The organism is Amycolatopsis sp. NPDC004772, assembly GCF_053601215.1.
Genome location: NZ_JBSGBK010000018.1, coordinates 1 through 56758, shown reverse-complemented (window position 1 = coordinate 56758; position 56758 = coordinate 1). Strand labels below are relative to the sequence as shown.

At 71.1% G+C, this 56758-nt stretch carries 52 protein-coding genes, 1 rRNA gene and 2 pseudogenes (1 of these 55 cut by a window edge); 33 read left to right on the top strand and 22 right to left on the bottom strand.

All coding sequences use genetic code 11. The features are described from left to right. On the top strand, positions 1-956 hold the final stretch of the coding sequence (locus ACWEF6_RS14400) for a GH92 family glycosyl hydrolase (protein ID WP_449683323.1). Its footprint begins 2167 nt before the window's first position; 956 of the gene's 3123 nt are visible here — the last part of the coding sequence; its start codon lies beyond the left edge, outside the window; the stop codon is at positions 954-956. Next, positions 953-3040 carry an FUSC family protein gene (locus ACWEF6_RS14395; protein WP_449683322.1) on the top strand — a complete coding sequence of 696 codons (2088 nt, stop codon included), beginning with the start codon at positions 953-955 and terminating at the stop codon, positions 3038-3040. The genes ACWEF6_RS14400 and ACWEF6_RS14395 overlap by 4 nt, the downstream gene beginning before the upstream one ends. A gap of 65 nt (positions 3041-3105) precedes the next feature. Here the strand turns inward: ACWEF6_RS14395 and ACWEF6_RS14390 are convergent, their stop codons facing one another. From ACWEF6_RS14390 to ACWEF6_RS14375, 4 genes are all read right to left on the bottom strand, one after another. Further along, the gene (locus ACWEF6_RS14390) at positions 3106-3735 is read right to left on the bottom strand and encodes a DUF4360 domain-containing protein (RefSeq protein WP_449683321.1); all 630 of its coding nucleotides are present in this window, start codon (positions 3733-3735) and stop codon (positions 3106-3108) included. A gap of 244 nt (positions 3736-3979) precedes the next feature. Then, positions 3980-4831, bottom strand: a complete 852-nt coding sequence (locus ACWEF6_RS14385) for a TIGR03560 family F420-dependent LLM class oxidoreductase (protein ID WP_449683320.1) — start codon at positions 4829-4831, stop codon at positions 3980-3982. A 2-nt stretch (positions 4832-4833) separates the two neighbouring features. Next, a complete protein-coding gene (locus ACWEF6_RS14380) occupies positions 4834-5199 on the bottom strand; it encodes a VOC family protein (protein WP_449683319.1) in 366 nt (121 codons plus the stop codon). Continuing rightward, complete coding sequence (locus ACWEF6_RS14375; protein WP_449683318.1) at positions 5196-5594, bottom strand: nuclear transport factor 2 family protein; 399 nt, start codon at positions 5592-5594, stop codon at positions 5196-5198. The genes ACWEF6_RS14380 and ACWEF6_RS14375 overlap by 4 nt, the downstream gene beginning before the upstream one ends. A 94-nt stretch (positions 5595-5688) precedes the next feature. Here ACWEF6_RS14375 and ACWEF6_RS14370 point away from each other — a divergent pair, with 94 nt between their 5' ends. The 3 genes from ACWEF6_RS14370 (at position 5689) to ACWEF6_RS14360 (ending at position 7917) form a co-directional block, all read left to right on the top strand. Further along, positions 5689-6120 carry a MarR family winged helix-turn-helix transcriptional regulator gene (locus tag ACWEF6_RS14370; protein WP_449683317.1) on the top strand — a complete coding sequence of 144 codons (432 nt, stop codon included), beginning with the start codon at positions 5689-5691 and terminating at the stop codon, positions 6118-6120. Positions 6121-6223: 103 nt separating this feature from the next. Further along, positions 6224-7210 (top strand): malate dehydrogenase, encoded by a 987-nt coding sequence (locus ACWEF6_RS14365; RefSeq protein WP_449683316.1) that lies wholly within the window; start codon positions 6224-6226, stop codon positions 7208-7210. A gap of 125 nt (positions 7211-7335) precedes the next feature. Then, the gene (locus ACWEF6_RS14360; RefSeq protein WP_449683315.1) at positions 7336-7917 is read left to right on the top strand and encodes a ClpP family protease; all 582 of its coding nucleotides are present in this window, start codon (positions 7336-7338) and stop codon (positions 7915-7917) included. 203 nt (positions 7918-8120) lie between these two features. On the opposite strand, the gene ACWEF6_RS14355 is transcribed toward ACWEF6_RS14360, so the two are convergent. The 3 genes and pseudogenes from ACWEF6_RS14355 to ACWEF6_RS14345 all read right to left on the bottom strand — a co-directional run. Beyond that, the gene (locus ACWEF6_RS14355; protein WP_449683314.1) at positions 8121-10175 is read right to left on the bottom strand and encodes a M3 family metallopeptidase; all 2055 of its coding nucleotides are present in this window, start codon (positions 10173-10175) and stop codon (positions 8121-8123) included. Between the two features lie 93 nt (positions 10176-10268). Then, a complete protein-coding gene (locus tag ACWEF6_RS14350; RefSeq protein ID WP_449683382.1) occupies positions 10269-10976 on the bottom strand; it encodes a histidine phosphatase family protein in 708 nt (235 codons plus the stop codon). A 141-nt stretch (positions 10977-11117) separates the two neighbouring features. Beyond that, a pseudogene (locus ACWEF6_RS14345) lies at positions 11118-12488 on the bottom strand (DHA2 family efflux MFS transporter permease subunit); the annotation flags it as partial. A 104-nt stretch (positions 12489-12592) separates the two neighbouring features. Between ACWEF6_RS14345 and ACWEF6_RS14340 the strand changes: the two are divergent. After that, positions 12593-12991, top strand: coding sequence for a winged helix-turn-helix transcriptional regulator (locus ACWEF6_RS14340; protein ID WP_449683313.1), 399 nt, complete (start codon positions 12593-12595; stop codon positions 12989-12991). Between the two features lie 96 nt (positions 12992-13087). Here ACWEF6_RS14340 and ACWEF6_RS14335 read toward each other — a convergent pair whose 3' ends face one another. Further along, a complete protein-coding gene (locus ACWEF6_RS14335) occupies positions 13088-14434 on the bottom strand; it encodes a cation:dicarboxylate symporter family transporter (protein WP_310976624.1) in 1347 nt (448 codons plus the stop codon). Between the two features lie 144 nt (positions 14435-14578). Between ACWEF6_RS14335 and ACWEF6_RS14330 the strand changes: the two genes are divergently transcribed. From ACWEF6_RS14330 to erm, 4 genes and pseudogenes are all read left to right on the top strand, one after another. Next, positions 14579-16165, top strand: a complete 1587-nt coding sequence (locus tag ACWEF6_RS14330; protein WP_449683312.1) for a sensor histidine kinase — start codon at positions 14579-14581, stop codon at positions 16163-16165. Beyond that, positions 16162-16830 (top strand): response regulator, encoded by a 669-nt coding sequence (locus tag ACWEF6_RS14325; RefSeq protein ID WP_310976622.1) that lies wholly within the window; start codon positions 16162-16164, stop codon positions 16828-16830. The genes ACWEF6_RS14330 and ACWEF6_RS14325 overlap by 4 nt, the downstream gene beginning before the upstream one ends. Before the next feature lie 154 nt (positions 16831-16984). Further along, positions 16985-18733: a M64 family metallopeptidase gene (locus ACWEF6_RS14320; RefSeq protein WP_449683311.1), complete on the top strand. Its 1749-nt coding sequence runs from the start codon at positions 16985-16987 to the stop codon at positions 18731-18733. A 354-nt stretch (positions 18734-19087) separates the two neighbouring features. Continuing rightward, a pseudogene (gene erm / locus ACWEF6_RS14315) lies at positions 19088-19825 on the top strand (23S ribosomal RNA methyltransferase Erm); the annotation flags it as partial. A gap of 2 nt (positions 19826-19827) precedes the next feature. On the opposite strand, the gene ACWEF6_RS14310 reads toward erm, so the two are convergent. The 8 genes from ACWEF6_RS14310 to ACWEF6_RS14275 are packed head-to-tail and all read right to left on the bottom strand — an operon-like array spanning position 19828 to position 29787. After that, on the bottom strand, positions 19828-21195 hold the full coding sequence (locus ACWEF6_RS14310) for a beta-N-acetylhexosaminidase (protein ID WP_449683310.1): 1368 nt from the start codon (positions 21193-21195) through the stop codon (positions 19828-19830). A 1-nt stretch (position 21196) separates the two neighbouring features. After that, complete coding sequence (locus ACWEF6_RS14305) at positions 21197-22045, bottom strand: carbohydrate ABC transporter permease (protein WP_449678664.1); 849 nt, start codon at positions 22043-22045, stop codon at positions 21197-21199. Further along, a complete protein-coding gene (locus tag ACWEF6_RS14300) occupies positions 22036-22983 on the bottom strand; it encodes a carbohydrate ABC transporter permease (protein WP_396136992.1) in 948 nt (315 codons plus the stop codon). Before ACWEF6_RS14300 ends, ACWEF6_RS14305 begins: the two co-directional genes overlap by 10 nt. Continuing rightward, positions 22983-24266 (bottom strand): extracellular solute-binding protein, encoded by a 1284-nt coding sequence (locus tag ACWEF6_RS14295; protein WP_449683309.1) that lies wholly within the window; start codon positions 24264-24266, stop codon positions 22983-22985. The genes ACWEF6_RS14300 and ACWEF6_RS14295 overlap by 1 nt, the downstream gene beginning before the upstream one ends. Positions 24267-24326: 60 nt before the next feature. After that, positions 24327-25451, bottom strand: coding sequence for a lactonase family protein (locus tag ACWEF6_RS14290; RefSeq protein WP_449683308.1), 1125 nt, complete (start codon positions 25449-25451; stop codon positions 24327-24329). A gap of 48 nt (positions 25452-25499) precedes the next feature. Then, entirely contained in the window at positions 25500-26888 is a 1389-nt protein-coding gene (locus tag ACWEF6_RS14285; protein ID WP_449683307.1) for a GntP family permease, read from the bottom strand. Further along, a complete protein-coding gene (locus ACWEF6_RS14280) occupies positions 26885-28480 on the bottom strand; it encodes an N-acyl-D-amino-acid deacylase family protein (RefSeq protein WP_449683306.1) in 1596 nt (531 codons plus the stop codon). The genes ACWEF6_RS14285 and ACWEF6_RS14280 overlap by 4 nt, the downstream gene beginning before the upstream one ends. After that, entirely contained in the window at positions 28480-29787 is a 1308-nt protein-coding gene (locus ACWEF6_RS14275) for an amino acid deaminase (protein ID WP_449683305.1), read from the bottom strand. Before ACWEF6_RS14275 ends, ACWEF6_RS14280 begins: the two co-directional genes overlap by 1 nt. A 150-nt stretch (positions 29788-29937) precedes the next feature. On the opposite strand from ACWEF6_RS14275, the gene ACWEF6_RS14270 reads away from it, so the two are divergent. The 3 genes from ACWEF6_RS14270 to ACWEF6_RS14260 are packed head-to-tail and all read left to right on the top strand — an operon-like array spanning position 29938 to position 32011. Further along, positions 29938-30873, top strand: a complete 936-nt coding sequence (locus tag ACWEF6_RS14270; protein ID WP_449683381.1) for a sugar kinase — start codon at positions 29938-29940, stop codon at positions 30871-30873. Then, on the top strand, positions 30870-31628 hold the full coding sequence (locus tag ACWEF6_RS14265; protein ID WP_310976598.1) for an IclR family transcriptional regulator: 759 nt from the start codon (positions 30870-30872) through the stop codon (positions 31626-31628). Before ACWEF6_RS14270 ends, ACWEF6_RS14265 begins: the two co-directional genes overlap by 4 nt. Further along, complete coding sequence (locus ACWEF6_RS14260) at positions 31628-32011, top strand: RidA family protein (protein WP_310976596.1); 384 nt, start codon at positions 31628-31630, stop codon at positions 32009-32011. Before ACWEF6_RS14265 ends, ACWEF6_RS14260 begins: the two co-directional genes overlap by 1 nt. Before the next feature lie 15 nt (positions 32012-32026). Here ACWEF6_RS14260 and ACWEF6_RS14255 read toward each other — a convergent pair whose 3' ends face one another. The 4 genes from ACWEF6_RS14255 to ACWEF6_RS14240 all read right to left on the bottom strand — a co-directional run bounded on the left by ACWEF6_RS14255 (position 32027) and on the right by ACWEF6_RS14240 (position 34585). Then, entirely contained in the window at positions 32027-33022 is a 996-nt protein-coding gene (locus ACWEF6_RS14255; protein ID WP_449683304.1) for a 1-aminocyclopropane-1-carboxylate deaminase, read from the bottom strand. After that, entirely contained in the window at positions 33019-33663 is a 645-nt protein-coding gene (locus tag ACWEF6_RS14250) for a GntR family transcriptional regulator (protein ID WP_449683303.1), read from the bottom strand. Before ACWEF6_RS14250 ends, ACWEF6_RS14255 begins: the two co-directional genes overlap by 4 nt. Before the next feature lie 39 nt (positions 33664-33702). Continuing rightward, entirely contained in the window at positions 33703-34197 is a 495-nt protein-coding gene (locus ACWEF6_RS14245; protein WP_449683302.1) for a hypothetical protein, read from the bottom strand. A gap of 124 nt (positions 34198-34321) precedes the next feature. Further along, the gene (locus ACWEF6_RS14240; RefSeq protein ID WP_449683380.1) at positions 34322-34585 is read right to left on the bottom strand and encodes a DUF1844 domain-containing protein; all 264 of its coding nucleotides are present in this window, start codon (positions 34583-34585) and stop codon (positions 34322-34324) included. 279 nt (positions 34586-34864) lie between these two features. Here ACWEF6_RS14240 and infC point away from each other — a divergent pair, with 279 nt between their 5' ends. The 7 genes from infC (at position 34865) to pheT (ending at position 41649) form a co-directional block, all read left to right on the top strand. After that, the gene (gene infC / locus ACWEF6_RS14235) at positions 34865-35485 is read left to right on the top strand and encodes a translation initiation factor IF-3 (protein WP_086840451.1); all 621 of its coding nucleotides are present in this window, start codon (positions 34865-34867) and stop codon (positions 35483-35485) included. Positions 35486-35552: 67 nt separating this feature from the next. Beyond that, positions 35553-35747 carry a 50S ribosomal protein L35 gene (rpmI, locus tag ACWEF6_RS14230; RefSeq protein WP_043780277.1) on the top strand — a complete coding sequence of 65 codons (195 nt, stop codon included), beginning with the start codon at positions 35553-35555 and terminating at the stop codon, positions 35745-35747. 68 nt (positions 35748-35815) lie between these two features. After that, the gene (rplT, locus tag ACWEF6_RS14225; protein WP_004559056.1) at positions 35816-36193 is read left to right on the top strand and encodes a 50S ribosomal protein L20; all 378 of its coding nucleotides are present in this window, start codon (positions 35816-35818) and stop codon (positions 36191-36193) included. Next, positions 36190-37005: a TrmH family RNA methyltransferase gene (locus ACWEF6_RS14220; protein ID WP_449683379.1), complete on the top strand. Its 816-nt coding sequence runs from the start codon at positions 36190-36192 to the stop codon at positions 37003-37005. The genes rplT and ACWEF6_RS14220 overlap by 4 nt, the downstream gene beginning before the upstream one ends. 51 nt (positions 37006-37056) lie before the next feature. Next, complete coding sequence (locus tag ACWEF6_RS14215; protein ID WP_449683301.1) at positions 37057-37890, top strand: DUF6159 family protein; 834 nt, start codon at positions 37057-37059, stop codon at positions 37888-37890. A 133-nt stretch (positions 37891-38023) separates the two neighbouring features. Continuing rightward, positions 38024-39085, top strand: a complete 1062-nt coding sequence (gene pheS / locus ACWEF6_RS14210) for a phenylalanine--tRNA ligase subunit alpha (protein ID WP_310976573.1) — start codon at positions 38024-38026, stop codon at positions 39083-39085. After that, the gene (pheT, locus tag ACWEF6_RS14205; protein WP_449683300.1) at positions 39085-41649 is read left to right on the top strand and encodes a phenylalanine--tRNA ligase subunit beta; all 2565 of its coding nucleotides are present in this window, start codon (positions 39085-39087) and stop codon (positions 41647-41649) included. Before pheS ends, pheT begins: the two co-directional genes overlap by 1 nt. A 364-nt stretch (positions 41650-42013) precedes the next feature. Here pheT and ACWEF6_RS14200 read toward each other — a convergent pair whose 3' ends face one another. After that, complete coding sequence (locus tag ACWEF6_RS14200) at positions 42014-42703, bottom strand: DNA alkylation repair protein (RefSeq protein ID WP_449683299.1); 690 nt, start codon at positions 42701-42703, stop codon at positions 42014-42016. A 193-nt stretch (positions 42704-42896) separates the two neighbouring features. On the opposite strand from ACWEF6_RS14200, the gene ACWEF6_RS14195 reads away from it, so the two are divergent. Both ACWEF6_RS14195 and ACWEF6_RS14190 read left to right on the top strand, forming a co-directional pair. Then, positions 42897-44480 carry an alpha/beta hydrolase gene (locus tag ACWEF6_RS14195; RefSeq protein ID WP_449683298.1) on the top strand — a complete coding sequence of 528 codons (1584 nt, stop codon included), beginning with the start codon at positions 42897-42899 and terminating at the stop codon, positions 44478-44480. Between the two features lie 203 nt (positions 44481-44683). After that, a complete protein-coding gene (locus tag ACWEF6_RS14190; RefSeq protein WP_449683297.1) occupies positions 44684-45181 on the top strand; it encodes a helix-turn-helix domain containing protein in 498 nt (165 codons plus the stop codon). Positions 45182-45439: 258 nt separating this feature from the next. Here the strand turns inward: ACWEF6_RS14190 and ACWEF6_RS14185 are convergent, their stop codons facing one another. Beyond that, on the bottom strand, positions 45440-46396 hold the full coding sequence (locus tag ACWEF6_RS14185; RefSeq protein WP_449683296.1) for a helix-turn-helix transcriptional regulator: 957 nt from the start codon (positions 46394-46396) through the stop codon (positions 45440-45442). Between the two features lie 74 nt (positions 46397-46470). Here ACWEF6_RS14185 and argC point away from each other — a divergent pair, with 74 nt between their 5' ends. From argC to ACWEF6_RS14130, 11 genes are all read left to right on the top strand, one after another. Continuing rightward, complete coding sequence (gene argC / locus ACWEF6_RS14180) at positions 46471-47499, top strand: N-acetyl-gamma-glutamyl-phosphate reductase (RefSeq protein WP_449683295.1); 1029 nt, start codon at positions 46471-46473, stop codon at positions 47497-47499. Beyond that, entirely contained in the window at positions 47496-48656 is a 1161-nt protein-coding gene (gene argJ / locus ACWEF6_RS14175; protein ID WP_449678679.1) for a bifunctional glutamate N-acetyltransferase/amino-acid acetyltransferase ArgJ, read from the top strand. The genes argC and argJ overlap by 4 nt, the downstream gene beginning before the upstream one ends. Continuing rightward, entirely contained in the window at positions 48653-49570 is a 918-nt protein-coding gene (gene argB / locus ACWEF6_RS14170) for an acetylglutamate kinase (protein ID WP_449683294.1), read from the top strand. Before argJ ends, argB begins: the two co-directional genes overlap by 4 nt. After that, the gene (locus tag ACWEF6_RS14165; RefSeq protein WP_449683293.1) at positions 49567-50769 is read left to right on the top strand and encodes an acetylornithine transaminase; all 1203 of its coding nucleotides are present in this window, start codon (positions 49567-49569) and stop codon (positions 50767-50769) included. Before argB ends, ACWEF6_RS14165 begins: the two co-directional genes overlap by 4 nt. After that, positions 50769-51695: an ornithine carbamoyltransferase gene (argF, locus tag ACWEF6_RS14160; protein ID WP_449683292.1), complete on the top strand. Its 927-nt coding sequence runs from the start codon at positions 50769-50771 to the stop codon at positions 51693-51695. The genes ACWEF6_RS14165 and argF overlap by 1 nt, the downstream gene beginning before the upstream one ends. Then, entirely contained in the window at positions 51692-52192 is a 501-nt protein-coding gene (locus ACWEF6_RS14155) for an arginine repressor (protein ID WP_191313262.1), read from the top strand. The genes argF and ACWEF6_RS14155 overlap by 4 nt, the downstream gene beginning before the upstream one ends. Next, positions 52189-52470, top strand: coding sequence for an argininosuccinate synthase (locus ACWEF6_RS14150; RefSeq protein ID WP_310976554.1), 282 nt, complete (start codon positions 52189-52191; stop codon positions 52468-52470). Before ACWEF6_RS14155 ends, ACWEF6_RS14150 begins: the two co-directional genes overlap by 4 nt. 34 nt (positions 52471-52504) lie before the next feature. Beyond that, positions 52505-53920, top strand: a complete 1416-nt coding sequence (argH, locus tag ACWEF6_RS14145; protein ID WP_449683291.1) for an argininosuccinate lyase — start codon at positions 52505-52507, stop codon at positions 53918-53920. A gap of 448 nt (positions 53921-54368) precedes the next feature. Then, complete coding sequence (locus ACWEF6_RS14140; protein ID WP_449683290.1) at positions 54369-55007, top strand: DNA-3-methyladenine glycosylase; 639 nt, start codon at positions 54369-54371, stop codon at positions 55005-55007. A 32-nt stretch (positions 55008-55039) separates the two neighbouring features. Then, complete coding sequence (gene tyrS, locus ACWEF6_RS14135; RefSeq protein ID WP_449683289.1) at positions 55040-56314, top strand: tyrosine--tRNA ligase; 1275 nt, start codon at positions 55040-55042, stop codon at positions 56312-56314. Positions 56315-56665: 351 nt separating this feature from the next. After that, positions 56666-56758, top strand: a 16S ribosomal RNA gene (locus tag ACWEF6_RS14130); the annotation flags it as partial.

The following is a 56758-nucleotide window of genomic DNA, read 5'->3' as shown; positions in this document are numbered from 1 at the left end:
TCTTCGCCACCCCGGAGACCGGCCGCCGGCCCGGCGCGTACGGCGGCCTGATCCACGAGATGACCGAGGCCCGCGACGTCCGGATGGGCCAGTACGGCCACTCCAACCAGCCCTCCCACCACATCCCCTACGTCTACAACCACGCCGGCGCGCCCGCGAAGACCCAGGCCGTGGTGCGGGAGGTGCTGCGGCGGCTCTACCTCGGCAGCGACCTCGGCCAGGGCTACCCCGGCGACGAAGACAACGGCGAGATGTCCGCCTGGTACATCTTCAGCGCCCTGGGCTTCTACCCGCTGCAGATGGGCAGCCCCCGCTACGCCATCGGCTCGCCGCTGTTCGAGAAAGCGACCGTCCACCTGGGCGAGGGCCGGAAACTGGTCGTCCACGCCCCCGGCAACACCCCCGGCACCGTCTACGTCCGCGGGCTCACCGTGAACGGCGAACCGCACGAGGCCACCTCGATCGCGCACGCCACCCTCGCCGCCGGCGCTGAACTCGTCTTCGACCTGACCACCGAACCGGCTGGGTGGGGCGCCCCGCCGCCGCCCGCCGAGCACCCGGCCCCGGCCACCGACCTGACCGGCACCGCGACCAGCTCCGACGGCACCAAAGTCGGCGCCCTGTTCGACGACACCACCCGCACCCAGGTCACCTTCCGCAGCGCCACCCCGGCGATCGAGTTCACCGTCACCGGCGAACCCCGCGAAGTCACCATGTACACCCTCACCTCCGGCGCCCGCCGCGGCGACGCGAGCGCGTGGGTGCTGGAAGGCTCCGACGACGGCGTCGACTGGACCACCCTGGACGAACGCGACGGCGAACTGTTCCGCTGGCGCTGCCAGACCCGCCCGTTCGTCCTCGCCACCCCGGCCGCGCACGCCCGTTACCGGCTGCGGATCACCGCCACCCGCGGCCGCCGCGCCACCCTCGCCCAGTGGGAGCTCCTCGCCCGATGAACCAGTTCCGCACCGCCGCTCTCGACCGGCTCGCGGCGGCCGACCCCGGCCTGGTCCGGCTGCGGCTGGCCGGCTCCGCCGTGCTCGGCATCGTCCTCGCCGTGCTCGCGCTGCTGCCGGCGCACGTCCCGCTCACCGTCACCCTCGTCGGCGCCATCGCCGCGATGATGACGGCGTTCACCGTCAGCGACCCCACCCCGGGCGGCCAGGCCGTCACCCTCGTCCTGGCCTTCCTCACCGGGGGTGCGTCGATCACCGTCGCCGCCCTCGGCTCGGCCCTGCCCCCGGCCGACAGCATCGTGTTCGTCCTGCTGATCTTCGTCGCCGTCTACGCCCAGCGGTTCGGGCCCCGCGGCACCGCGCTCGGCTCGATCGGCTTCTTCCTGTTCTTCTTCCCGATGTTCCTGCAGGCCCACGTCAAGCAGGTCCCGCAGCTGCTGATGGCGCTCGGCGTCGGCGTCCTCGCCAACGCGCTCGTCCGGTTCGTCCTGCTGCGCCACAACGCCGCGGCCGAGTTCCTGCGCGTGCGCCGCGCCTTCCGGGCCCGCCTCGGCGCCGTCGTCCGCGCCACCGAGGCCTACCTCGCCGTCAACGGCAGCGAGCGCACCCGCAAGCAGCTGCGCTCGGCGCTGGCCCGGCTGCACGAGTGCGTGCTGCTCATCGAGGACGCCGCCCCCGACGTCGTCGACGCCCGGGCCGCCGACGTGCTGCGCCGCCGCGCCATCGAAGTCGAGCTCGCCGTCGGCTGGCTGGCCATCACGGTCCAGCGCACCTGCTCCGACGAGCTCACCGCCGACGTCCGCGACGACCTCATCGCCCGCCTCGCCCGCTTCCGCGCCCTCATGGAACGCGACCCGCGCGAGCTCCCGCTGATCAGCCAGACCGGCGAGTACAGCCGGATGCTCGTCGAAGGCAGCCGCATCGACTCCCACGCCGCACCGGGCGACGGCGTCCGCAAGGCACTGGCCGAACTCGCCCTCGCCGACGACCGCGCCCAGCGCGCCGCGGCCCCGGAAGCCGATCCGGACCCGCTCGCCCCCGACGACACCGACGAGCCGGCCCCGAAATTCGCCTACGACAACCGGACCCGCAGCGCGATCCAGGCCGTCGTCGGCGGCGGGCTCGCCGTGCTCGGCGGCGAACTCGTCTCCCACCAGCGCTGGTACTGGGCCGTGCTCACGGTGTTCGTGGTGTTCATCGGCGCCTCGAGCGCCGGCGCCACCTTCGTCAAGGGCGTCCGCCGCCTCGGCGGCACCCTCATCGGCATCGTCGGCGGCGTCCTGCTCGCCCTGGGAGTCGGCGGCAACACCGCCGCCACCCTGGCGCTGATCCTCGTGTGCGTGTTCGGGATGGTCTACACCGCACGGGTGTCCCAGGTGGTGATGGCCTTCTTCGTCACCAGCATGCTCGGCCTGCTCTACAGCCTGCTCGGCACGTTCAGCCTCGAAGTGCTCTGGATCCGGGTCGCCGAAACCGCGGTCGGCGCCGCGGCGGGCATCCTGGCCGCGGTCGTCATCGTCCCGGTCCGCACCCGCTCGGTCATGCTCGACGACGTCGCCGCGGTGCTCGACGACCTCGAAGAGTTCCTCGAGCACACCCGCGGCCTGCTCGCCGGCGAGGAGAACGTCAACATCATCGAGCTCTCCCGCGACCTCGACCGCAGCGTCGAGCAGGTCCGCACCACCATCGAACCGCTGACCCACCCGGTGAACCTGCGCAGCGCCCGCCGCGACTACGGCTGGCACGTGCTCACCACCCTGGAAACCATCGCCTTCCGGGCGCGGCACGTCGCCGCCCGCGCCCAGCCCGGCCAGCTCACCGGCGCCGACGCCGACCGGCTCGGGCAGTTCACCGGACGGCTGCTGACCAACATCGACGTTCTCCGCACCGCGCTGAACGCCCCGGGTGGCCCCACACCCGGCACGCTCGTGCGCGACGACGGCACCCCCGTCTCCGACCGCGTCGAAGCGGCCGAAACCCGGGCCGTCCTCTCCAGTCTCAGCCACCTCGACGAGGCCCTCGTCTCCCTCGGCCGCGTCTTCGGCGTCGAAGCCACCGATCCCCGGACCCCGGTCCGGCGGTGACCGGCCGGAGCGGCGCGGCTCACCGGCCGCGCCGCCCCTCTGGACCTCCGGTCACCCGGAGCCGATCACGGGCAGACGAGCCACGCGAAGTGGTACGTCGTGGTGATGCTGCCGTCGGTCGAGTCCATCGTGACGTAGCTCGTCGTCTTCTTCGGATCCGACGTCCCGGCCGCGGCCCGCAATTCCGTGTTGATGTTCAGGTTGCGTTCCTCACCGCAGGGCTTGAAGACGATGGCCCCGACCTCGGTCGAATCGGTGAAATGCCAGTCGTCCTCGAACGGCCCCGCCAGCGGGTGTTGGATGTACGCCGTCGGAGAATTGCCCTGGAAATAGTAGTTGGCCCTTTCCAGACCGGTCGAACCGCGTTCCAGGTGCGCGAATCCGCGGTAGTCGGCCTGCGCGATTCCGTAGGTGAACCCCTGCGGCACGTGCACCCGCAGGCCGATCTGGCAGTTCTTCCGGGCGTCCAGCGGCCCGGCACCGACCCCGACCAACGCCGTGTAGGCGCTGTAGGTCACGGTGAACGCCGTATTGTCCTGCGAAACAGCCACGGCGGACGTGCCCGTCGGACACCCGGTGCCGATCGCGTTCACGACGTCGATGACGATTTTGTCGGGCGGCGGAGGAGTGTTCCACGAATGCGGGGTGACCACAGAGGACAGCGCCATTACGGCAGCAACGACCGCAGACAGCATCGGAATCCTTCCCAATACATTCAAATTGGGGACGGGGGCCGGACCATGGTAGCGAAAGGATCATGGAAGCAAACCCCGCTGAACGGAGCAACGCTGCACAGGTCGTCCCACCAAGCGGCATTGCTCACGTTTCGACAATTTTCGTAAAGCCCATTCCAACGGGCGCGAATAAATGCGCGGAGAAAACGATTTCGCGCCCCCGCTCCCCCGGCCGCCGACCACGATCACCCACGTGACGTCCGGCTCAGCCGATCAACGACGCCGCCCGCCCCAGCGTCTCGACCCCCGCCACCGCCCACGGGCCGGCCGTGATCACCACCGCGTGCTCGACACCCCACGCGGCGAACTCGGCGCACCGCCGCGCGAACGACTCCGCCGGCTCACCCGGCGCCAGCCGCGTGCTGATCGTCTTCTCGATCTCCCCGTACGGCCGCCCGACCTCCTCACAGTGGCGCCGCAGCACCGCCAGCTTGTGCCGCACCGTCCGACCGCCGTCCGGGATGTCGAACACGTTGCACGCGTCGGCGTACCGCGCCACCAGCCGCAGCGTGCGCCGCTCACCCGCCCCGCCGACCAGGATCGGCGGCCGCCGCACCGGCCGCGGATTCCCGATCGGGCGCTCCAGCCGATAGTGCTCACCCTCGAACGGCGACTCGTCACCCGCCCACATCCGCAGCGCCAGCCGCACGGTCTCCTCGACCCGCGCGAATCGCTCGCCCACCGGCGGGAACGGCAGGCCCAGCGCCCGCGCCTCCCCCTCGTGGTGACCGGCGCCGATGCCGAACCGGGCCCGCCCGCCCGACAGGACGTCCAGCGTGGTGACCGCCTTGACCAGCAGCGCGGGCGGCCGGAACGTCACGGCCGACACCATGGTGCCCAGCCCGATCCGGCTCGTCCGGCCGGCCAGGAACCCCAGCGTCGTGTAGGCCTCCAGCATGGCCGAGTCCGGCGTGCTGTTCGGGTCGGCCTGCAGCAGGTGATCGGCCACCCACAGCGTGTCCAAGCCGGCGTCCTCGGCCGCCACCGCGACGGCGGCGAGCTCGCCGGTCAGCTCGTCCGGCCACGAGAAGTCCGTGACCCCGATGCTCAAGCGCATGACTACTCCCTCGTCAGCAGTTCGAGGTTGTGGCCGTCGGGATCGGCGAAGTACACCCCGCGCCCGCCGTTGAGACCGTTGACCTCGCCGGGCCGCTCGTGGAACGGATCCGCCCAGTACGGGACCCCGGCCGCCTCGATCCGCGCCATCGCCGCGTCGAACTCGTCGTCGCCCACCAGGAACGCGTAGTGCTGGCTCATCACCCGGTCCACCTGCAGGAAGTCCAGCGTGACCCCGTTCGCGAGCCGGATCGGCACGAACGGCCCGGCCACCGGCCCGGTGCGCAGGCCCAGGATCCCGGCCAGGAACTCCGCCGACTTCCCGCGGTCCGTCGCGCACACGATCGTGTGGTTCAGTTCGACGCTCATCGCGCGCCACCACCCGGGACGAACGGCGCGCCGATCGGGCTCAGGTGGATCGCCGCCAGCCGCCAACGGTCGTCTTCGCGGACCAGCACGTGCGTCGCGCGGAAACGGCCGTTCACCGGATTCCCCCGGTGGGTCGCCACCTGCTCGTGCACACCGATCGCGATCGCCGTCCCGCCGAACTCCCGGACCTCGACCTCCGCCCAGTCCAGCTTCTCGGTCACCAGCCCGCCGCCCTCGTAGCGCGCGAGCCACTGATCGCGGTCCAGCACGAACCCCAGCGGCCCGACCAGGCGGAACCCCTCGGCCGCCAGCCCCGCCAACGCCTCGGTGTCGCCGCGTTCCTCCGCCGCGGCCCACTCCCGGCCGAACTCGCGGACCTGCTCTTCGGTGCTCATCGCGTACCCCTTCCGTTCGATGCCTCAACGTTAGAAGTCTAATCGTTAGATGTCAAACGCTTAGACTTCTCGGCATCTGCGTTAGAGTTCCGCCGTGCCCAAACCCGCCACCGCCCCCATCGGCGTCGTCCTCGCCCGCACCGCCAAAACCGCCGCCCGCGCCTTCGACCACGCCCTCGCCGCCGCCGGCGGCTCCCAGCCCGTCTGGCAGATCCTCATCTCCCTCAAAACCACCCCCGTCGCCAACCAGCGCGAACTCGCCGACGCCGTCGGCATCCAAGGCGCCACCCTCACCCACCACCTCAACGGCATGGAAGACGCCGGCCTCGTCACCCGCCGCCGCGACCCCGCCAACCGCCGCGTCCACCTCGTCGAACTCACCGACGACGGCGAACAGCTCTTCCACCGCCTCGCCACCGCCGCCATAGCCCACGACCAACGCCTCCGCCACGGCCTCACCGACGCCGAAATCGCCCAGCTCGCCGACCTCCTCACCCGCCTCGCCCACAACGTCACCGAAGGTTGAAAAGCGATCCTCACAACAGTGACTGGACGCACCCGACCAGCAACGCCCAGGAGGGATAGGCTCACACGCACAAGCCAAAGTCGTCTCAAGCTGGAGAACCGCAATGACCCAAGCCCCCGTCAACGTGACCGTCACCGGCGCCGCCGGCCAGATCGGCTACGCGCTGCTCTTCCGCATCGCGTCCGGTCAGCTCCTCGGCCAGGACGTCCCGGTGAAGCTGCGGCTGCTCGAAATCCCGCAGGCGGTCAAGGCGGCCGAGGGCACCGCGATGGAACTCGAAGACGGCGCATTCCCCCTCCTCGCCGGCACCGACATCTTCGACGACCCCAAGCAGGCCTTCGAAGGCACCAACATCGCCCTCCTCGTCGGCGCCCGCCCCCGCAGCAAGGGCATGGAGCGCGGCGACCTCCTCGAAGCCAACGGCGGCATCTTCAAGCCCCAGGGCGAAGCCATCAACGCCGGCGCCGCCGACGACATCAAGGTCCTCGTCGTCGGCAACCCCGCCAACACCAACGCCCTCATCGCCCGCTCGCACGCCCCCGACGTGCCCGCCGACCGCTTCACCGCGATGACCCGCCTCGACCACAACCGCGCCCTCGCCCAGCTCGCCAAGAAGCTCGGCGTCCCGGTGACCGAACTCAAGAAGGTCGCCATCTGGGGCAACCACTCCGCCACCCAGTACCCCTCGGTCCAGCACGCCGAATTCGGCGGCAAGAGCATCGCCGACGCCGTCGACCAGGCCTGGCTCGAAAACGACTTCATCCCCACCGTCGCCAAGCGCGGCGCGGCCATCATCGAAGCCCGCGGCCTCTCCTCAGCCGCCTCGGCCGCCTCCGCCGCCATCGACCACGTCCACACCTGGGTCAACGGCACCCCGGCCGGCTACTGGACCTCCGCCGCCGTCGCCTCCGACGGCTCCTACGGCGTCCCCGAAGGCCTCATCTCGTCCTTCCCGGTCACCGCCGAGAACGGCCAGTACAAGATCGTCCAGGGCCTCGAGATCGACGACTTCTCCCGCGCCCGCATCGACGCCTCCGTCGCGGAGCTCGTCGAGGAACGCGACACCGTGCAGAAGCTCGGCCTCATCTGAACCCGAGCACGCGAAAGGGGCCGCCGTCCGCAGTGGACGGCGGCCCCTTTCGCGTCCGGCGAACACCGCACGCTCACAGCGAAACCGCCGCCCGCCAAGAGATCTCCGGCCCTACCGTCGCCACCATGACCCTTCTCGCCGCACCCGACCTCCAAACCCCCGGCCAGACCCCCAACGACTCGGTCTACGAACAGCTCCTGCGCGACCGCATCGTCTTCCTCGGCTCCGAAGTCAACGACGACATCGCCAACCGGATCATCGCCCAGCTGCTCCTGCTCGCCGCCGACGACCCCGCCAAGGACATCACCTTCTACATCAACTCCCCCGGCGGCTCGGTGACCGCCGGCATGGCCATCTACGACACCATGCAGCTCGTCAAACCCGACGTCGCCACCTGGGGCCTCGGCTTCGTCGCCTCCATGGGCCAGTTCCTGCTCTCCTCCGGCACCCCCGGCAAGCGCTACCTGCTGCCCAACACCCGCATCGTCATGCACCAGCCCTCGGCCGGCATCAGCGGCGCCGCCACCGACATCGCCATCCAAGCCGAAGTCTTCGGCAAGATGAAACGCCGCATCGCCGAAATCACCGCACGCCAGACCGGCCAGACCGTCGAGCGCATCACCGCCGACGCCGACCGCGACCGCTGGTTCGACGCGGACGAAGCCCTGACCTACGGCTTCGTCGACCACATCGTCGCCGCCGGCTGACCACGGCGCTCGCCCCCGGGTGCATCGGGAGTGCGCTGAACGGGGAAGGCAATGGCGCCCGACCGCAAGGCCGGGAGTTCGCCCCTTTCGTCATTGCCTCTTTTGCAGAGAACGCCGGGACGATTTCTATAAAAATCGTCCCGGCGTATAGGTCGTTATACACTTGATGAGGTCACCGAAGAGGACCTCGGGTCGGGCGGGGTTCAGACGCCGCCGAGGCCTCGGCGGGCCAGGAGGGGCTCGATCTCCGGGTCGCGGCCGCGGAAGGCGCGGAACGCGTCCATGGGGTCGATGCTCCCTCCCCTGCCGAGCAGGGTGCGGCGGAAGTGGTCGCCGTTGGCGCGGGTCAGTCCCCCATTTTCGCGGAACCACTGGACGGTGTCGGCGTCGAGGACTTCGCTCCAGATGTAGGAGTAGTACCCGGCGCTGTAGCCGCCGCTGAAGATGTGGGCGAAGTACGTCGTGCGGTAGCGCGGCGGGATCGCGTCGACGGCCACGCCGGCCTTGACGAGGGCCTCGGTCTCAAACCGCTGCACGTCCCCCACCCGGTCGTCGACGCCGAGGCCGTGCCAGGCCTGGTCGAGCAGGGATGCCGCCAGGTACTCGGTGGTGGAGAACCCTTCGCCGTACTGCTGGGCGGCGAGCAGCTTGTCCACCTGTTCCTGCGGCAGCGCCTCGCCCGTCTCGTGGTGCTTCGCGTAGTGGGCCAGGACTTCCGGCCACAGCATCCACATCTCGTTGACCTGCGACGGGTATTCGACGAAGTCGCGGGGGACGTTGGTGCCGGAGAAGGTCGGGTAGCGGACCGAGGAGACCAGCGCGTGCAGGGCGTGGCCGAACTCGTGGAACGCGGTGACGAGCTCGTCGAAGGTGAGCAGGGTCGGCTCCCCCGCCGGCGGCTTGTTCACGTTCAGCACGTTGACCACGACCGTCTTGCGGTCCAGCAGCTCGGACTGGTCGACGAAGGTGTTCATCCAGGCGCCACCGCGCTTGGCGTCGCGGGTGTACAGGTCGAGCAGGTACAGGCCCAGCGGCGTGCCGTCGGCGTCGAAGACCTCGAAGGTCCGTACCTCCGGGTGGTACTTCGGCAGGTCGTCGCGCTCGGTGAAGGTGAGGCCGTACAGCTTCGTCGCGGCGAAGAAGACGCCGTCGAGGTACACCCGGTCGGCCTCGAAGTACGGGCGCAGGGCCTCGGTGTCGACCTCGAAGCGCTCACGGCGGACCTGGGCGGCGTAGAACGGCCAGTCCGACGGCGCCAGCTTCGCGCCCGGCACGTCGGCTTCCAGCAGCTGCTGGAGTTCGGCGGCTTCGGCGCGGGCGTTCGCGACGGCCGCGGGCGCCAGCCGCTCCAGCAGCCCGGCGGCGGCTTCGGCCGTCTTCGCCGTCTCGTCGGCGATGACGTACGCGGCGTGGTTCGGGTAGCCGAGCAGGGCGGCTCGTTCCGCGCGCAGGCGGACGATCTCGGCGACGATCGCGTTGTTGTCGTTGGCGTTGCCGCGGTTGCCCCGCGCCATCGACGCGGTGTGGATGCGCTCGCGGACGTCCCGGTCGCGCAGGGTCTCCAGCGGCGAGGCCTGGCTCGTCGGCAGGCTGAGCGTGAGCACGTACTTGCCGTCTTCGCCGCGGGCGGACGCCGCTTCGGCCGCGGTGGCGATCGCGCCTTCGCCGAAGCCGTCGAGCTCGGCGCGGTCGGCGATGACGACGGCCAGCTCGTTGGTGTCCTTGAGCAGGTTCTGCTGGAACTTCGTCTGCAGGGTGGAGAGCTGCTCGTTCAGCTCGCGCAGGCGGGCCTGCTCGGCCTCGCCGAGCCCGGCACCGGCGCGGCTGAAGTCGGTGTGCCGCCGTTCCAGCAGCCGCAGCGACTCCTCGTCCAGCCCGAGGTCGCCGCGGCGCGCGTGGAGGGCGTCGATCCGGGCGAACAGCTGCGGGTTCAGGTGGATGGCGTCGTGGTGGGCGGCCAGCTTCGGCGCGAACTCCGCCTGGATGGCCTGGATCTCGTCGGTGCTGTTGGAGCCGGACAGGTTGTAGAACACGCTCGCCACCCGGCCCAGCAGCTCGCCGGCGCGTTCGAGGGCCACGATGGTGTTCTCGAACGTCGGCTCGGCGTCCTGCGCCGCGATCTGCTCGATCTCCGCCGCGTGCTCGGCGAGGCCGGCCTCGAACGCGGGCCGGTAGTGCTCGTCGGAGATCCGGTCGAAGGGCGGCAGGGCGTAGGGCAGCTCGCTGGGTGCGGCGAACGGGTTGTCCGGCGAAATCATCGGGCAGGCTCCTGGTCGGGGACAGACACTCGGTCTTGCCACCCTACGGGGTCGGCCTGGGTCGATGTCAGCGCTTTCCGGAGGTGGCCGGGGTCACCGCCCCGTGGTACCGCCCACCACGGCGTCGCTGCTCGACGCGGCCTTCTTGCCCTTCTTCGGCTTCGGTTCCGGCGGCACGATGCCCCGCAGGTCCCCGCCGTGGTCGTTGACGCGCATCACGAAGGGCCGCGTCTCGGTGTAGCGCACGACCGAGACGGAGGCCGGGTCGACGACGATTCGCTGGAAGGCGTCGAGGTGCTGGCCGAGCGCGTCGGCGAGGATGGACTTGATCACGTCCCCGTGGCTGCACAGCAGCCAGACGGCGTGGTCCCCGTGCTCGGCGGAGATCCGCCGGTCGTGCGCCCGCACGGCGGCCACCGAGCGCGCCTGCATCTGGGCCAGGCCCTCGCCCCCGGGGAACACCGCGGCCGAGGCGTGCGCCTGCACGACCCGCCAGAGCGGTTCTTTGGCGAGGTGCTTGAGCTCCTTGCCGGTCCAGTCCCCGTAGTCCACTTCGGACAACCCGGGTTCGACGACCTTGTCGAGCCCCCTGGCCGCCGCCAGGGGGCCGACGGTCTGCTTGCACCGCAGCATGGGGGAAACGACGAGCCCGGACAGCGGAACACCGTCGAGCCGTTCGACGAGCTTCTCCGCCTGGGCGCGGCCGGTGTCGTCGAGGTTGACCTTCGGGGACCGCCCGGCCAGGATGCCGGACCCGTTCGCCGTCGACTTGCCGTGCCTCAGCAGAATGACCGTACTCACGAGGCCCACCCTACGTGGGGACCGATCAAGCGTCCCCCACGCGGGCGGCTCAGTGCCCAAACGCCCCAATGTGGCATTGGGTGCGTCTGACGCACCCAATGTGGCGTTCGGTGCGTCAGACGCACCGAACGCCACATTGGGGCGCTTGGCGCGGCGGGCCAGGACCAGGCCGCCCAGGGCGACCGCCGCGATCAGGAATCCCGCGCTGACCCCGTAGGCCAGCCGGAACCCGGAGGCCAGTGCCTCGCGGTGGTCCAGCGAAGCCAGGCTCGCCGTGCGGGACGCGGCCACCGCCGCCAGCACCGCCGTGCCGACCGCCGCTCCCACCTGCTGGGTCGTGTTGATCAGCCCGGACGCCACGCCGGCGTCCCCGGCCGGGACGTCCGCCATCGCCAGGCCCATCAGCGCCGGGATGGCCGCGCCGGCGCCCAGGCCCATCAGCAGCAGCGGCGGCAGGACGTCGGCGAAGTAGGAGTCCGACACCCGGGTGAGCAGCAGCAGGCCCACGATCACCAGGCCCAGCCCGGCCAGCAGCACGGCCCGCGGGCCGAACCGGGCGGCGAGCTTGTCCGCGAAGCCGAGCGACGCCACCGCGATCACCAGCGGCACCGGCAGGAACGCGACGCCGGTCCACAGCGCGTCGAGGCCCAGCACCTGCTGCAGGTACAACGCCGTGACGAACTGGAAGCCGAGCATCCCGGCGACCATCAGCACCATCACCACGTTCGCGCCGGTGACCGCGCGGATCCGGAACAGCCGCAGCGGCAACAGCGGCGTCCGCGCCTTCGCCTGCCGCACGGCGAAGGCCGCGAGCAGCACGACGGCCGCGGCCACGGCACCCCAGGAGGACGCCGAAATGCCGTAGACGCCGAGCATCACCGCCGCGGTGGCCAGGACGGCGCCGAGCACGTCCAGTCCGTGGCGCAGGCCGGTGCCGCGGTCCGCCTCGACGACCCGGACGGCCAGCAGCAGCGCGGCCACGCCGATCGGCAGGTTGACGTAGAACGTCCAGTGCCAGTTCAGCGCTTGGGTGATTGCGCCGCCGGCGATGAGCCCGATGGACGCACCCGCCGCCTGCGTGAAGCTGTAGACGCCGATCGCCTTCGCCCGGGCCCGGGGCTCGGGGTACATCGTGACGATCATCCCGAGCACCACGGCCGACGCCAGCGCGCCGCCGACGCCTTGGGCGAACCGCGCCACGACCAGGACACCGGCGTCCGCGGCCAGGCCGGCGACGAGGGAGGCGAGGGTGAACAGGCTCAGCCCGCCGAGGAAGACGCGGCGGCGGCCGAGCAGGTCGCCGAGCCGTCCGGAGAGCAGGAGCAGGCCGCCGAAGGCGACCAGGTAGGCGGTGCAGACCCAGGACAGCCCGGCGGGCGTGAAGCCGAGGTCGGCCTGGATCGCCGGCAGCGCCACCGCGACGATGCTGCTGTCGAGCACGACCATCAGCGAGGCGGCGCAGAGCACCGCCAAGGCGAGGCCGCGCGAGCGGGTGGGGTGGTTCTCGGCCATGTCAGGCCCCTCCAGTCGAGAGTTCCCCTGGTCGTCGCCAGGGCACTTCTTGTAACAGTGCCCATCATGTGTGACCATGGGTTCGCTCGGAAGGAGGCACTTCCATGTCCCAGGGGAACATCGGTGTACCTGTCCAGGTCACCGAGATCGACCCGGAGAAACTCGACGTCTGCACGGTGCTGGAGGTCATCAACCGGATCAGCGGCAAGTGGGCGATCGGGATCCTGCTGGAGGCGATCCGCGGCCCGGTGCGGTTCACCGAGCTGGAACGCGCGGTCGAGGGCATCAGCCGCCGGATGCTGACGCTGACCCTGCGCAATCTGGAGCGCGACGGCCTCCTGGTCCGCACGATCTACCCGACCGTCCCGCCGCGCGTGGAGTACGAAGCCACGGCGATGGCGAAGGAGCTGTACCAGTCGCTGAACGGCCTGCTCGGCTGGGCGGAGCAACACCGCGACGACATCGCGGCCGCCCGCGTCGCCTACGACGCCGCCGCCGGCTGAAGACGTGGAACGGGCCGCGGTGCGAGGTCGGGGAGACTCGCACCGCGGCCCGCGGTGGCTCGTGCTCAGCGGGGGCGTGAGCACGAACGTTCAGGGTCAGGCTTTCGCCGCGCCGCCTTCGTCGGGGCCGGACCGTTCCTCGTCGATCAACGTCGCTTCGTCGAACGGCGCTGTCCCGGCGAACACCCGTTCCGCCTGGTCGCGGTCGAACTCCCTCGTCCAGTTTCCGATGAGGACGGTCGCGACGGCGTTGCCCGCGAAGTTCGTCAGCGCGCGGGCCTCGGACATGAACCGGTCGATGCCGAGGATGAAGCCGACGCCGTTGACCAGTTCCGGCCGGTGCGACTGGAGGCCGCTGGCCAGGGTCGCGATGCCCGAACCGCTGACGCCGGCGGCGCCCTTCGACGCGATGATCATGAACACCAGCAGGCCGATCTGCGCGCCGATCGACAGCGGCTCGTCCTGGGCCGCGGCGATGAACAGCGTCGCCATGGTCAGGTAGATCGCCGTGCCGTCCAGGTTGAACGAGTAGCCGGTGGGCACGGTGATGCCGACGACCGACTTGCCGACCCCCAGGTGCTCCATCTTCGCGATCAGCCGCGGCAGCGCCGACTCCGACGACGACGTCGACAGGATCAGCAGGAACTCGCGGCCGAGGTAGCGCAGCAGGTGCCAGATGTTCACCCGGGCGCCGATCCACAGCACCAGGCCGAGGATGACGAACACGAACACCAGGCAGGTCGCGTAGAAGCCGATCATGATCACGGCGAGGCTCTTCAGCGCGGCCCAGCCGGTCGCGCCGACCACCGCGGCGATCGCGCCGAACGCACCGATCGGGGCGGCCCACATGATCATCGCCAGGACCCGGAACACCAGGCGCTGGATGTGCTCGACGCCGCGCAGGATCGGCGCGCCCTTCGAGCCCAGCTTCTGCAGCGCGAAGCCGACGAGCAGCGCGACGAGCAGCGTCTGCAGGACCTGGCCTTCGGTGAACGCGGAGACGAACGTCTTCGGGATGATGTGGAGCAGGAAGTCGACCGGGCCTTCCGAGCCGGTGGCGGACTTCTGGACGCTCTTCACGTCGGCGGGGTTGAGGTGCAGCCCCTCGCCCGGGTGCAGCAGGTTGCCGACGACCAGGCCGATGGCGAGCGCGAAGGTCGACATCACGATGAAGTAGACCAGCGCCATGATGCCGACCTTGCCGACCTTCGCCGCCTTGGCGACCGAGCCGACACCGATCACGATGGTGCAGAAGATGATCGGCGAGATCATCATCTTGATCAGGTTGACGAACCCGTCGCCGAGCGGCTTGAGGCCCTTGGCGAAACCGGGGAAGAGGAAGCCCACCAGGATCCCGAGCAGGACCGCGACGATCACGGCCAGGTACAGGTAGTGGGTCTTGTCGCGGCGGCGGGGTGCCGCTTCGGGGGTCGGTGTCGGCACCGTTGCCTCCAGCTAGGGGTGTTCAGGTTGCGGCACACTGTAGGCCCAGTTCGGTGATCCGGCTCACTTGTGTTCATTGAGTTCGTGTGATGATCGCACCGTCCCGTTCGGACACCGGCGCGCGCGGTGTGCTGGTATGAGGAGGTGCCTCCGACGTTGCGGTCCCATTGGAGCCTGGCGCGCCAGCTGCTCGTGCTGCAGCTGGTGGTGCTCTGCGTGCTGGCCGGCGCCGGGATCACCTTCGCCTGGATCGACGCGCAGCGGGCGGTGAACGAGAACGCGCGCGACCAGGTCCGCGCGGTCGCCATGACGGTCGCCGACGCGCCCACCGTCGCCGCCGCGGTGACCACGCCGGACCCGAGCGCGACGCTGCAGCCGTTCGCGCTGCTCGTACAAACCCACACCCAGGTCGACTTCATCACGATCATGAGCCCGGCCGGGATCCGCTACACGCACCCGAACCCGGCCCTGATCGGCCAGCACTACATCGGGAACATCGGCAAGGCGCAGCGGGGCGAGGACCTCACCGAGACCTACACCGGCTCGCTCGGCCCGTCGGTGCGCACGGTCGTGCCGGTGTTCGGCGCCGGGCACCGGGTCGTCGCGCTGGTCGCGGTCGGGATCACCGTCGCGGCGATCTCGGCCGAGCTGCGCGAACGGCTCTGGCCGCTCTTCGGCGTGGCCGCCGCGGTGCTGGTGGTCGGCGCGCTCGGCGGCTGGCTGATCAGCGCCCGGCTGCGGCGCCAGACCCGGGGCGTCGCGCCCGACGAGCTGAGCAACCTCTTCGAGTACCACGAAGCCGTCCTGCATTCGGTCCGCGAAGGCGTGCTGCTCGTCGGCCGCGACGGGCGGATCGGGCTCTGCAACGACGGCGCCCGCGCGCTCCTCGGCCTCGACTCCGACCCGGTGGGCCGCGACCTGGCGACGCTGGGCCTGCCCGACGGGCTGGCCGAGGCGTTCACGTCGGCGGAGAACCGGGCCGAGGAACTGCACCTGACGGACTCGCGCGTGCTGCTGGTCAGCACCACCGCCGTCCGCTCGGGCGGCCGCGCGCAGGGCACTGTCGTCGTCCTGCGCGACCACACCGAGCTGCAGTCGCTGACCGGCGAGCTGACCACCGCCCGCGGCCTGGCCGAAGCGCTGCGGTCGCAGGCGCACGAGGCCGCGAACCGGTTGCACACCGTCGTTTCCCTGGTCGAGATCGGCAAACCCGAGCAGGCCGTCGAGTTCGCCACGGCGGAGCTCGCCTTCGCCCAGGAGCTGACCGACCGGGTCGTCGGTGCCGTCGCCGAGCCGGTGCTCGCCGCGCTGCTGCTGGGCAAGGCGGCCGAGGCGAGCGAGCGCGGGGTGGAGCTGACGGTCACGCCGGACACCGTCATCGACGACGTCTCGCTCGGCGTCGAAGCCCGCGACCTCGTGACCATCCTCGGCAACCTGATCGACAACGGCCTCGACGCGGCCGTGCGCGGCACCGGGCACCCGAAGGTCGTCGTCACCGCCCGCACCGGCGAAGACGGGCTGCTCCTGCGCGTCGCCGACTCCGGGCCCGGCGTGCCCGAGGACGCCGACGTGTTCCGGCGCGGGTGGTCGACGAAGGCCGAGGACGGCCACGGGCTCGGCCTCGCGCTCGTCGGGCAGGCGGTGCGCCGCTACGGCGGCACGATCGAGGTCGGGCGCGACGGCGGCGCGGTGTTCACCGTGCGGCTGCCGCGGCAGGAGGCGGGCCGGTGATCCGCGTGCTGGTGGTGGAGGACGAGCCGGTCGCCGCGGAGGCCCACCGGGTGTACGTCGAGCGGCTCCCCGGGTTCGTGGTGGCGGGGGTGGTGCACTCCGGCGGCGAGGCGCTGCGGTTCTGCGAACGCGAGCCGGTCGACCTGGTGCTGCTGGACTTCTACCTGCCGGACACGCACGGCCTGGCGGTCTGCCGCTCGCTGCGCGCGGCCGGCCTGCCGATCGACGTCATCGCCGTGACGTCGGCCCGCGACCTCGGCCTGGTCAAGGCGGCGGTCTCGGTCGGCGTGGTGCAGTACCTGCTCAAGCCGTTCACCTTCGCGACCCTGCGCGAAAAGCTGGAGCGCTACGCGGAATTCCGCGACGCCTCCGGCGAGGTCACCGGCCAGGCGGAGATCGACCGGGCCCTCGGCGCGCTGCGCACGACCGAGCAGCCGCCGCTGCCGAAGGGCATGAGCGGCCAGACCCTGGAGGCGATCACCGACGCGCTTTCCGGCGCGGCGGAAGGACTTTCGGCGGGCGCGGCGGCCGCGGCGATCGGGGCCTCCCGGGTGACGGCCCGCAGGTACCTGGAGTACCTGGCGGACAACGGGCTGGCCCACCGCGAGCCGCACTACGGCCAGGTCGGGCGGCCGGAGGTCTGGTACCGGCTGACCCGGGTGTGAGTTAGAGCCGGTCGAGCAGGAGCTGGGCGAGCTTCGCGTAGACGTCCGTGAGCCCGGGCCGAGCGCGGGCGCGCCGGACGTCGGAACGCATGGCTGGAGGATAGCCCGACTTCCGGCGGTTCCGGAGCCGAACCCACTGCGGTAGACCGGGACCATGCGAAAGTGGACCGGGTTTGTCGCAGCGCTGGTTTTCACCGCCGGGATCGCCGCTCCCGCGCAGGCCGCCGAGCCGGCGGCCACCGTCACCGAGGTCCAGGTCACCGGCCCGGTCGCGCAGCGGTTCAACCTCGTCGTCCTCGGGGATGGCTACACCGCCGCCGAACAACCGAAGTTCTTCGCCGACGTCGAACGGCACGTCAGCACCCTGTGGTCGCTCGAGCCGTTCAAGTCCTACCGCAGCTACTTCAACGTCTACGCCGTGTCGATCGCCTCACCGGAGTCCGGTGTGGACTGTGACCCCGGGCTCGACGCGCCCCGCCGGGACACCCCGCTGGACATGGGGTTCTGGGGCGGCTGCAACCCGCAGAGCGTGCAGCGGCTGCTGACCGTCGACGACGAGGCGGCCCAGCGGTACGCCGACCTCGTGCCGGGCACGACCCGCGCGAACCGCCAGATCCTCGCCCTGGGCAACAGCACCACGTACGGCGGCGCGGGCGGCACCTACGCGACGGCGTCCGGCGGCAACGCGCTGTCCGCGCTGATCTCGCCGCACGAGCTCGGCCACTCGCTCGGCGGCCTCGACGACGAGTACGACTACTACGCGCGCAACGTCCCGGGCGGCGCGTACGAGGGCGGCGAGCCGGACTCGGTCCACCACACCCTGCTCACCGAGCCGCAGATGCGCGCCCAGCACGCGAAGTGGTGGCGCTGGCTCGGCGAACCGAGCGAGTCCGGCGGCACGATCGGCCGCTTCGAGGGCGGGCTGTACACCCAGACCGGGGTGTGGCGGCCGAGCCGGCACTCGATGATGAAGACGCTCGGCTACGCGTTCGACCAGGTCGGCCGCGAGCGGATGACGCAGCGGATTTCGGCGAAGGTGCCGTTGCTGGCCGGCGGCACGCCGGCGGGCACGATCGGCGCCGACCGGGTGGTCCGGGTGCGCCCGATGCACCCGGTGAGCCATCGCCTGGACATCCGCTGGACCCTCGACGGCGTGGCGCTGCCGGGCCGGGACGCGGTCGACCTGCGCCGCGCGCACGTCCGGCCCGGCCGCCACGTGCTGACGGCAACGGTGACCGACCCGACGCCGTTCGTCCGCGACCCGGCGGTCCGCCCGTCCGCGACGCGCACCTGGACGGTCGACACGTCGGTGGTCACACCGCCGGCGAGCGGCCCGGCGGTGGTGGCTTCGACCCCGGTGACCCGGCCGGTCGGCGGCCACGACGTGGTGTACGTCGAAACCGGCGAGCCGACGGGCTCGATCCCTTCGGTGGCCTGGATGCTGGACGGCCGCTTCGCCGGCACGGGCCCCGACTACGCACTCGACCTTTCCCGCGGCACGCACACCCTCACCGCGACGACGGGCGGCACGACGTTGACCTGGACGGTGGACGCGGCCGGGCCGGCCACCACGGCGGAGTTCCCGCCGGGAGCGGAGTACCACGGCTCGTTCACGATGCGGCTTTCCTCGCCCGACGGAATGCCGGAGTTCCGCGTGGACGGCGACGGCTGGCACAAGTACTACGGCTGGCCGACAGACCCGGCGGCCCCGTACTCGTTCACGGCCCGCGGCACGGAGATCGACGGCCTGGCGTACGGAAACCTGGGCGAGGGCGGGTTGACGGTGTCCCCGTTCGCGGACCGCAAGCCGGGCTACGGCAAGCACCGCATCGAGTACCGTTCCATCGACGCGGCGGGCAACGTGGGCCCGACGAAGTCGGTCACGGTGACGCTGTTGCCGTGAGTTGTCCACACTCACTGGTGGCTGTGGAGAACACCGCACGCTGACTCGGGCGGTTTCGGGTGGTGGGGCAGGTCTGGGCGGGTGCCGGTTCGGGCGTCCGCGTGCCGTTCGGGCCGGACCACCGTGCCCCGCCGCCGTAAATCAATCGCCCGGCGCCGCCACCGGCTTGTACCCTCCTCGGCCATGGGAACCTTGTGGATGGCCGCCTGCGGGCGTGAGGCTCAGCGGCTCCGCCGCGCCTGACGGCGCGTCTCGCTGAAGATCCGATCGCGCCGTACTTCCGGATGCCCCGGCACCCGGAGGCGGTCGAGCGACCCGCCGGGTGCTCCATTCCGCAAGTCTGGAGTGCCTCCCTTGTCCCGCTCCGTCCACGGCGGCCGGCACGAACTCGGCCAGAACTTCCTGCACCACCTCCCGACCATCCGCACGATCGTCCGGCTCGTCCGCGAAACCGAAGGCCCGATCCTCGAGATCGGCGCCGGGGACGGCGCGATCACCCGGCGGCTCGCGAGGCTCGGGCGTGACGTCCGGGCCGTCGACCTCGACGAGCACCGCGTGCGCCGGCTCCGCGAACACCTTCCGTCGGTGTCCGTCGTCCACGGCGATGCCCTGCGGATCCCCTTGTACCGGCCGGTCGTCGTCGGCAACCTGCCGTTCCACCTCACCACGCCGATCCTGCGGCGCCTTCTCACCGCCGGTGACTGGGCCGAGGCCGTCCTCCTCACGCAGTGGGAGGTGGCGCGCAAACGCGCCGGCGTCGGCGGCCGGACGATGCTGACCGCCCAGACCGCGCCCTGGTTCGGCTTCACCCTGCACGGACGCGTCCCGGCCGGCGGGTTCCGGCCGAAACCGAGTGTCGACGGCGGTCTCTTCACCGTTTCCCGACGGCGTGACCCGCTCGTCGACCCGGCCGAGCGGGCCGGCTACGAACAGTTCGTGCGCAACGTCTTCACCGGGCGCGGCCGCGGGATCGAGCGCATCCTCGCGGACGTCGCCCCGGGACCCTGGCGCGCCACCCTGAAGGCCGCCGACATCCCGCCAAGCGCCCTGCCGCGTGACCTCACGCCGACGCAGTGGGCCGCGTTGTGGAACGGCTAGCGCGGCCGGCCCGGCACCCCCGGCCGCAGCTGCCACGGGTGCGGCCCGTCCAGCGGCCGGTACTCGACACCGAGCGCGTCCAGCCGCGGCAAATGATGGTCCCGCAACCTCGGCAGGAACTCCGCGTAGTCCCGCGGCCCGGAACTCCAAGCCACCTCCGCAAACGCCGACAGCCGCGGGAAGGCCATGTAGTCCACCCGCCGCACGCTGTCCAGGTGCTCGCTCCACACCTGCGCCTGCACCCCGCGCAGCCGCTCGCCCTCCAACGCCGGCGAGTACCCGTACACGTCCTCCAGCGTGTGGACCCAGCCGACCGGGATCGGCTCGGCGGGGTCCGCCGACTGCCGGTGGTCCAGGTACACGTGCTGCTCCGGGCACATCACCACGTCGTGCCCGAGGGCCGCCGCGCGCCGGCCCGCTTCCTCGTTGCGCCACGCGCCGATCACCATCGGGGGGAGGCCGTCGATGTCGAGGACCTCGTCCCAGCCCATCGGCGTGCGGCCGCGGGACACCAGGTGCGCGGCCAGCTCCCGGACGAACGCGCGGTGCTCGTCGGTCGCCCCCGGCGTCTCGTCGCCGCCCAAAGCGATCACCAGGGACGGGAAGATGTCCAGCAGGTGGTCGAACACCTGCCGGAAGAAGTCCAAAGTGGACGGTGTCGGCGAAAGCAGCGAAGTGCTGATGCCCCAGGAATCCCAGACTTCGTAGGACGACGAAGTCCCCAAGGAAGGGTAGGCCGCGAGAGCCGCCCGCGCGTGTCCCGGGATGTCGATCTCCGGCACCACCGTGACCGCCCGGGAAGCCGCGTACGCCACGATCTCCCGCAGGTCGTCGCCCGTGTAGAAGCCGCCGTGCGGACGGCCGTCCTGCTCGCCGCCGCTGCCCACCATCGACGACGGCCGCCAGCCGCCCACCGACGTCAGCCGGGGGAATGCCGGGACCTCGAAGCGCCAGCCCTGGTCGTCGGTGAGGTGCAGGTTCAGCACGTTCAGCTTGTGCGCGGCCAGCAGGTCGACGAACCGGAGCACCTCCGCCTTCGTCCGGAAGTGCCGGGCGACGTCGAGCAGGCAGCCGCGCCAGCCGAAGCGGGGATGGTCCTCGACGACCCCGCACGGCAACGACGAAGGCGCGAAGCCGGCCACCCGGAACGCCGCAGGCCCCGCCAGCTGCCGCAACGTCTCCCGCCCGTAGACCTCCCCGGCGGGATCGGCCACCTCCAGAACCACGCCGGAAGGGGCAAGGGAGAGCCGGTACCCCTCAGGTGGCAGGGAAGCGGCTCGGACGTCCACACTGGACGGCCACGGGCACGAGCCGGGCCGGGGTGTGACCGAAACCGGCCGGGGGAGCAGGGTGTCGAAAGCCATGTCAGCCCTTCACGGCGCCGGCCATGCCGGACACCAGCCGTCGTTGGACGAGGACGAAGAACACCAGCACCGGGATCGTCATCAGCGTCGAGGACGCCATCACCGCGCCCCAGTCCGTGTCCTCCGGCTTGAAGAACACGAGAATCGCCTGCGGCAGCGTCTGGTTCTCGGTCTTGGACACGATGAACGTCTTGGCGAACAGGAAGTCGTTCCACGCGTGGATGAACGCGAGCACGCTGACCGCGACCAGCCCGGGCGCCACCAGCGGGAACAGGATCTGCCAGGTGAACCGCATCCGCGACGCGCCGTCGAGCTTCGCCGCCTCTTCGAGTTCCACCGGCACCGCGGCGACGAACCCGCGCAGCATCCAGATCGCGAACGGCAGACTGAACGCCAGGTGCACCAGCACCAGCGACCCCAGCTCGTTGAGACCCAGCGCCGGCACAGCCCCGCCGAGGGACCGCATCAGGAAGAACAGCGGGATGGTCAGCGCTTCCACCGGCACCATCTGCGCGACCAGCGTCATCACCAGGAGCACGGTCCGCCCCTTGAACGAGAACCGCGTCAAAGCCACGGCCGAGAGGAACGACAGCAGCAGCGACAGAACCACGACGACGAGGGCCACGAGCAGGCTGTTGACGAAGTACCGCCCGAACCCCGACACCGTCAGCACCCGCGAGAAGCTGTCGAACGAGGGGCTGAACGTCCAGGGCTTCGGTGACGCCGACTGGATTTCGCCCGCCGGCTTCAGCGCCGACAGCAGCATCCAGTACAGCGGGAACGCCACGATCCCGGCGATCACGACCGTGACGACTTCGGCGATCAGCCGCCCAGGACGCTTCACAGCCATGCCGCGCTCCGGCGCTGCGACCGGACGTACAGCCCGGTCACCGACAGCAGCAACAGTGTCATCACGACTCCGATCGCCGAGCCGAGGCCGTACTCCTGCCCGGCGAAAGCCTGTTGGTACGCATACACGTTGAGCACGAGGTTCCGCCCGGCCACGCCGCCGCCGTTGGTCATCACGTAGATCTGGGTGAACACCTTGAAGTCCCAGATGATCGACTGGACGGTCGCGATCATCAGCAGCGGCCGCACCATCGGCAGCACGATCGTCCACGTCGTGCGCCACGCCGACGCGCCGTCGAGCGACGCCGCTTCGAGCACCTCGTCCGGCACGCCCTTGATGCCCGCGTACATCGTGACCAGCACGAACGGGAACGAGCACCAGATCACCTCGGCCGCGACCAGCCCGAACGCGCCGAGCGTGCCGAACGTCCACGAGTGGTGCTCGAACGGCAGCCCCAAGCCGGACAGCACCTCGTTGACCAGCCCGAAGTCGGTGTCGAAGAGGAACAGCCAGACGTAGGAGCCCGCGATCGCCGGCGTCGACCACGCACCCAGCGCGGCCAGGAACAGCAGCATCCGGGGCAGCGAACGCACCCGCGAAGCCAGCACCGCGAGCCCGGTGCCGACGACGAGCGAGCCGACGACGCACGCCGCGGCGAACCCGACCGTCTTGCCGAGCACGGTCCAGAACTGCGCCTGGGACAGCAGGTCCGCGTAGTTCGCGAAGCCGAGGAACACCAGCGGCGCGTTGCCCGCGGCCTGCGGCTGGCCGTAGTCGTAGAACGAAATCAGGACGAGCTGGTAGATCGGGTAGGCCAGCAGCGCGGCGAGCAGGATGCCCGCCGGGGCGAGGTAGAGCGCGGCGGCCCGGCCGTCCCCCTTCCGCCGCGGCCGCCGCGCGGGGGCCGTGACGGAAGGGGCGTCCTGGAGCGTCACCACTAGCCGAAGGCCTTGTTCATCGCCGCGGCCGCGTCGCCCAGGGCCGCCGCCGGGTCCTTGCCGCCGGTGGCGATCTGCTGCACGGCCGTCGGCAGCACGTTCTGGCTGTCGATCTTCGACCACGCCGGCGTCGCCGGGACGAACTTCGTGCCCGCCTTCAGCGTGTCGACGAACGGCTCGAGGAAGGGGTCGTTCGCCGCGAGCTTCTGCTGCACGGTGCTCAGCGTCGGCAGGTTGCCCATCGCCGTGTACATCTTCTCCTGGTACTTCGCGCCGCCCAGCAGCTCGACGAACTCCAGCGCCAGGCTGCGGTGCTTGCTCGCCTTGAACATGCCGAGCAGGTTGCCGCCGGCGAACGCGGGGGCGGTGCTTCCCACAGTCAGGCCCGGGATCGGGACGACGGCGTACTTGCCCTTCACCGAGCCCTGTTCGACGGCCTTGCGGTTGAAGTCGCCGCCGATCGTCATCCCGGCCTTGCCGCCGGCGAACGCCGTGACGCTCTGCGTGCCGGTCAGGTTCGCGCACTGCGCGGGCGGGCAGATGTCGTCCTTGAGCAGGCTCGCGTACTGCGTGACGCCGGCCTTGGCCTGCTCACCGGTGACCGCCGAGGTCCACTTGCCGCCCTGTTCCTGCGCCAGCTCACCGCCGTTGGCCCAGAGGAAGGGCAGCATCGCGTAGGTGTACTTGCCGCCGACGGCGATGCCGTAGAGTTCGGGCTTGGCCGCGCGGATCCGGCGGGCGGCGTCGGTCAGCTCGGCCAGCGTGGCCGGTGGCTTCAAGCCGAGCTCGGTGAAGACGTCGGTGCGGTAGTAGAGCGCCCGGATGCCGGTGTACCAGGGCAGGCCGTAGGTCTGGCCGCCGGACTTGGCGGTGTCCAGCACGGTCGGGATGAGATCCTTGGCCTCCGGCCACGCCGCGAGGTCGCCGGTCAGGTCGGCCAGCGCCCCGGTGGCGGCGTAGCTGGAGACGTCGGTGTTGCCGAACTCGGCGACGTCCGGGGCGTTGGCCGGGTCGTTGAAGGCGCCGGAGAACTTGTCGGCGCGGCCCTCGACCGGCACCCACTGGACGTCGACCTCGACGCCGGAGTGAGCCGCCTTGAACTCGGTGATGGCGTCCTTGACCGCGGCCTCCTTCGGCGCGCGGTTGGCCTCGTCGAACAGCCAGACGCGGACGGTGCCGGTCTTGTCGTCCCCGCCGCCGCCCGCGGGGGCGGACTGGGTGGGCGCACAGCCGGCCAGGAGGGCCAGCCCGGCGGCGAGGGGCAGGGTGCGGCGCAGTCTCATGGTGAACCTCCCGTGAGTGCCCTCGTGAGTGGTAAGGCGGGTTCTAACCCGCCTTACCACTCACGAGGCGAAGTAGACGGAGTTGACGCTGCCGACGGCGAGCTGTCCGGCGACCGCGCCGGGCAGGCCGGTGGCCGGGTCGCGTGGCAGCCAGGTGACGGTGCCGGAGCGCCGGTTCGAGACGTAGAACCAGCTTTCGGACGGGTCGAGGGCCACGTGCCGCGGCCAGTTCCCGCCGGTGGGCACCGTGGACACCAGCTTCAGCGTGGCGCCGGAAACGGTGAAGGTGGCCAGTATATTGGGGCCGCGGACGGTGGCGTAGGCGAACTTCCCGTCCCGCGACAGGATGAGTTCGCCCGGGTACAGCTCGCCGGTGCTCCCGGCGGGTACGGCCGGGACGACCGAAAGCGCCTTCAGCGTGCCGGTGGCCGCGTCCCAGCTCGCCACCGTCACCTCCGCCCGCAGTTCCTGGAGGATGTAGGCGAACTTCCCGGTGCGGTCGAACGCCAGGTGCCGCGGCCCGGCTCCGGCGGGCAGCTTCAGCTGCTGGTGCAGCGAAAGCTTCCCGGCGGAAAAGCCGTAGACGTAGACCGAGTCGGCGCCGAGGTCCACGGAAAGCACCCAGCGGCCGGTCGGGTCGTTGACGACCTGGTGGGCGTGCGCCTGGCCGGAGTCGGCGTGGTGGGTCACCAGGTCGGTGGCCGCGCCGAGCTTGCCGCCGGCCAGGATCGGCAGCACGACCACGCTGCCGGAACTGTAGTTCGCGGCCAGCACGTACTTCCCGCTCGAATGCACCGAAAGGTGCGTCGGCGCCCCGCCCTTCGACGAAACCTTGTTGAGCAGCTTCGGGTTCGCGGGGTCGGCGATGTTCAGCGCCGAGACGGACCCGTTCGGGTCACCTTCGTTGGTGACGTACAGCGTCTTGCCGTCGGCGCTGCGGTCGAACCAGGAGGCGTCGGCGATGCCGGGCACCGTGCGGACGGGGTTCAGCGTGGCGCCGGACCGGGTCGTGACGTCGAGCCCGTGCCCGTTCGCCCCGCTGGTGTAACTGCCGATGTACACGGTTCCTCCGGCGAAGCAGCCTTTCGACGTGGTGGCCGCCGAAGCGAGCTGGCTGCCCAGGACGGTGGCGGCCCCCGCGCCGGCCGCGGCGCCGAGGAACGTGCGGCGGGAAAGTCCGGTCATCGTCTTTGTCTCCCAACGGGTTTCGGCGGTGACGGACTCCAGTATGGTCTAGACCACGGCCATGAGCAATGCCGAAGTCCCGAATCCCGAAAGGGAAAGCACGGTTTCCAGCGCGGTCCACGACTTCAGCGTCTGCGGCACGGTGAGGTTGAAGTACCGCGAAACGATCCAGAAGCCGCCGTCGTTGACGTGCGAAGCGATGATCGACCCGGCCGAGATCGCCATCACGAGCAGCGCCAGCTGGATCTGCGAATACCCGAGCTGGGCCACGGTCGGCGCGATGATGCCGCTCGTGGTCACGATGGCGACGGTCGCCGACCCCTGCGCGATCCGCATGCCGCAGCTGATCACGTACGCCGCGAGCAGCACCGGCAGGCCGGCGTCGTGCAGCGAATCGGCCACGGCCTTGCCGATCCCGGTCGCCGAGAGCACCGCGCCGAAGAACGCGCCCGCGCCCACGACCAGCAGGATCATCGCGACCGGCCGCAGCGACTTCGCGGCCAGCTCGTTGAGGTCCTTGCCGGTGAACCCGCGCCGCAGGCCCAGCAGCCAGGACGCGAGCAGGACGGCGACGGTCAAGGCGACGGCCGGGGTGCCGATGAACGCGGCGACACCGGCGAGCGCGGACCCCTTCGGCAGCCAGATGCTGCCGAACGTGCCGGCCAGGATCAGCACCAGCGGCACCGCGATGATCGCCGCGACCAGGCCCAGCGACGGCGGGTTGTCCTCGCGCTCGCCCTCTTCCTCGGCGAAGACCATGTCCTCGGGCACGTCGACGGTGATCCGCTTGCCGATCCACGTCGAGTACAGCACGCCGCCGATGAGGAACGCCGGGATCCCGCAGGCCAGGCCCATCAGGATGATCCAGCCGAGCTCGACGTGCAGCAGCCCGGCCGCGGCCACCGGGCCGGGGTGCGGCGGCAGGAAGGCGTGCGTGATCGACAGGCCGGCCAGCAGCGGCATCGCGTACAGCACCAGCGACCTGCCGCCCTGCCGCGCGGCGACGTAGACCAGCGGGGCCAGCACGAAGATGCCGATGTCGAAGAACACCGGGATGCCGAAGACGAACCCGGCGACCCCCATGGCCAGCGGCGCCCGCTTCTCGCCGAACGAGCGCAGCAACGCGCTGGTCAGCACCTTCGCGCCCCCCGAGCGTTCCAGGATCGACCCGAGGATCGTGCCGAGGCCGATGATCGCCGTGATGTGCCCGAGGATGCTGCCGAACCCCTTTTCCAATAGGGAGTCCGACGCCTTCTGGGCCGAGCCGACGATCGTCCCGACCGGCAGGCCGGCGGCCAGCGCGGTCAGCAGGCCGACGACGATCAGCGCGATGAACGGCTCCAGCTTGAGCTTGATGATCAGCACCAGCAGGACGGCGATCGAGACGGCGGCGAGCGTCAGCAGCCCGCCCGTGGTGTGTTGCAGCCAGTGGATCATCGGGCTCTCCGGGGGTTGCGCAGGGAGTGGCCGGCGAGGGCGCCGGTGGGGGTTCCGTCGTCGAGGGCGGCGACGCCGTTGACGAAGACGTGGGTGAGGCCGGTGGCGGCTTGCCGCGGGTCCTCGAAGGTGGCGGTGTCGGCGATCGTTTCCGGGTCGAACAGCACCAGGTCGGCGGCGTACCCGGCGCGGACCAGCCCGCGGTCGGCCAGCCGCAGCCGCCGCGCGGCCCGCCCGGTCAGGTGGGCGACGCACTCGGCGAGGTCCAGCACGCCCAGCTCACGGACGTACCGGGCCAGGTAGCGCGGGAACGTGCCCCACGCCCGCGGGTGCGGCCGGGCGCCGACGAGCAGCCCGTCGCTGCCGCCGGTGTGCGTGGCGTGCCGCATGATGGCCTGGACGTTCTCCTCGTGCCCGACGTGCATCAAGCACGACGTCCCGAGCCGTTCGTCGAGCAGCGTGTCGAAGTACAGCTTCGCCGGTTCGGTGCCTTGCGTGCGCGCCGACGCGGCGACGCTGTGCCCGACGAGGTGGGCGTTGTGCTCGTTGCGGACGCCATTGATTTCGATGGCGTCCCAGTCGATCGGGACGCCGTGCGCACCGTCCGAACCGGACTCTTCGATCTCCACGCGGATCCGCTCGCGTTCGTCCACATCGGACAGCCGGGCGAGGGTGGCGTCGAGGCCGCCTTCGGTGGCCCAGCTCGGCAGCAGCGCGCTCAGGTAGGTCGCGCCCGGCAGGTACGGGTAGGTGTCGAGGGAGATGTCGCAGCCGTCGTCGAGAGCGTCGTCCAGCAGCTTCAGCAGGTCGGGCGCCTTGCCCTTGTTGACCGAGAAGTTCATCGTCGCGTGGGCCAGGTGCAGCGGACAGCCCGAGCGGCGCGAGACGTCGATCATCTCGGCGAACGCCTCCAGCGCGCCCTTGCCGTAGCTGCGGTGGTGCGGGCTGTAGAACCCGCCCAGCTCGCCGACCACCCGGCACAGCTCGACCAGCTCGCTCGTCTCCGCGTACATCCCGGGCGTGTAGGTGAGGCCGGACGACATCCCCATCGCACCCTCGGCGAGGCCCGTCGCGACCAGCTCTTTCATCCGGTCCAGCTCGGCGTCCGTGGCGGGCCGGTCGTCCCAGCCGACGGCGAGCATCCGGACCGTGCCCTGCGGCACCAGGTAAGCCGCGTTGACGGCGATGCCCCGGTCGAGGCGGTCGAGGTACTCGCCGACCGAGCGCCAGTTCCAGTCGAACCCCACCGGGTCGTCGTTCCACCCGGCGAGCTGCTGCCGCAGCGCTTCGAGCACGACGTCGTCGACCGGCGCGTACGACAGCCCGTCCTGGCCGAGAACCTCGGTCGTGACGCCCTGGGTGATCTTCGCCGGGTGCTCCGGGTTGGCCAGCAGCTGCAGGTCGGAGTGCGAATGCATGTCGATGAACCCGGGCGCGAGCACCAGGCCGTCGGCGTCGATGGCCCGGCCGCCGGTCAGCGACCCCGGGTCGGCGACGTCCGCGATCTTCCCGCCGTCGATGCCGACGTCGTGGCGGGCGAGCGGCCCGCCGGTGCCGTCGGCGACCATCGCGTTCCTGACGACGACGTCCATCAGAACCACGTCCGGACGTAGTCGACGACGGTTTCGCCGTCGGCCGCGGTCACCGGCAGCAGCGGCCACTTGTCGAACACCGTGCACGGGTGGGAAAGGCCGAGCCCGATCCAGTCGCCGACCTCGACCGGCGACCCCGGCGGCAGCGCGAGGAAGGCGTGCTGGTCGTTCAGCTTCGTGACGACGTGGCCGTCGAGGGGCTCCGCGGGCCCGTCCGGGGTCCGGCGCAGCTGCGGCTCGGGCAGGCCCTCGTCGAAGGACGCGTCGCGCTTGCCGATGGTGAGCAGCGCGAGCTCGTCCGACGGCTTCGACGTCACTTGCGCCCACGCCCGCAGCGCCGGCCGGAAGGAGTCGACGCCGTCGATGCGCGGGTGGTCGCCCAGCGGGGAGATTTCGCGGTAGAAGCCGTCGTCGTGGGTCAGGTAGGCGCCGCTGCGCAGCACCGGCAGCACGTCGAGGCCGTCCGGCCACGGCTTCGTCAGCTCGTTCGCGACCTGGTCGAAGTAGGCGCTGCCGCCGGCGGTGACGATGATCTGCCCGTCGAGGAATCCTTTACCGGCGAACGAGATCGCCAAGTCGCGCAGACCGTCCACATAGGAGCTGATCTTGGTCAGCGCCGCTTCGTCGGTGCCGTGCGACAGCGCGCCCTCGTAGCCCCCGGTGCCGCGCAGCCGCAGCACCGGGCTCGCCTGGACGGCTTCGGCGACCGCCAGCGCGGTCGCGGTGTCGCGGACACCGGTGCGGCCGCCGTCGGCGCCGAGTTCGACCAGGACGTCCACCGGGCGCTCGGCGCCTTCGAGGGCCGCCGTCATCAGCTCGACGCCGCGGACCGAGTCGACCCAGCAGAGGAACTCGAAGTCCGGGTCGGCCGCCAGTTCGGCGGCCAGCCACCGCAGACCTGCGCGGTCGAGGAGCTGGTTGGCCAGTAGGATCCGGGACACCCCGAAGGTGCGGTAGATCCGGAGGTGACCGGCGTTCGCGCAGGTCACGCCCCAGGCGCCGTGCTCCGCCTGGCGCGCGAAGAGCTGGGGTGCCATGGTCGTCTTGCCGTGCGGCGCGAGCACCACGCCCCGCGCGGCGCACCACGCGGCCATCGTCCGCAGGTTGTGTTCGAGTGCTTCGTCGTCGAGGACGACGAAGGGGGCGAAGAACCCGTCGGCGAACAGGTTCAGCCTGCGGTCCGCGGCTTCTTCCAGGGTGAGCCCGGTCAGGGCGGGGGCGGCCGAGCGGAAGCGCCAGTCGATCCGCTCCCGGCGGAGCGTGTCGAGCGCGGCGGCGTTCAGGGTGAAAGCGGCGGGTGCATTCATCGGCGGCGACCTCTGTTGCGTATATTGCAACGACTGTTGCGCATTTTGAGTGCCCTAGGTGTAGCATCCGGGTCGCCACAGGTCAACGGGGTGAAGGCAGGGAGACGGAAAGTGACGAGCGGGCCCGAGGTGTTGTGCGTGGGCGAGACGATGGCGCTGTTCGTGCCCGCCGAACCCGGCCCGCCGGACGAGGTGAAGCGCTGGGTGCGCACCATCGGCGGCGCCGAGTCGAACGTGGCCTGCAACCTGCCGACGCTGGGCATCCGCAGCGGCTGGGTGAGCGCCGTCGGGGACGATCCGTTCGGCCGGGCGATGCTGCGCGAGGTCGCGTCCCACGGCGTCGACGTCAGCGCGTGCGTGGTCGACCCGGCCCGCCCGACCGGGCTCTACGTCAAGGAAAGCGGCGCCGAAGGTAGTCCGGTGCGCTACTACCGGGCGGGCTCGGCCGCGTCCGGGATGGGCCCGTCGCTCCTGGACCGGCTGAACCTCGACGGCGTCCGCGTGCTGCACCTGTCGGGCATCACGCCGGCGCTGTCGGACAGCTGCCTGGCGCTGGTGCGTGCCCTGCTCGAGCTGCCCCGCGGCGACCGGCTGATCTCCTTCGACGTCAACCTGCGCCCGGCGCTCTGGACCGGCCGCGACCCCGGCCTGCTTGCCGACCTGGCCGCTCGGGCGGACATCGTCCTGACCGGTGACGACGAGGCCCAGCGGGTGTGGGGGACCGGCGACCCGGCCGAGCTGCGGGCCCTGCTGCCGCAGCCGCGCACGCTCGTGGTCAAGCACGGCGAACGCGGCGCGACGCTGGTCGAGGGGGAGCCGCTGTTCGCGCCCGCGCTGAAGGTCGACGTCGTCGAGCCGGTCGGTGCCGGAGACGCGTTCGCCGCCGGCTTCCTCGCCGCGACCCTGCGCGGCGCGACCCCGCTGGAGCGGCTGCGGCAGGGGCACCTGCAGGCCGCCGTCACCCTGCTCACCCACGACGACGTCGGGGTGCCGCTGCCGCGCGCGGTCGTGGATACCCTGCTGCACGCGGACCCGGACGAGTGGCGTTCGGCGCGGCTGACCGGAGAGGGCGTGGTGCGGACATGAGTCAAAGCTTGGACCGCGCGCTGACGTTGCTGACCTCGATCGCGCAGGACGCGCGGACCCTCGACGACCTCGCCGACGAGATCGGCGTGCACAAGTCGACGGTGCTGCGGCTGCTGCGCACCCTCGAACAGCACCACTTCGTCCGCCGCGAAGGCGCCCGCCACTACCGGCTGGGCAGCGCGATGTTCGACCTCGCCAACCAGGCCCTGGACTCCTTCGACGTCCGGCGCAGCGCCCACCCGGCGCTGGCCGCGCTCAACGCGCGCACCGGGCACACCGTGCACCTCGCCAGCTACGAGGACGGCGAAGTCGTCTACATCGACAAGTTCGAGGGCCGGCATTCGGTGCGGATGTACTCGCGCATCGGCAAACGCGCGCCGCTGCACTGCACGGCGGTGGGGAAGGTGCTGGTCGCGGCCATGCCGGTGGCCCGCCGCGAGGAGATCGCGCGGTCGATCGAGTACCCGGTGCGGACGCCGAACACGATCACCACGCCCGCGGAGTACCTGGCGGAGCTGGAGCGCGTGGCCGAGCGCGGGTACGCGGTCGACAACGCCGAACACGAAGACTTCATCCACTGCATCGCGGCGCCGGTCCGGGGAACCGGCGGCGAGGTGCTGGCCGCCGCGTCGATGTCGGTGCCGAAGGTATTGCTCGACTACGAAGGCCTGCTGGCGCTGGTGCCCGAGCTGCGGGCCGCCACCAGGGAAGCTTCCGTCCACAGTGGATGGACGGAGAACGGAAAGGGGCACTGATGAGCAAGACGGCAGTTTCCACCGAGAACGCGCCGAAGCCGCCGGCGAAGTTCTCGCAGGCCGTCCGCAAGGGGAACCTGCTGCAGGTCGCCGGCCAGGTCGCCTTCGACCCGGCGACGAACGCGGTCGTCGGCGACGACGTCGCGGGCCAGACCCGGCAGACGTTCAAGAACATCGAGGCCGTGCTGGCGGAGGCGGGCTCGAGCCTCGCGGACGCGATCATGGTCCGGGTGTACCTGACCGACACCGCGCACTTCGCGCCGTTCAACGAGGTGTACGACGAGCTGATCGGCGACGCGCCGCAGCCCGCCCGCACGACGGTGTACGTCGGGCTCCCGGGCGAGCTGCTCGTCGAGATCGACGTGCTCTGCGTGCTGGACTGACCCTCCGGCGGGCGGTCAGCCCAGGACGCTCGTGTAGCCGTTCAGGGCCGGCTGCCCGCCGAGGTGGGCGTAGAGGACGTTCGATGCGCGGGAGATCTCGCCGCTTCCGACGAGGTCGATCAGCCCGGCCATCGACTTGCCCTCGTAGACGGGGTCGGTGATCATGCCCTCCAGGCGGGCGCACGTTTCGATGGCGTCCACAGTGGATTTGTCGGGGATGCCGTAGATCCCGCCGTGGTAGCGGTCGTCGAGCTCGACGTCGGGGATCTCCCCGGAACCGAGCAGCGCGGCGGTGTTGCGCGCGATGCGCGTGACCTGCTCACGGGTCTCGTCCGGCTTGGCGGACGCGTCGATGCCGAGGATCCGGCGGTGCTTGCCGATGGTGGTCCCGGCGATCATCCCGCCCTGGGTGCTGCCGGTGACCGAGCAGACGATCACGGTGTCGAAGAAGACGCCCAGCTCTTCTTCCTGCTGCTCCAGCTCGACGATCCAGTTCGCGAAGCCGAGGCCGCCGAGCCGGTGGTCCGACGCGCCGGCCGGGATGGCGTACGGCTTGCCGCCGTTCGCTTCGATTTCGGCGACCGCGTCCTCCCACGCCTGCTTGAACCCGATGCCGAAGCCGGCCTGGACGAGCCGGACGTCCGCGCCGAGGATGCGCGAAAGCTGGATGTTGCCGACCTTGTCGTAGAGCGGGTCGTGCCAGTCGACCCAGCTTTCCTGCACGAGAACGGCCTTCAGCCCGGCCCGCGCCGCGGCGGCGGCGACCTGGCGGGTGTGGTTGGACTGGACGCCGCCGATGGAGACGAGCGTGTCGGCGCCCTGCTCCAGCGCGTCGGCGACGAGGTATTCGAGCTTGCGGGTCTTGTTCCCGCCGAACGCGAGGCCGGAGTTGACGTCTTCGCGCTTGGCCCAGATCTCGGCGCCGCCGAGGTGGGCGGTGAGGCGTTCGAGGGGGTGCACCGGCGAGGGGCCGAAGAGCAGGGGGTAGCGCGGGAAGTCGGCGAGGGTCATCGGTCCTCCAGCAATTCGGTCCAGATGGTCGAGATCACCGCGACGGCGGTGGTGGTGTCGTGCTGCTCGAGCGCATCGATGAGCTTCGTGTGGCGCTCGACGGAGTTCCAGGCGAGCGCGGAGGTGAACCGGGCGTGCTCGAGGCGGCGCAGCAGCGGGGTGTAGCGGTCGAGCGTCGCGGCGACGGCGGCGTTGCCGGCCAGCCGGACGGGGATGTCGTGCAGTTCGTCGTCGGCTCGGACGGCGCCTTTGACGTCCCCGGCTTCGATGGCCGCGGCGAACCGGTCGTTGGCGGCGCGCATGGCGGCGACGTCTTCCGGGCGGCACCTCGGCGCGGCTTGCTTGACGGCGAACTCGTGCAGCAGCCGGACGATTTCGCGGGCGTCGAGGACGTCGGGGGACATCACCTCGGAGACCCGCGTGTAGCTCTGGGGCTTCTGGTCGACCAGGCCGTCGTCGGTCAGCCGCCGGAGGGCTTCGCGCACGGGGGCTTTCGACAGGCCGAGCTGGTCGGCGAGGTCGCCGTCGCGGAGAGGGGCTCCGGGCGGCAGAGTGCCGTCGACGATGGCCTGCCTGATGCGGTCGTAGGCCTCGTCGCGGAGCAGGGGACGAGTGACCTTTGAGAGACTCACATCTAACATGTTAGATGTCTCTTGCGGGGTCGGCAAGCCTGGCGCTGCTCAGTTCGGGGCGGTGAGCCGGCGAGCGAGGTCGGTGAACGCGTCGAAGGCATGCCGCCCCTGACGCAGCACGGCCGACATTTCGGCCGAATGCGACTGCCGGGCCTCCGGAGCGCGGTCGAACCACAGTGTCCGCAAGGCTCGATCGGCTTCCGCGACGGCCAGCGCGCCGGCGATCAGCTCGTCCGGCCCGACCAGGCGAAGGAGGAGAAGGGCTTTCTTGAGGTCGCTGCGGGCGGTCCAGTAGCGCTGTTCGGCGTCGGCGACGAGTTCGGGGCCGGCGGGCACGGGCGGCGCGACGGTGCGGACGGTCCGGAAGAGCCAGAGGATCGCGTCCCGGGCCGCGGTCGCGGCCTCGACGAGCTGGGCGGACCGCAGGGCACGTTCTTCCCGCAGCCGAGCCCGGGCGGCGACCCGCGCTTTGACGGGTTCCAGAAAGGTCCCGAGAACAACCCCGGCGAGCGCGAACACCCCGGCGACGAGTGGAGTCAGCACGACCCGGAAGTGTGCCGCACACCGAAGCCCAGCGGCACTCCCCGGTGGGCGCGGGCCGCAACCGCCCCGACCGCGTTGCCCGCGCGGCCGGGCGACCGTCGTGGCGCCCGGCCCGGCCGCCGGCTCAGTAAACCGGCCCGGTGTACTTCTCCCCGGGTCCTTGCCCGGGCTCGTCCGGCACGGCCGAAGCCTCCCGGAACGCCTTCTGCAGCGACTGCAGGCCATCCCGCAACGGCCCGGCGTGCAGGCCGAGGTACTCGGCAGAGGCCGTCACCAGCCCGGCGAGCGCGGTGATGAGCCGCCGGGCTTCGTCCAGGTCGCGGTGCGGCGAGGTCTCGGGATCCGCGTCGGCGAGGCCCAGGCGTTCGGCGCCGGCCGACAGCAGCATCACCGCCGCCCGGCTGATCACCTCGACGCTCGGGATCTCCTCGAGGTCGCGGGAGGAATAAGGGGGCTGTTCGGAGGGTTGTTCTGACACGTCTGGTACCCTTCCACGAGCGACCAGCCCCCGAGCGATCGGGGGCGGCAAGTGGAGCCCCGCTCCCACCCGCGTCACCGTACAGGTGTCCGGGTCCGGTCTCACCCGTCCAGGGTGAAGGAGTGTCCTCCGGGGCACGATCGGAAACAGAGTGGGCCCCGCGCACCGAACGGTGTCGGGGCCTTCGCTATGTGGGCACCAGGTCGAAACGAGAACCGGAAACATTCCTCGGACCAAGGAGGCCCCATCAGCTCCGAGACACGCATCAACGACCGAATCCGGGTGCCGGAGGTCCGTCTCGTCGGACCCGCCGGCGAACAGGTCGGCATCGTCCGGATCGAGGATGCGCTGCGCCTGGCGCAGGAGAACGACCTCGACCTCGTCGAGGTCGCGCCGCAGGCCCGCCCGCCGGTGTGCAAGCTCATGGACTTCGGCAAGTTCAAGTACGAGAGCGCGCAGAAGGCCCGCGAGTCGCGGCGCAACCAGCAGCTGACCGTCATCAAGGAACAGAAGCTGCGCCCCAAGATCGACCAGCACGACTACGAGACCAAGAAGGGTCACGTGTCGCGCTTCCTGGCGGCGGGCAACAAGGTCAAGGTCACGATCATGTTCCGCGGCCGCGAGCAGTCCCGGCCGGAGCTCGGCTACCGGCTGCTGCAGAAGCTCGCCGAAGACGTCACCGAACTGGGGTTCGTCGAGTCGTCGGCCAAGCAGGACGGCCGCAACATGATCATGGTGCTGGCCCCGCACAAGAACGTGAAGCCGAAGGCCAAGGCCGAGCCCGCCCCCGAGCAGGCCCCCGAGGCGTAGGCGCCGACCAGCACGAGTCAGCGGCTCACCGGTTCTCCGGTGAGCCGCCGCACGAAAGAGGACAGAAATGCCGAAGATGAAGACCCACAGCGGGACGTCCAAGCGCATCCGCAAGACGGGTACGGGCAAGCTGCGCCGCCAGATGACCGGCCGCCGCCACCGCATGGAGAAGAAGTCCAGCCGCGTGACCCGCCGTCTCGAGGGCACCACCGAGGTGTCGAAGACCGAGGTCGGCCGCGTCAAGCGCCTGCTCGGCATCTGATCCCGCAGAACTTGCTCTGACCCACCCGGGGCGTCCCCCTCGCCCCCCGAAATCGACAGGATGGACCCGTGGCACGCGTCAAGCGGGCGGTCAACGCCCAGAAGAAGCGTCGCGCAACTCTCGAACTGGCCAGCGGCTACCGCGGCCAGCGTTCGCGGCTGTACCGCAAGGCCAAGGAGCAGACGCTTCACTCGCTGAACTACGCCTACCGGGACCGCCGTGCCCGCAAGGGTGACTTCCGCCAGCTGTGGATCACCCGCATCAACGCGGCCGCCCGCGCCAACGGCGTGACCTACAACCGGTTCATCCAGGGCATCAAGGCCGCGGGTGTCGAGGTCGACCGCAAGATCCTCGCGGACCTCGCCGTCAACGACGCCGCCGCCTTCACCGCGCTGGCCGAGCTCGCCAAGGCCAACGTCAACACCGGCGAAGCGAAGTCGGCCTGACCGGCAGCTTTCAACGACCCGGGGCGGAGCCGTTCACCGAACGGACCCCCCGGGTCGTTGCTGCGCGCAAGCTGACGCGGCGCGCGGAACGCGAGAAGACCGGCCGGTTCCTGGCCGAAGGCGCCAACGCCGTCGAGGCGGCGCTCGAGCACGGCACCGTGCACGAACTGTTCGTCACCGCACGCGCGGCGGAGCAGCACGCAAACCTCGTCGACGCCGCCCGCGCGGCCGGCGTCGGGGTGTCGCCGATCACCGACCGCGCCGCCGACGGGCTGTCGGAAACCGTGACGCCCCAAGGCATCGTGGCCGTCTGCGCGCTGCTGGACCGGCCCCTCGAGGAAGCCGTGACGCCGGACGCGCGGCTCGTGGTCGTGCTCGTCGACGTCGCCGACCCCGGCAACGCCGGCACGGTCATCCGGGTCGCCGACGCGGCCGGCGCCGACGCCGTGGTCCTGGCGGGCGACACGGTCGACCCCCACAACGGCAAGTGCGTCCGCGCGGCGGCCGGCAGCCTCTTCCACCTGCCGATCGCGCGCGTCCGCGACGTCCCGGCCGCGCTGGCCGCCTGCTCGGCCGCGGGCCTGCGGACGTTCGCCGCCCACGGCTACGCCGACGCCGAACTCGATCGGGTGGACCTCGCGGCGCCGACGGCGTGGGTCTTCGGCAACGAAGCCCACGGCCTGCCCGCCGACGTCCTCGCCCGGACCGACCTCGCCGTCCGGATCCCCCTGTACGGCCGCGCGGAGAGCCTCAACCTGGCCACCGCGGCGGCCGTCTGCGTCTACACGAGCGCGATGGCGGCCCGGCGCTGACCTGCGAGTAGGCTCCCGCACTATCCATTGTGGCCGATATTGGGGGGTTCCATGGGCAGGCTCGCCCGTTCGTTCGCGCTGTTCTCCGCTTCGTTCAAGGTGCTGCGTGCCCACAAGGGCCTGGCGTGGTTCCCGGTGCTCGCCGGGATCGCCGGGCTGCTGGTCGCCGCGGTGTTCCTGACACCCGCGTTCTTCACCGTCCACCTCGATGCCGACAACTTCCGGCCCACCGCCGGCACGTACGTGCTGCTCGCGGCGTTCTACCTCGTCTCGGCGTTCGTCACGATCTTCTTCAACGCCGCCCTGATCTCCCAGGCGGACGTCGCGCTGCGCGGCGACGGCGGCATGCCGGGGGTCGGCGCCGGTCTCGCCGCGGCCGGCCGCCGCTGGCCGACGCTGCTCGGCTGGGCCGGCGTGACCGCGACGGTCAGCGTGGTGCTGCGGACGATCGAGGAGCGGCTCGGCTTCCTCGGCAGCATCATCAGCGGGCTGATCGGCCTGGCCTGGCGGCTCACGACGTTCCTCGTGCTGCCGGTCGTGCTGCTCGAAGGCACCGGGGTGAAGGCGGGTGTCAAGCGCTCGGTCGAGCTGTTCCGCCGCACCTGGGGCGAGAACGCCGTGGGCACCGCGGGCATCGGCCTGGTCGGCTTCCTGCTGACCTTCGCCGGCTACGTCGTGCTCCTCGGCGCCGGCTTCCTGCTCGGCGGCACGGCCACCATCTTCGTCTGCGTCGGGCTGGCGATCGTCTGGACCCTGCTGGTCGCGGTCTTCAGCACGACGCTGACGGGGATCTACCAGACCGCGCTGTACCGCTACGCCGCCGAGGGCGTCGTGCCCGGCGAGTTCGCGTCGGTCGACTTCTCGGCGGCCTTCCGCCGGCGCTGACCGGGCGTCCGCACGCCCCCGGGGCGACCGGGGGCGTGCGGAGCCGATCCCATAGACTTTTCCCGCCTTTGACCTCTCGCGTGCCGTGTGCGGCGGTGCGTGAACGACCAGTCCCAGCGGACGCCGAGGAGTTATGTCCGGAGCCACGGAGAAGGAAGCACAGGGCGCGGTGCTCGCCCCCGAGACGCTGCAGGAGGCGGTCAAGGCCGCCGAAGCGGCGTTCGCCGCCGCGACCGGGCTCGAAGGGCTGGCCGAGGTCAAGCCGGCCCACCTCGGTGACCAGTCCCCGGTGGGCCTGGCCCGCCGCGGGATCGGCGCCCTGCCCAAACAGGAGAAGGCCGAGGCGGGCAAGCGCGTCAACGAAGCGCGGCAGGCTGTCCAGGCGGCTTTTGACGCGCGCCGCGCCGAGCTCCAGGTGGAGCGCGACGAACGTGTGCTGCGCGAAGAGGCCGTCGACGTCACCCTGCCGTGGGATCGCATCCCGCGCGGCGCCCGGCACCCGATCAGCACCATCTCCGAGCGCGTCGCCGACGCCTTCGTCGCGATGGGCTACGAGGTCGCCGAGGGGCCCGAGCTCGAGGCCGAGTGGTTCAACTTCGACGCGCTGAACTTCGGCAAGGACCACCCGGCCCGGCAGCTGCAGGACACGTTCTACGTCGGCGAAGAGGACTCGGGCCTGGTGCTGCGCACGCACACCTCGCCGGTCCAGGCGCGCACGCTGCTGCACCGCGACCTGCCGGTCTACGTCGTCTGCCCCGGCCGGACGTACCGCACCGACGAGCTCGACTCGACCCACACCCCGGTGTTCACCCAGGTCGAGGGGCTCGCGGTCGACAAGGGCATCACGATGGCCCACCTCAAGGGCACGCTGGACGCCTTCGCCCGCGCAATGTTCGGCGAAAGTTCGAAGACGCGGCTGCGCCCGCACTTCTTCCCCTTCACCGAGCCGTCCGCGGAGGTGGACGTCTGGTTCGAGGAGAAGAAGGGCGGCCCCGGCTGGGTCGAGTGGGGCGGCTGCGGCATGGTCAACCCGAACGTCCTGCGCGCCTGCGGCGTCGACCCCGAGGTCTACTCCGGGTTCGCCTTCGGCATGGGCATCGAGCGCACCCTGCAGTTCCGCAACGGCATCCCGGACATGCGCGACATGGTGGAGGGCGACGTCCGCTTCACCCTTCCCTTCGGAACGGAGGCGTAGTGCGAGTCCCAGTCAGCTGGCTGACCGAACACCTCGATCTCGCGGACGAGGTCACGCCGCAGGACCTGGCCGACGCGTTCGTCCGGATCGGCATCGAGGTCGACGACCTGCGCGAGCTCGGCCCCGTGACCGGCCCGCTGGTCGTCGGCCGGGTCGCCGAGGTCGAGGAGCTCACCGAGTTCAAGAAGCCGGTGCGCTTCTGCCGCGTCGACGTCGGCGAGCCCGCCGACGAAGCCGAGGAGCTCGACGAAGACGACGAGGATGAGGACGACGACGAAGCCGGCGAGCTCGACGAGGGCCCGCACGGCATCAAGACCCGCGGCATCATCTGCGGCGCGCGCAACTTCGCCGAGGGCGACCTGGTCGTCGTCGCGCTGCCCGGCGCCGTCCTGCCCGGCGACTTCGCCATCGCCGCCCGCAGGACCTACGGCCGGATCAGCGACGGCATGATCTGCTCGGCCCGTGAGCTCGGCCTCGGCGACGACCACACCGGCATCCTCGTGCTGCCGCCGGGCACCGCGAGCCCGGGCGACGACGCGAGCGAGCTGCTCGGCCTCAACGACTCGGTGATCGAGCTCGCCCCCACCCCGGATCGTGGCTACGCGCTGTCGATCCGCGGGCTCGCGCGCGAGCTGTCGAACGCCCTCGACGTGCCCTTCGGCGACCCGGCGCTGCTGGAAGTCCCGGCGGCCGAGGGTGACGCCTGGCCGGTGCACGTCGAGGACCCGGAGGGCTGCCCGCGGTTCGTGCTGCGCCGGGTCACCGGCCTGGACGCGACCGCGCCGACGCCGTGGCGGATGCGCCGGCGGCTGATGCTGGCCGGCATCCGGTCGATCTCACTGGCCGTCGACGTCACGAACTACGTGATGCTCGAGCTGGGGCACCCGCTGCACGCGTTCGCCACCAAGGCCATCCAGGGCGATCTGGTGGTGCGCCGGGCGAAGCCGGGCGAGAAACTGACCACTTTGGACGATGTCGAGCGCACGCTCGACCCGGACGACGTGGTCATCGCCGACGACAGCGGCGTCATCTCGCTCGCCGGCACGATGGGTGGCGCGAGCACCGAGATCACGCCGGAGAGCACGGACGTGCTGCTCGAGGCGGCCCACTGGAACCCGGCGGCGATCAGCCGCACCGCGCGGCGGCACAAGCTGTTCTCCGAGGCCGCCAAGCGCTTCGAGCGGTTCACCGACCCGCAGCTCTGCGCGGCGGCGGTCGAGCTGGCCGCCCGGCTGCTGCGCCAGTACGGCGACGCGGCCATCCAGCCGGGCCGCACCGACGAGGGCGGCGTCGAGCCGAACCCGGCGGTCGTCATGCCGATCAACCTGCCGGACAAGGTGGCGGGCGTGAGCTACCAGCGCGGCGTCACGGTCCGCCGGCTCACCCAGATCGGCTGCAAGGTTTCGGTCGGCACGGGCGACGACGGAACGGGCCTGGTCACGGCGATCCCGCCGAGCTGGCGCGGCGACCTGCGCCAGCCGGCCGACCTCGTCGAAGAGGTGCTGCGCCTGGAGGGGTACGACAGCATCCCGTCGGTCCTGCCGGCCGCGCCGGCCGGCCGCGGCCTGACCGACGGCCAGCGGCGAGTCCGGGGCGTCTCCCGGGCGCTCGCCGAGGCGGGCTACGTCGAGGTGCGCCCGTTCCCGTTCGTCAGCGACGCGGTGTGGGACGCCTTCGGCCTCCCGGCCGACGACGTCCGCCGCAACACGGTGGTGGTCCGCAACCCCCTGGAAGCCGACCGCAACCGCCTGGCGACGACGTTGCTGCCGGGCCTGCTGGACACCATGCAGCGCAACGTGTCCCGCGGGATGAAGGACGTCTCGCTGTACCACGTCGGCCAGGTGGTGCTCCCGGCGCCGAACCCGCTGAAGGTCCCGGACCTGGGCGTCGACCACCGCCCGTCGGACGAGGACCTGGCCCTGCTCGAGGCAGCGGTGCCGCTGCAGCCGCTGCACGTCGCGGTGGTTCTCGCCGGCAACCGCCGCCGAGCGGGCTGGTGGGGCGCGGGCGAGCCGGCGAACTGGGCCGACGCGGTCCAGGCGGCCCGCACGGTCGCGGAGGCGGCCGGCGTCGAGCTGACGGTCCAGGCGGCCGACCTCCCGCCGTGGCACCCGGGCCGCTGCGCCCAGCTCCGGGTCGGCGACTGGCCGGTCGGCCACGCGGGCGAGCTGCACCCGAAGGTGGTCGAGGCCCTCGGCCTGCCGCCGCGCACGGTGGCGATGGAGCTGGACCTGGACGCGATCCCGCTGCCGGACGCCCGCCCGGCACCGAGCGTCTCGGGCTACCCGCCGGTCCTCCTCGACGTCGCCCTGGTGGCGGCGGCCGAGGTCCCGTCGGCAGACCTGGCGTCGGTGCTGCGCGAGGGCGCGGGCGAGCTCCTCGAGGACATCACGCTGTTCGACGTGTACACGGGAGAACAGGTCGGCGAGGGCAAGCGATCGCTGGCGTACAAGCTGCGCTTCCGCGCCCCGGACCGCACCCTGACGGTCGATGAGGCCACCAAGGCCCGCGATGCAGCACTGGCGGCGGCGGCCGAGCGCTACAGCGCCACCCTCCGCGCCTGACGGTCACCCGGCCCCTCCCGCCCAGCCAGGAGGGGCCGGCCCGCCCCGCGCCCACCCTCCAATCCCACGTGTCGCCCCTTCAATCACGCGAGTCGCGCCTCCAATCACGCGAGTCACGCCTCCAATCACGCGAGTCACGCCTCCAATCACGCGAGATGCGCCTTCAATCACGCGAGATACCCTTTCGAGCACGCGAGTCGCCCCGCTGATCACGCGGATCGACCCATCGGGCACGCGAGCCGACCGTCCCGTACACAACTCGACCGCCCCAGGTACGCGAGCCGACCTTCCCGGCACATGAGCCGACCCCTCGGGTACGCTGGCCGACCCTCTCGGTCCGTGAACCGACCCCGCGGCCGGATCCTCAGCCGAGGTGCTTGAGCGCCTCCCGTCTCGACAGCCCGGACAGGCCCGGATGATCGTCCACGAAGCACCGCACCCAGTCCGGCGCCGTCTTCGCGTACTCCCGCAGCGCCCAGCCGATTCCCTTCCGCAGGAAGAACTCCGGCTCGGCGATCGACGGCTCGATGGCGCTGGTCAGCAGGTCCGTGTCGGTGTCCTCCTTGGCTCCCACCTGGCAGATGATCGCCGTCCGGCGGCGCCAGAGGTCGGTGTCGTGCGCCCACGCCAGCATCGTCGGCGTCACGCGGCCGCGATGCTCACGGAGGATCGGGCCGATCCGCCGGATCGCGACCTCGTCGACGTAGTCCCACCAGGCCCCGCCGACGATCATTTCCTCGTACACCGGCAGCAGGTCCGGGTCCTGCCACCGCCGGTAGGCCCGGTACCCGGAAAGATCGATGGCCGCGTAGCGCTCCTCGCGGAATTCCGCGGTTCGCCACAACTCCAGGACGGTCGCCGAAAAAGTCACCCGATCGGTCAATGTGTGGTCGGCCAGGACGCGCTTGAGGAGCGTGCTGCGCTCGGGTTTCGGCACCCCGCGGAAGGGCATGGCCGACTTCATGTACGCCTGCATCGCCGGTGCTTTCACCGGGTCGGCCAGTTCGGCCAGCCCGGCGCGAATCGCCTTGACCAGCCTTTCGTCCGCGCTCATCCGTCCTCCTGTCGGGCTCGGGCGCCCCGGAGCGTACTGCCGGCCACCGACAGTTCCGGCGCCGTGCGGACCCCGCAGGTTCCGACGAAAGACGGATGGCGGAAGTCGCGTCGGTCGACGAGATTGTCCAGGGTTGCCGGTAGTTTCGTCGAAATCTGGCGAACGCTGTCGAAAGCGGATGAAAAGGACGACTGTGAAAAGAATCGTTGCCGCCGTCGCCGCCGCGGGGCTCGCGGCCGGGTTGATGGCCGCCGCGCCCGCCGCCTCGGCGGAGCCCGGGGTGCAGTTCACCCCCGCGCCGATCGCCTGGGGGCCCTGCGCGTCGGCGAGCCTCAAGGCCAACGGCGCCGAGTGCGGCTTCCTCGAAGTGCCGATGGACTACGCGAAGCCGGGCGGGGCGAAGGTCTCCGTCGCGGTCTCGCGGATCAAGCACAAGACCGCGCAGTCCCAGGGCATCATGCTGGTGAACCCGGGCGGCCCGGGTGGCTCCGGCCTCGGCCTGTCGGTGCTCGGGAAGTACGTGCCGAACCACGCCGGGGACAACTACGACTGGATCGGCTTCGACCCGCGGGGCGTCGGGTCCAGCAAGCCCGCCATCAGCTGTGACGGGAACTACTTCAGCTACAACCGGCCGGCGTACGTGCCGACCACCGTGCAGCTGGAGAAGACCTGGCTCGCCCGCTCGAAGGGGTACGCCGATGCGTGCCGCAAGAACGGCGAGATCCTGAACCACCTGAAGACGACCGACGTCGCCCAGGACATGGACAGCCTGCGCAAGGCGCTCGGCGAGAAGCAGATCAACTACTACGGCTTCTCCTACGGCACCTACCTCGGCCAGGTGTACAGCACGCTGTACCCGAAGAACGTCCGCCGGATGGTGCTGGACGGCAACGTCGACCCGCGGAAGGTCTGGTACCAGGCCAACCTCGACCAGGACGTCGCGTTCGACAAGAACATCAAGATCTACTTCGACTGGCTCGCGAAGTACGACGACGTCTACCACCTGGGCAAGACCGGCGACGCCGTCGAGAAGCTGTGGTACGCCACCCAGCGCAAGCTGGCCAAGGACCCGGCGGGCGGGGTGATCGGCGGTGACGAATGGACCGACATCTTCCTGCAGGCCGGCTACTACGTCTTCGGCTGGGTCGACATGGCCAAGGCGTTCGACGGCTACGTGCACAAGGGTGACTGGCAGACGCTCAAGGAGCTCTACGACAACTCGAACCCGCCGGGCGACGACAACGGCTTCGCCGTGTACCTCGGCGTGCAGTGCACCGACGTGCAGTGGCCGACCGACTGGAACCGGTGGCGGGTCGACAACTGGCTGACCTACTTCAAGGCCCCGTTCGAGACCTGGGGCAACGCCTGGTTCAACGCGCCCTGCGCGTTCTGGCCGGCGAAGGCGGGCAAGCCGGTGAACATCGACGGCCGCAAGGTGGCCGGTGCCCTGCTCATCAGCGAGGAGCTCGACGCCGCCACGCCGTACACCGGCAGCCTCGAGGTGCGGAAGCGGTTCCCGAACTCGAGCCTGATCAGCGCGCCGGGCGGCACCACGCACGCCGGTTCGCTGTCCGGTGTGGCCTGTGTGGACGACAAGGTCGCCGATTACCTGGCCAACGGCACGCTGCCGAAGCGCCAGCCCGGCAACCACTCGGACGTCCAGTGCAGCCCGGTGCCGGCGCCGGTGCCCGACGGCGCCGCGGCGCAGAAGTCGGACAACACCGCGAAAGCCGCCCAGGAGAAGCAGAGCGCGCTGGCCCAGCTGCTGCACTTCTGAGCGAACCCGCTCCATCCCGCTGCCCCGGTCCGGTGCTTCCGGACCGGGGCAGCGTCTTGTCCGCCGGTGCTCCATCGTCGCCTCCTCGTGACGGTTCGTGGTCGCCGGGAACGTTAGGGGAGGGGTCCGACAATTTCGGAGCGGAGTGGGCCGTGAGCAGCGCGTGGCCGAAAATTGTCGGGGGTGCGCGCTAGCTTCGTGGCATGTCGATCATCGAAGAGCGCCGGACCGAGGTCCGGGCAGCTGACAACACCTACCAGATCGTGGTCTCGACCAGGACGGACGTCGACCGCGCCGAACCCACGCCGCGGGTGATGATCACCCTGGAGGCGGCCGCTCCCGGCGGCGAACCGGTCGCCGAGGGCAGCCTCGATCTCGACGTCGCGGTGGCGGACACGGTGGCGGAGCTGGTCGCGGACGGATTGCTGTCCGCGACCGGCGAGCGCCGCGGGCCGCGGCGAAGATCCGCGGGCCGTCCTGCTCAGCAGGGCCGCCCGTGGAACGAGGAGATGGACGCGGAGCTGGAGAGCCGGTGGATCGCGGGGGAGAGCGTCGCGCAGATCGCGGCGTACTTCGAGCGCACCCCCGGCGGCATCCGCGCCCGCCTGCCCCGCGTGGGCTGCGATCCGGAACACCCGGGCTGCTACCTCCCCGTGCCGCCGAGCAGGCGCACGGACCTGGACGGAGGTGAGCCTGCCTGACCGGCGGCGGTGGGCCGGTCCGCAGGGTGGACCGGCCCACCGGCCGTCGGTTCCGACTTCATCGAACGGAGGAAACCGATGAGCTTCGACTTCGCTGTCCGGCGCGGAACCCTGGCCGATCCGCGTGCCGTGGCGTCCCCCCGCGTGGCGGCAGCAAGCTGCCGGGTCGGTCCGGCTCGGCACGGCTCGCGAGTGGCGTCAAGCGCCTGGTGCCGGTCCGGCGCACCGAGCTCTGGCCGGCGCAACCGGGCCGCCCGGTCAGTCCGGCACGGCCGCGGTCGCCCGGTCCGCGAGCACCTTCAGGTGCGCCACCAGTTCCGGCGGTTCCTCGACCGTGAACCCGCACCCCAGCCCCAGCAGGCGGAACGCGAGCCAGTCCAACGTGTCCGAGTGGCTCCGCCACCGGCACCGGCCGTCGCCGAGGTCGGTCAGCTCGCCCGCCGCCTGGCCGAGGCGGGGAGCTATCTGCGACGCCGGCTCCGCCAGCACAGCCACTGCCTGGTACGAAGGCGCCAGGTCGTAGAACCGCTCGAGCACGTACGCCGCCAGGTCCGTGGCGGGCGGCCGGCGCGGCACCACCCGGCCGCCGGTCGCCTGGGCGTCGCGGACGCGGTCGGCGCGGAACACGCGCCAGTCCGCCCGGTCGAGGTCGTAGGCGACCAGGTACCAGCGGCGGCCCGCGGCGACCAGCCGGAGCGGCTCGGCCCGGCGGCGGGTCTCCGCGCCGTCGTGGGCGCGGTAGCGGAACCGCACCGTCTCGTGGTTGGTGATCGCGCCGGCGAACACCGTCAGCTGCGCCGGGTCGACCACCGGCCCGGTGGCGGGCACGGCGACCGTCGCCGTGCCGATCGTGCCCACCCGGCGGCGCAGCCGGGCCGGCAGGACCTGCTCCAGCTTGGCGAGCGCCCGCACGGACGCCTCCTCGATCCCGGAAACGGACTGTCCCGCCGCGGTCCGCAAGCCGACCGCGATCGCGACGGCTTCCTCGTCGTCCAGCACGAGCGGTGGCATCGCGGTGCCGGCGACCAGCCGGTACCCGCCCGCCACGCCTCGGCTGGCCTCAACCGGGTACCCCAGTTCGCGCAGCCGCTCGATGTCGCGGCGGATGGTGCGCGGGCTGACGCCCAAGCGTTCGGCGAGTTCGCTGCCCGGCCACTCGCGGGGCGTCTGGAGGAGCGAAAGCAGGCCGAGCAACCGGGCCGGGGTGTCCGTCATGCGCCCAGCATCCCAAGGTGGCGGCCACCACTCCGGGTTTGTTTAGACTTGCAAGGGCGTGCATAATCATGCGTATGACGGTGAACATCGCGGTGGCTGGAGCCAGCGGGTACGCGGGTGGTGAGCTGCTGCGTCTGCTCCTGACCCATCCCGGGGTCGAGATCGGCGCGCTCACGGCCGCCAGCAGCGCGGGCACGAAGCTCGGCGTCCACCAGCCCCACCTCGTCCCCCTCGCCGATCGCGTCCTGGCCGAGACGACGCCGGAGACCCTCGCCGGTCACGACGTCGTCTTCCTCGCGCTGCCGCACGGGCACTCCGCGGCGATCGCGGCGCGGCTCGGCCCGGACGTCCTGGTCGTCGACCTCGGCGCCGACCACCGCCTGGCCGACGCCGGCGACTGGCAGCGCTGGTACGGCGGCGACCACGCCGGCCAGTGGCCGTACGGCCTGCCCGAGCTGCCCGGCGCCCGCGAAAAGCTCGCGGGCACCAAGCGCATCGCCGTGCCCGGCTGCTTCCCGACCGGCGGCTCGCTGGCCCTCGCGCCCGCGTTCGCCGCCGGGCTGATCGAGCCCGACGTCACGATCGTCGCGGTCACCGGGACCTCCGGCGCCGGCAAGAGCCTCAAGCCGAACCTGCTCGGCTCCGAGGTGATGGGTTCGGCGAGCGCGTACGGCGTCGGCGGCGCCCACCGCCACACCCCCGAATTCGCCCAGAACCTCTCCGCCGTCGCGGGGGAGAAGGTCACCGTGTCCTTCACGCCGGTGCTCGCGCCGATGCCCCGCGGCATCCTCACCACGGCCACCGCCCCGCTGAAGGACGGCGTCGACGAGGCCGCCGCGCGCGCCGCGTACGAAAAGGCCTACGACGCCGAGCCGTTCGTCCAGCTGCTACCCGCCGGCGCCTGGCCGGCGACGGCCTCGACGCTGGGCTCGAACAACACCCAGCTGCAGGTCGCGGTCGACGCCGACGCGAAGCGCCTGGTCGTCGTCGCCGCGATCGACAACCTCACCAAGGGCACCGCCGGCGGTGCCGTCCAATCGATGAACCTGGCCCTCGGCCTCCCGGAGACCACCGGGCTTCCCACCGTAGGAGTGGCACCGTGACCGTCACCGGCCCCCAGGGCTTCCGCGCCGCCGGCGTCGCCGCCGGGATCAAGGCCTCCGGCGCGCTCGACCTGACCCTGGTCGTCAACGACGGCCCGCTCGACGTCGCGGCCGGCGTCTTCACCCGCAACGTCATCAAGGCCGCGCCGGTGCTGTGGTCGCAGGAGGTGCTCAAGCAGCAGCGGCTCAAGGCCGTCGTCCTCAACTCGGGCGGCGCCAACGCGGCCACCGGGCCCGGCGGCTTCCAGGACACCCACGCCACGGCCGAGAAGGTCGCCGAAGTCCTGCAGGCGGGCGCGATCGAGGTCGCCGTCTGCTCCACCGGCCTGATCGGCGAGCGGCTCCCGATGGACGCCGTCCTGTCCGGAGTGGACACCGCCGTCAAGGCCCTCGACGCGAGTCCCGAAGCGAGCCTCAACGCCGCCACGGGCGTCATGACCACCGACACGAAACCGAAGCAAGCGTTTGCGAAGCACGACACCGGCTGGAGCGTCGGTGGTTTCGCCAAGGGTGCGGGCATGCTCGCCCCGAACCTCGCCACCATGCTTTCGGTGCTGACCACCGACGCCGTGGTGGACAAGGAAACCCTCGACCGGGCCCTGCGGGCCGCGACCCACGTCACCTTCGACAGGCTGGACGTCGACGGCGGCACGTCCACCAACGACACCGTCCTGGTCCTGGCCTCCGGCGCCAGTGGCGTCGAGCCCACCGAAGCCGAGCTCACCGAGCTGCTCACCGCGGTCAGCCACGACCTCGTGCTCCAGCTGCGCGCGGACTCCGAGGGCGCGACGAAGGACGTCGACGTCACCGTGCGCGGCGCGGCCACCGAAGCCGACGCGATCGCCGTCGCCCGCACGATCGCCGAGGACAACCTGGTCAAGACGGCGCTGTTCGGCTCCGACCCGAACTGGGGCCGGATCGCCATGGCGCTCGGCCGGGTGCCGGCCCGCATCGACCCGGAGGCCGTGTCGATCGCGATCAACGGCGTCACCCTGTTCGCCCAGGGTGTGCCCGCCGCCGACCGGTCGGAGGCGGACCTCACCGGCCGGGCCATCGAAATCGTCGTCGACCTCGGCGTCGGCACGAACACGGCGACCATCTACACCACGGATCTTTCGCACGGTTACGTCGAAGAGAACAGCGCGTACTCCTCATGAACCAGGAGGCTCTGATTTCCGCGGACGAACGACTCGCGACGGCGGCCGAAAAGGCCGGGGTGCTCATCGAAGCGCTGCCTTGGCTGCAGCGGTTCCACGGGGCCACCGTGGTGGTGAAGTACGGCGGCAACGCGATGATCGACGGCCAGCTGAAGGCGGCCTTCGCCGAGGACATGGTGTTCCTCCGGCTGGCCGGCCTGCGCCCGGTGGTCGTGCACGGCGGCGGCCCGCAGATCACCGCGATGCTCAAGCGCCTCGGCGTCGAAGGCGAATTCAAGGGCGGCCTGCGGGTCACCACACCGGAGACGATGGATATCGTCCGGATGGTGCTCACCGGGCAGGTCAGCCGCGAGCTCGTCGGGCTGATCAACGCCCACGGGCCGTACGCGGTCGGCATCTCCGGCGAGGACGCGCGGCTGTTCACCGCCGAACGCAAACAGGCCACTGTGGACGGTGAGCAGGTCGACATCGGGCTGGTCGGCGAGGTCGCCGAGGTCAACCCGGACGCGGTGCTGGACATCGTCAACGCCGGGCGCATCCCGGTCGTGTCCACGGTCGCGCCGGACGTCGACGGCGTCGTGCACAACGTCAACGCCGACACGGCCGCCGGTGCGCTGGCGGCCGCGCTGGGCGCCGAAAAGCTCGTGGTGCTCACCGACGTCGAAGGCCTCTATGCGAACTGGCCCGACCGGTCGTCGCTGATCGACCGCATCCGCGTCGACCGCCTCGAGACCATGCTGCCTGGCCTGGCCAGCGGCATGATTCCGAAGATGGAGGCGTGCGTGCGCGCCATCCGCGGCGGCGTGCGCCGGGCGCACGTGATCGACGGCCGCCTCGCCCATTCGGTGCTGCTGGAAGTCTTCACCTCGCGCGGCATCGGCACCATGGTCTTCCCCGAAACGGAGCTCCCGTGACCGACCTCGAGTCCAATGTGGATGGCCAGGCGCACTGGCAGTCCGCCCTCATGGACAACTACGGCACCCCCAAGCTGACGCTGGTGCGCGGCGAGGGCGCGAAGGTGTGGGACGCCGACGGCAAGGAGTACGTGGACCTGCTCGGTGGCATCGCCGTCAACGCGCTCGGCCACGCGCACCCGGCCGTCGTCGAAGCCGTCACCGAGCAGATCAAGCGGCTCGGCCACACCTCGAACCTCTACGTCAACCCGGTGGCCGTCGAGCTCGCCGAGGCGCTCCTCGACGTCGCCGGCCTCACCGGCCACGGCAAGGTGCTGTTCGTCAACTCCGGCGCCGAGGCCAACGAAGCCGCGCTGAAGATCAGCCGGCTGACCGGGCGCACCAAGGTGGTCGCCGCCGAAGGCGCGTTCCACGGCCGGACCATGGGGGCGCTGACGCTCACCGGCCAGCCCGCCAAGCGCGACGCTTTCAAGCCGCTGGTGCCCGGGGTCGAGCACGTGCCGTTCGGGGACGTCGCGGCGCTCAAGGCCGCCGTCGACACCGAAACCGCGGCCGTCTTCCTGGAGCCGGTGCTCGGCGAAGCGGGTGTCATCCCGGCGCCGGACGGCTACCTGCAGGCCGCCCGCGAAATCACCAAGGCCACCGGCACGCTGCTGGTGCTCGACGAGGTGCAGACCGGTCTCGGCCGGCTCGGCACCTGGTTCGGCTACCAGCAGGCCGGCATCGTGCCGGACGTCATCACCCTGGCCAAGGGCCTCGGCGGCGGCCTGCCGCTGGGCGCGGTGATCGGCGTCGGCGCGGCGGGCGACCTGCTCAAGCCGGGCCAGCACGGCACCACCTTCGGCGGCAACCCGGTCTGCTGCGCGGCCGGCCTGGCCGTGCTGAAGACCATCGCCGCCGAGGGCCTCCTCGACCACGTCGCTTCGCTGGGCAAGGACATCGCGGCCGGTGTCGAAGCACTGGGACACCCGCTGGTCGCCGGCGTGCGCGGCGCCGGGTTGCTGCTCGGCATCGCCTTGAAGCAACCCGTCTCGGCGGCGGTCGCCCAGGCCGCCCAGGACGCCGGCTACCTCGTCAACCCGGTCGCCCCGGACACCGTCCGGCTCGCGCCCCCGCTCGTCCTCGAAGGCGACCAGGCCGAGGGTTTCCTCGCCGCACTCCCGAACGCGCTCGACTCCACCACGAAGGACTCCGACTGATGCTGCGCCACTTCCTCCGCGACGACGACGTCAGTCCGGCCGAGCAGAAGGCCATCCTCGACCTCGCCGACGCGCTCAAGGCCGACCCGCTCGGCAACAGGACCCTCGCCGGCAAGTCGATCACGGCGATCTTCGAGAAGAACTCGACGCGGACCCGGTTCTCGTTCGAGGTCGGCATCAGCCAGCTCGGCGGCCACCCGGTGATCGTCGACGGCCGCTCGATGCAGCTCGGCCGCGAAGAGACCATCGAGGACACTTCGCGGGTCCTCTCGCGGTACGTCGACGGCATCGTGTGGCGCACCTTCGCGCAGAAGCGCATCGAGGCGATGGCTTCGGCCGCGTCGATCCCGGTCGTCAACGCGCTCACCGACGAGTTCCACCCGTGCCAGGTGCTCACCGACCTGATGACGATCCGCGAGCGCAAAGGCAAGCTCGAGGGCCTCACCCTCGTCTACCTCGGCGACGGCGCCAACAACATGGCGCACTCGCTGCTGCTCGGCGGGGTCACCGCCGGGATGCACGTCCGGGTCGTCTCGCCGGTCGGCTTCCAGCCCGACCAGGGCGTGATGCTGGACGCGAAGAAGCGCGCGAACGAGACCGGCGGCACCGCCACCGTCTTCACCGACCCGTACGCGGCGGTCGACGGCGCGGACGTGCTCGTCACCGACACGTGGACGTCGATGGGGCAGGAGAACGACGGTCTCGACCGGGTGGGCCCGTTCCGCGCCCTGCAGGTCAACACCGAGCTGCTGAGGAAGGCCGCGGAAGACGCGATCGTGCTGCACTGCCTGCCGGCGCACCGCGGCTGGGAGATCACCGACGAGGTGATCGACGGCCCGGCCAGCGCGGTCTGGGACGAAGCCGAGAACCGCCTGCACGCCCAGAAGGCGCTGCTCGTCTGGCTCTTCGAAGAGAGCCGGCGATGACCGGCAGCCGGGTGGGCAGGCAGGCGCGGATCACCGAGCTCGTGTCCACCATGACCATCCGCAGCCAGACCGAGCTGGCCAAGCTGCTGGCCGCCGAGGGCATCGAGGTCACCCAGGCGACGCTGTCGCGCGACCTCGACGAACTGGGCGCGGTCAAGCTGCGCGGGCCGGATTCGGGGGCGCCGGTCTACGTCATCCCCGAGGACGGCAGCCCGGTCCGCGGGGTGCAGGGCGGGACGTCCCGGCTCTCCCGGCTGCTCGCGGAACTGATGGTCTCGGCGGACTCGTCCGGCAACCTGACCGTGCTGCGGACGCCACCCGGCGCGGCGCAGTTCCTGGCCAGCGCGATCGACCGGGCGGCCCTGGAAGAGGTCGTCGGCTCGATCGCAGGCGACGACACGGTCGCCGTGATCGCGCGCGAGCCCCTGACGGGCAAGGACCTCGCCGAACGGTTCGCCGCGCTCGCCCAGCGATCGGCCGACGAAGGACCACCGTGATCGCCGACATCTTCCCGGCCGAGGGCGAGTTCCTCGCGCCGGACGAGGTCGTCGTCACCTACGACGGCGGGGTGCCGGTGGCGATCGACGGCGAGACGGTCACCGTCGCCGAAGCGCGCCGGATGCTGAGTGCGCGCGGCGAGGCGCAGAGAATCGACCGGGGCGCCGCGTGCGCCGCGCTCGAACGGCGGGCCGGCCGCGGATGCGCCAGGCTGACCGGCACCGTTTCGGGCGAAGTCCGCCTGGTCCTGTACGACGGCCGGATCACCGTCGCCTGACATCGAACGACCACATCGAGGAGAAACGAGAACAGTGAGCGGGAACGAGCAGCCGGTGCAGCTGTGGGGCGGCCGGTTCGCCAGCGGTCCGGCGGAGGCCATGGCCGCGCTGAGCGCGTCGACGCACTTCGACTGGCGCCTGGCGCCCTACGACATCGCCGGGTCCCGCGCGCACGCTCGCGTGCTGCGCAAAGCGGGCCTGCTCACCGAAGACGAGCTGGCCGGCATGCTGGCCGCCCTGGACACGCTCGCCCAGGACGTCGCCTCGGGGACGTTCACCCCGACGATCGCCGACGAGGACGTGCACACGGCCCTCGAACGCGGCCTCCTCGAGCGCGCGGGCACCGAGCTCGGCGGCAAGCTGCGCGCCGGCCGTTCGCGCAACGACCAGGTGGCCACGCTGTTCCGGATGTGGCTGCGCGACGCCGCGCGCCGGGTCGTCGCCGGCACCCTGGAGGTCATCGACGCGCTGGTGTCGCAGGCGAAGCGGCACCCGGACGCGATCCTCCCCGGCCGCACGCACCTGCAGCACGCCCAGCCGGTGCTGCTCGCCCACCACCTGATGGCCCACGGCCAGGCGCTGCTGCGTGACGTCTCGCGCCTGCAGGACTGGGACGCCCGCACGGCCGAGTCGCCCTACGGCTCCGGTGCGCTCGCCGGCTCGTCGCTGGGCCTCGACCCCGAGGCCGTCGCCGAGGAGCTCGGCTTCGCCACCAGCGTCGAGAACTCCATCGACGGCACTGCTTCGCGCGACTTCGTCGCCGAGTTCGCCTTCGCCGTCGCGATGCTCGCGGTGAACCTGTCCCGGATCGCCGAAGAGGTGATCATCTGGAACACCGCCGAGTTCGGGTACGTGACGCTCGACGACGCCTGGGCCACCGGCAGCTCGATCATGCCGCAGAAGAAGAACCCGGACGTCGCGGAGCTGACGCGCGGCAAGGCGGGCCGGCTGATCGGCAACCTCACCGGCCTGCTGGCCACCCTCAAGGCGCAGCCGCTGGCCTACAACCGCGACCTGCAGGAGGACAAGGAGCCGGTGTTCGACTCGGTCGAGCAGCTCGAGCTCCTGTTCCCGGCGATCGCCGGCATGCTCGAAACGCTCACCTTCCACACCGAGCGGCTCGCCGAGCTGGCCCCAGCGGGCTTCACCCTGGCCACCGACATCGCCGAGTGGCTGGTCCGCCAGGGCGTCCCGTTCCGCGTCGCGCACGAGGCGGCGGGCGAGAGCGTCCGTGTCGCCGAGGCCCGCGGCGTCGGCCTGGACGAACTGACCGACGAAGAGTTCGAGAAGATCAACCCGGCGCTGACGCCCGCAGTGCGCGAAGTCCTCACCGTCGAGGGCTCGGTGAACTCCCGCGACGCCCGGGGTGGCACGGCGCCCGTGCGCGTCGCCGAACAGCGCGCGCGGCTGGAGGAGCGCGTCACCGCGGCGCGCCAGTGGCTCAACTGAGGGTTTTGCGGAGCTTGGCCCGGACGGCCCGCGTGGCCGCCGGGCCAACCCGTCCAGGACGTCGACGAGCACGGCCAGCCGAGCTCGGCCAGCGGCGACCCGGCGAGCACGCGTTCGAGGGCCGTCCGGACTTCGGTGATCCACTTGTCCAGGCCCTCGCGGGTCGCGTCGGCAAGTCGCTCGCTGCCCTGCGCCCCGGCCAGGGTCTGGGCCAGGAGGGCCAGGTTGCCTTCCGCGCGTTCCGCGGTCCGGATCTCGCGGCCGAGCGCCACAGTCGGAGGGGGAGCCGGAGATACGACCGGATGACCACCGGGGCGTCGTCGTGACCGGCGACTTCGAACGCACGCTCGGCGAGTTTGAGCGATTGCTCAAACCGGCTGGAGAGAAGTTTGAGCGATCGCTCAAGGGTTAGGGTGGGCGCGCCAGGCAGCCGAGGAGAGGACCCCGTTTGAGCGGCGACGCAGGCCGGTTGTTCACCCGTGACGAGCTGGCGCTGGACCCGGTCGACCTGGCCCACCTGCTGCTCGGCGCGGTCCTGGAGGCCGATGGCCCCGACGGCACCGTCGACGTCCGGCTGGTCGAGGTCGAGGCCTACCGCGGCGAGGACGATCCGGCGTCCCACTGCTACCGCGGGCAGACCCCGCGCAACGCCGTCATGTGGGGACCGGCGGGGCACCTGTACGTCTACTTCGTCTACGGGATGCACTTCTGCGCGAACATCGTCGGCTCGACCGACGGCGTGGCCGGCGCGGTGCTGCTGCGCGCGGGCGAAGTCGTCACCGGCCTCGACGTCGTCCGCAAGCGGCGGCCGAACGCGCGGGGGACCGGCGAGCTCGCCAAGGGCCCGGCGATCCTGACGTCGGTGCTGCGCATCGACCGTGACGAGAACGGCGTCGACCTGACCGATCCCGCGTCGCCGGTCCGGCTGTACGTGGGCGAGCGGGTGCCGGCCGAGCGGATCCGCAGCGGCCCGCGCGTCGGCGTCGCGATGGCGATGGACACGCCGTGGCGGTTCTGGGACGGCGCGTCGCCGGCCGTGTCCACCTACCGCCGCGGCGGGAAGCGCCGGGTCCGACCCGCCAGTTAGTCGGTTGACCTGGTGCGGGAGGATCTACAGGCGTGAGCGAACACATCCTCGACGAGCTGTCCTGGCGCGGCCTGATCGCGCAGTCCACCGACATCGACGCCCTCCGGCGCGAGCTCGACCAGGGTCCCGTGACGCTCTATTGCGGCTTCGACCCGACCGCACCCAGCCTGCACGCCGGCAACCTCGTCCCGCTGCTCATGCTCAAGCGCTTCCAGCGCGCGGGACACCGGCCGATCGTGCTGGCCGGCGGCGCGACCGGGATGATCGGCGACCCGCGTGACACCGGTGAGCGCACGCTGAACACCCTCGACGTCGTCGCCGAGTGGGCCGGGCGCATCCGCGGCCAGCTCGAACGGTTCGTCGACTTCGACGACTCGCCGACCGGCGCGATCGTCGAGAACAACCTGAACTGGACCGGGCAGCAGACCGCGCTGGAGTTTCTGCGTGACATCGGGAAGCACTTCTCGATCAACGTCATGCTCAACCGGGAGACGGTGAAGCGCCGGCTCGAAGGCGACGGCATGTCCTACACCGAGTTCAGCTACCTGCTCCTGCAGTCGCAGGACTACCTCCAGCTGCACCGCCAGTACGGCTGCAAGCTGCAGGTCGGCGGGTCGGACCAGTGGGGCAACCTCGTCGGCGGCGTGGACCTGATCCGGCGGACCGACGGAGCGGCCGTGCACGCGCTGACCGCGCCCCTGGTCACCGACGCCGAGGGCCGCAAGTTCGGCAAGTCGACGGGCGGCGGGAACCTCTGGCTCGACCCGGGGATGACCTCGCCGTATGCCTGGTACCAGTACTTCGTCAATGTGGGTGACGCCGACGTCGTCCGCTACCTGCGGATGTTCACCTTCCTGGGCCAGGAGGAGATCGCCGCGCTGGCGGAGGACACCGAGCAGCGGCCCCACCTGCGGGCCGCGCAGAAGCGGCTGGCCGAGGAGTTCACCACGCTCGTCCACGGCGAGGAGCAGACCCGGCAGGTGATCAACGCCAGCCAGGCGCTGTTCGGCCGCGGCGAGCTCGGCGACCTGGACGAACGCACCCTCGACGCGGCGATGGCCGAGGTACCGAACGGCAAGGTCGACCCGTCCGGGGACGCGACGATCGTCGACCTGTTGCTCGCTTCCGGCCTGGTCGACAGCAAGGGCGCCGCGCGCCGAACCCTCAAGGAGGGCGGCGCGTACGTCAACAACGTGAAGATCGCGGACGAGGAGTGGAAGCCGTCCCGCGAGGACGCCCTCCACGGCAAGTGGCTCGTGGTCCGCAAGGGCAAGCGCAACGTCGCTGGCGTCGCGCTCGGCGGCTGACCGGCCCCCGGTGGCCCGAAACAGGCCTCTGACCTGCGGGAACGCGGTTAAGGGACCCCCCTGTTTCGGGCCCTCGGAAGGGGTGTAAAGTTCTTCAAGTCGCCAGGGAAACCGGGTGGCCACCGGGACACGAACCAAGCTCTCGCGGATCGCGATTGAGTGGGTGTCCCACCAAAAACTGCTAGGAATGACTCGCTTCGAGCGAGCCGCTTGATCGCGGCGGATTCGGGGTGTGTTGCTTGAGAACTCAACAGTGTGCTAGTGAACTAAGCCAGTAGAGCTTATTATTGAAACCCCCTCGTCGGGGTTTCCTTTGAGAGCAGTAAAATGCCTCGATTGAATTCGAAGACATTGTTGGAGAGTTTGATCCTGGCTCAGGACGAACGCTGGCGGCGTGCTTAACACATGCAAGTCGAACGCTGAACCCACTTCGGTGGGGGATGA

What these genes read in the sequence shown, in the direction of transcription:
- ACWEF6_RS14395 (WP_449683322.1), top strand. Translation starts at nt 953, where the DNA reads ATGAACCAGTTCCGCACCGCCGCTCTCGACCGGCTCGCGGCGGCCGAC.
- ACWEF6_RS14390 (WP_449683321.1), bottom strand. Translation starts at nt 3,735, where the DNA reads ATGCTGTCTGCGGTCGTTGCTGCCGTAATGGCGCTGTCCTCTGTGGTC.
- ACWEF6_RS14385 (WP_449683320.1), bottom strand. Translation starts at nt 4,831, where the DNA reads ATGCGCTTGAGCATCGGGGTCACGGACTTCTCGTGGCCGGACGAGCTG.
- ACWEF6_RS14380 (WP_449683319.1), bottom strand. Translation starts at nt 5,199, where the DNA reads ATGAGCGTCGAACTGAACCACACGATCGTGTGCGCGACGGACCGCGGG.
- ACWEF6_RS14375 (WP_449683318.1), bottom strand. Translation starts at nt 5,594, where the DNA reads ATGAGCACCGAAGAGCAGGTCCGCGAGTTCGGCCGGGAGTGGGCCGCG.
- ACWEF6_RS14365 (WP_449683316.1), top strand. Translation starts at nt 6,224, where the DNA reads ATGACCCAAGCCCCCGTCAACGTGACCGTCACCGGCGCCGCCGGCCAG.
- ACWEF6_RS14360 (WP_449683315.1), top strand. Translation starts at nt 7,336, where the DNA reads ATGACCCTTCTCGCCGCACCCGACCTCCAAACCCCCGGCCAGACCCCC.
- ACWEF6_RS14355 (WP_449683314.1), bottom strand. Translation starts at nt 10,175, where the DNA reads ATGATTTCGCCGGACAACCCGTTCGCCGCACCCAGCGAGCTGCCCTAC.
- ACWEF6_RS14340 (WP_449683313.1), top strand. Translation starts at nt 12,593, where the DNA reads ATGTCCCAGGGGAACATCGGTGTACCTGTCCAGGTCACCGAGATCGAC.
- ACWEF6_RS14320 (WP_449683311.1), top strand. Translation starts at nt 16,985, where the DNA reads ATGCGAAAGTGGACCGGGTTTGTCGCAGCGCTGGTTTTCACCGCCGGG.
- ACWEF6_RS14310 (WP_449683310.1), bottom strand. Translation starts at nt 21,195, where the DNA reads ATGGCTTTCGACACCCTGCTCCCCCGGCCGGTTTCGGTCACACCCCGG.
- ACWEF6_RS14305 (WP_449678664.1), bottom strand. Translation starts at nt 22,045, where the DNA reads ATGGCTGTGAAGCGTCCTGGGCGGCTGATCGCCGAAGTCGTCACGGTC.
- ACWEF6_RS14295 (WP_449683309.1), bottom strand. Translation starts at nt 24,266, where the DNA reads ATGAGACTGCGCCGCACCCTGCCCCTCGCCGCCGGGCTGGCCCTCCTG.
- ACWEF6_RS14290 (WP_449683308.1), bottom strand. Translation starts at nt 25,451, where the DNA reads ATGACCGGACTTTCCCGCCGCACGTTCCTCGGCGCCGCGGCCGGCGCG.
- ACWEF6_RS14285 (WP_449683307.1), bottom strand. Translation starts at nt 26,888, where the DNA reads ATGATCCACTGGCTGCAACACACCACGGGCGGGCTGCTGACGCTCGCC.
- ACWEF6_RS14280 (WP_449683306.1), bottom strand. Translation starts at nt 28,480, where the DNA reads ATGGACGTCGTCGTCAGGAACGCGATGGTCGCCGACGGCACCGGCGGG.
- ACWEF6_RS14275 (WP_449683305.1), bottom strand. Translation starts at nt 29,787, where the DNA reads ATGAATGCACCCGCCGCTTTCACCCTGAACGCCGCCGCGCTCGACACG.
- ACWEF6_RS14270 (WP_449683381.1), top strand. Translation starts at nt 29,938, where the DNA reads ATGGCGCTGTTCGTGCCCGCCGAACCCGGCCCGCCGGACGAGGTGAAG.
- ACWEF6_RS14265 (WP_310976598.1), top strand. Translation starts at nt 30,870, where the DNA reads ATGAGTCAAAGCTTGGACCGCGCGCTGACGTTGCTGACCTCGATCGCG.
- ACWEF6_RS14260 (WP_310976596.1), top strand. Translation starts at nt 31,628, where the DNA reads ATGAGCAAGACGGCAGTTTCCACCGAGAACGCGCCGAAGCCGCCGGCG.
- ACWEF6_RS14255 (WP_449683304.1), bottom strand. Translation starts at nt 33,022, where the DNA reads ATGACCCTCGCCGACTTCCCGCGCTACCCCCTGCTCTTCGGCCCCTCG.
- ACWEF6_RS14250 (WP_449683303.1), bottom strand. Translation starts at nt 33,663, where the DNA reads ATGTTAGATGTGAGTCTCTCAAAGGTCACTCGTCCCCTGCTCCGCGAC.
- ACWEF6_RS14240 (WP_449683380.1), bottom strand. Translation starts at nt 34,585, where the DNA reads ATGCTGCTGTCGGCCGGCGCCGAACGCCTGGGCCTCGCCGACGCGGAT.
- infC (WP_086840451.1), top strand. Translation starts at nt 34,865, where the DNA reads ATGTGGGCACCAGGTCGAAACGAGAACCGGAAACATTCCTCGGACCAA.
- rpmI (WP_043780277.1), top strand. Translation starts at nt 35,553, where the DNA reads ATGCCGAAGATGAAGACCCACAGCGGGACGTCCAAGCGCATCCGCAAG.
- ACWEF6_RS14215 (WP_449683301.1), top strand. Translation starts at nt 37,057, where the DNA reads ATGGGCAGGCTCGCCCGTTCGTTCGCGCTGTTCTCCGCTTCGTTCAAG.
- pheS (WP_310976573.1), top strand. Translation starts at nt 38,024, where the DNA reads ATGTCCGGAGCCACGGAGAAGGAAGCACAGGGCGCGGTGCTCGCCCCC.
- ACWEF6_RS14200 (WP_449683299.1), bottom strand. Translation starts at nt 42,703, where the DNA reads ATGAGCGCGGACGAAAGGCTGGTCAAGGCGATTCGCGCCGGGCTGGCC.
- ACWEF6_RS14190 (WP_449683297.1), top strand. Translation starts at nt 44,684, where the DNA reads ATGTCGATCATCGAAGAGCGCCGGACCGAGGTCCGGGCAGCTGACAAC.
- ACWEF6_RS14185 (WP_449683296.1), bottom strand. Translation starts at nt 46,396, where the DNA reads ATGACGGACACCCCGGCCCGGTTGCTCGGCCTGCTTTCGCTCCTCCAG.
- argC (WP_449683295.1), top strand. Translation starts at nt 46,471, where the DNA reads ATGACGGTGAACATCGCGGTGGCTGGAGCCAGCGGGTACGCGGGTGGT.
- argB (WP_449683294.1), top strand. Translation starts at nt 48,653, where the DNA reads ATGAACCAGGAGGCTCTGATTTCCGCGGACGAACGACTCGCGACGGCG.
- argF (WP_449683292.1), top strand. Translation starts at nt 50,769, where the DNA reads ATGCTGCGCCACTTCCTCCGCGACGACGACGTCAGTCCGGCCGAGCAG.
- ACWEF6_RS14155 (WP_191313262.1), top strand. Translation starts at nt 51,692, where the DNA reads ATGACCGGCAGCCGGGTGGGCAGGCAGGCGCGGATCACCGAGCTCGTG.